Raw genomic sequence first — 57,671 nt, 5'->3', positions numbered from 1 at the left:
TGCCCTTTGCCCCGCTGCCCTCAGTCGTGGCGGCCATCGAAGGAGCTGCCGAGAGCATCAACCGCTACCCCGACTCTTCGGCCGCCGACCTGGTGCGCCGCTTGGCGGCGCTGAACCACGTCGACGACGATCAGATCGCGGTAGGCCCGGGATCGATCTCGGTGCTGCGCCAGCTGATCACCGCGGTGGCCGTGCCCGGCGACGAGATCGTCTACGCCTGGCGTTCGTTCGAGGGCTATCCCTCGGTGGTCACCCTCAACGGCGCCACCTCGGTGCAGGTGCCGCTCACTGACGACGGCCGGCACGATCTCGATGCGATGCTCGATGCGATCACCGATCGCACTCGCGCGGTGCTGCTGTGCAGCCCGAACAACCCGACCGGCACCACGCTGACTCATGACGAGGTCGAGCGCTTCGTGGCGTCCGCCCCACGCGACGTGCTGATCGTGATCGACGAGGCCTATACCGAGTTCGTCCGTGATGAGGATGCCGTCAACGGGATCGCGATCATCGCCGACCACCGCAACGTGGTCACGCTGCGAACCCTGTCCAAGGCGTACGGGCTGGCCGGGCTGCGTGTCGGCTATGCCGTCGGCGATCCCATCGTGATCGCCGCAGTGCGTGCGTCGGGGCTCCCGTTCGAACTCACGACCGCCACGATCGAGGCTGCGAAGGCTGCGCTCGACGCCCGTGAAGAGCTGGACGAGAGACTCGAGATTCTGGTCAGCCGGCGCAACCAGATCGAGGCCGGTCTCGTCGACCAGGGCTGGCAGGTGCACGAGTCACAGGGAAACTTCGTGTGGCTGCCGACCGGTGACCAGACCGAGTCAGCCGCTGAGATCCTCGAAGGGCACGGCATCATCGCGCGAGTCTTTCCCGAGGGCATTCGTGTGACGGTCGGAGAACGCCAGTCTATAGAACCCCTCCTAAGCGCCACCGCTGAAATTGTGCGTGGTCTGGAGAATTAACACAGAAGTGCGCGCCTAGATTGGGGAGCATGACTTCGACTTCGTCCGCTTCGACGCTTCGCCCGGCTGAGGCCGAGCGCACCGCGACGTCAGATGCGCCATTCGACTCAGCGACCGGAGTGCAGCTGCTCGACCCCTCAGGGGCACGACAGCGGAACGACCGCAATGAGCCCTACCAAGGCCTCGTCGACGGTCTGTCGCTCGACGAGCTGCAGCAGTTCTACCGCGACATGGCGATCATGCGTCGTCTCGATGCAGAGGGAACCGCGCTGCAGCGTCAGGGGCAGCTCGCGCTGTGGGTGCCGTCAGTGGGGCAGGAAGCCGCACAGGTCGGCGCCGGTCGCGCGACTCGTCCCCAAGACTGGGTGATGCCGTCATACCGCGAACATGTGATCGGCATGATCCGCGGCGTCGACTTCGTCGACATGCTCGACATGCTGCGCGGCAACACCCACGGTGGTTGGGACTGGCAGCGCACGCATTTTCATCTCTACACGCTTGTCATCGGCACGCAGTCACTGCACGGCACAGGCTATGCGCAGGGTGTGGCGCTCGACGGGCTGGTCGGCACCGGCGACATCGACCGCGACACTGCGGTGCTCACCTGCTTCGGCGACGGCGCGACCAGCGAGGGCGACGTCTCAGAAGCGATGATCTTCGCTGAGAGCCTGCACGTGCCCGAGGTGTTTCTCTGCCAGAACAACCAGTGGGCCATCTCGGTGCCGGTGGGCATCCAGGCCGCACGTCCCCTCGCCGACCGCGCGGCGGGCTTCGGGCTCAACGCTGTGCGCATCGACGGCAACGACGTGCTCGCGAGCTATGCCGTCGCTCGCAGCCTGCTCGACGACGCCCGCTCGGGCGAGGGGCCCGGGTTCATCGAGGCGGTGACCTTCCGTCGCGGGCCGCACACGACATCCGACGACCCGACGAAGTATCGCACCCGGGAGCTCGAGGCGTGCTGGGCCGACCGCGACCCCATCACTCGCTACGAGACCTGGCTGCGCACCGATCGCGATGTGCCGCAGGCGTTCTTCGACGAGGTCGAGCAGCAGGCGGGCGATGAGGCCGCACGCGTGCGCGAGGCCGTGCTGCACCTGCCCGAGCCCGAACCTGCGAGCATGTTCGCCCATGTCTACAGCGAACCGCACCCGGTGATGCAGGCGCAGGCCGCCTGGCTGGCCGACTACGAGGCGGGCTTCGCAGACGAGGAGGAGCAGGCATGAGCGCCCAGACCGAGACGCAGAAGCGTGTGCGCGAGCTGCCGATGGCCAAGGCGATCAACGCCGGGCTGCGTGAGGCGCTCGCGAATGACGACCGAGTGCTGCTCTATGGCGAGGATGTCGCCGCACTCGGCGGCGTGTTCACCGTCACCAGCGGGCTGCAGCAGGAGTTCGGCGTGCGTCGCGTCTACGACTCGCCGCTCTCTGAGGCGGGCATTGTGGGCACGGCGATCGGTCTTGCCATGCGTGGCTATCGTCCGGTGGTCGAGATCCAGTTCGACGGCTTCATCTTTCCTGCGTTCGATCAGATCACCAGCCAGCTGGCCAAACAGACGAACCGTCACGAAGGCACGCTGTCGATGCCCGTGGTGATCCGCGTGCCGTACGGCGGCGGGGTCGGCGCCATCGAGCATCACCAAGAGAGCCCCGAGGCGTACTTCGCGCACACCCCGGGTCTGCGCGTGGTGGCGCCTTCGAACGCGAACGACGCCTACTGGATGATTCAGCAGGCGATCGCGAGCGACGACCCGGTGCTCTTCTTCGAGCCGAAGCGTCGCTACTGGCAGAAGGGGCCGGTCTCGCTGGATGCCGCTCCCGGCGAACTGCATGGCTCGCGCATCGTGCGTCCGGGCGATCAGGTGACGGTGATCGGCTACGGTGCGATGCTGCCCGTGCTGCTCGATGCCGCAGAGATCGCCGCGAAAGAGGGCGTCAGCCTCGAAGTGGTCGATGTGCGCTCCATCTCTCCGATCGACTACGGGCCTCTGGTGGAGTCGATCGAGCGCACCGGGCGCGCTGTCGTCGTGGCCGAGGCCCAGGGGTCGGTGTCGGTCGCCAGCGAGATCGCCGCCCAGCTCGGGGAACGGGCGTTCTACTCGCTCGAGGCGCCGGTCGCCCGCGTCACCGGTTTCGACGTGCCGTTCCCGCCCGCGAAGCTCGAACATTTTCAGGTTCCCGACGCCGATCGTGTGCTCGACGCCGTCGATCGTGTGCTGGAGTACTGATCGACGTGGAGTGCGAGACGACGCTGGCGGTCGGCAGTAGACAAGAAGTGAGGAACGACGCATGAGCGAGACCTTCGCGCTCCCCGACGTGGGAGAGGGCCTCACCGAGGCCGAGATCGTCAACTGGCTGGTCAAGCCCGGCGACTCTGTCGTGGTGAACCAGGCGGTTGTCGAGATCGAGACGGCGAAGTCGGTCGTCGAGCTGCCGGTGCCGTTCGCCGGCACCATCGAGCAGCTGCACGCCGACGTCGGCGACATCGTCGAGGTCGGCGAGCCTCTGGTCACCGTCGGCGTCACAGCAGCGGCCGCGCCGTCGGCATCGGCGCCGCAGCCAAGCGAGCCGCAGCCAGCCGAGCCGGTGCCCGCCACTGCCGACACATCCTCATCGCCCCGCGCAGAGCAACGGTCTGCGGCTGCGACCGCGGCCGCGGTCGCACCGAAGGCCGGTCGATCTGCCGACGCCGACGAGGGCGGCGCCAATCTGGTCGGCTACGGCGCGAGCAAACGGCCGAAGTCGCGACGCACACGTCGTCATGCGGCCCACAGCACCTCTCAGCACACACAGACGGATGCGCATACCGGAGGCTCGCCCAACAACGGAGCCGCCGCCTCCCGCTCGTCGACTGCCGGGGCGCACGCACAGCATCCGCGAACGGGCAGTCCGAGCCTGCCCGCGATCGCTCGTCCGCCGATCCGCAAGCTCGCCAAAGACCTGGGTGTGACGCTCTCAGAGGTCACCGGAACCGGGCACGGCGGAGAGGTCACCAGACAGGATGTCGTCGCGAACGCGAAGCAGATGAGCGTGTTCCGCAACATTGAGACACCGGAGTGGCCGGCCGGTCGCGAGCAGGTGGTGCCGACCAGCGGCCGTGACGAAGTGGTCAAAGTGCACGGGGTGCGCCGATCGATCGCCAAGGCGATGGTGTCATCGGCGTTCACCGCGCCACACGTGACCGTGTTCGTCGACGTCGATGCGACTCGCACCATGGAGTACGTTCGTCGGCTGAAGAACTCGTCGGCGTTCGCCGGCGTCAAGGTCTCGCCGCTGCTGATCATGGCCAAGGCCGTGATCTGGGCTGCTCAGCGCAACCCCGAGGTGAACTCGAGCTTCGACGACGAACGCATCACGATTCACCACTATGTGAACCTGGGCATCGCAGCGGCGACCCCCCGCGGGCTGCTGGTGCCGAATATCAAAGAGGCTCAGTCGCTGAGCCTGCGCGAGCTGGCCCAGGCGCTCGGCGATCTGACCGCGACCGCTCGTGCCGGGCGCACACCGCCGGAGGCGATGCAGCACGGTACCATCACCATCACCAACATCGGCGTCTTCGGCGTCGATGCGGGCACCCCGATTCTGAACCCGGGCGAGGTCGCGATCACAGCGATGGGCGCGATCAGGCAGAAGCCGTGGGTCGTCGACGGAGAGGTGCGGCCGCGCTTCGTCACCACGGTGTCGGCCTCATTCGACCATCGCTGCGTCGATGGGGATGTCGCCAGCCGATTCACCGCAGACGTCGCCTCAGTGCTCGAAGAGCCTGCCCTGCTGCTCGACGTCTGAGCGGTGCGGTCGGCGCGAAGGCTTCGCACCGACCGCACCGACGACGGTCAGGCGGCGATGTGCACGGCCCGCAACGGGCCCGAGGGCTTCGACGCCCACACTGCCACGTAGCGGCCGATCTTCAGACCCTTCTCCCGGCTGATCTTGAAGAACGTGCCCGCCGGCGCACCGGGCACCAGTGTTTCGGCGGCGACGGCCTTCTCGCAGTCTCCGCTCTTCACGCTGGATCCGAGCGCCGAGAACGCCGCCTTCGAGAAGGCTGCGAACTCGTCGGGCGAGGTCTGCAGGCGATTCGCGAAGGCTGCGGCCCAAGCCTCGGCCTGCTGCGCCGAGGCCGTGGGCCCGACGAGCAGCAGGGGAGTGACCGAAGCGTCGTTGGTGCGGGTCAGCTGCACGGGAATCACGATCGGGTCGACGACGAAGCCGCTCTGTGCGAATGCCTGCTGGGCGCGCTGCAGTCGGCCGGCCGATGTGGCCTTGTCTATCAGCGCGGCGACGATCGCGATAGCGAAGAGGATCAGCGGGCCCCAGACCAGCAGCCAGAGCCCCGGTGAGAAACTGCCGTCGCGACCGGTGGTCGAGGCGAACAGGTCGAAGAACGTGGCTCCGGCCGCCTTGTTTCTGGCATTGCCGAGCGAGATGAACGCCGAGATGACGTTGCGCACCAGCAGCACGAGGCCTGCGATGATGCCGATGCCGACCACGAGACTCCACGCCGAGCTCGGGGCCACGACGTAGCCGAAGCGTTTGGGGTCGCTCTTGAGCTGCTGTTCGAGCGCGACCTCTGGGCGAGCCGGCCCACCGCCATTCGAGGGGGAGGGAATGCGCGGCGGAATGCGAGGTGGGATGGATGACATCGAATTGGCTCCTGTCGATAGTGTGAACCGCCTTGGTTCTGACGTGCAGGCTTCGACGGCGAGGCCAGACACGAATGAACCCCCGATCCAATGGATCGGGGGTTCATCATGTCACCGGCGAAGCCGATGACGAAGTCTCGTGTGGGTCAGCCCTGACGGCCGTTCCAGCGCGGGTTCTTCTTGTTGATCACGTAGGTGTGGCCGCGGCGACGAACGATCTTCGAGCCCGGCTTGTTCTTCAGTGACTTGAGCGATGCGCGCACCTTCATGGTCACTCCTCTCTTCTCGGTTGTACGTCATTTACCGAGGCGGCAAATACGTCAAAGCTGTGTGGGTATGCAACCCGACGCTCAAGCATAGCCCATTAACCGCCTCGGCGCATGATGCAATGAGCGGGCGAACGGGCGTCTCGATTTGACTGCACCCCTATGCTAGTGAGTATGACTCGCAATAGCTCTTCTCGTTCTTCTCGATCACAGCACGTCGACGGTGTCGAGGCTGGCTCTGCGCGCGGACTCTGGCACTGGTCGACACGCGAGCTGCTCGTCGCCGCGGTGATCGGGGCATTCGGAGCCGCCATCACTGCGGCGACGAAGGTCGCGGCGGTTGCCCTCTATGCCGTCTCGCCCATGCTCGCCGCCCCGATGACCGGCACGGCCCTGTTCGTGGGCGTCTTGGCGGCCAGCCTCATTCGGCGCCCGGGAGCGGCGCTGGTGGCCGGCTTCGTCGCCGCGGTGGTGGTGACGCCGTTCGGCGGCTTCAACCCGCGAAACATGGTCGCGGCGCTCGTGGTCGCTATCGCGGTCGAGCTTGCTCTGCTCATCGGACGGTACCGACGCTTCGGTCTGCTGAGCTGTGTGGTCGCGGCCCTGATCAATGCGGCGTTCCTCTTCAGCATTCACTGGTTCGTGTGGCATCTGGCGCGCACTCCGCTCTGGGTGCAGATCGGCACCGGTCTCTCGCTGCTGGTCGGGCAGCTGCTCTGGGCAGAGATCGGCGTCTGGCTCGCAGCGGCGCTGCGTCGCGCCGGGCTGGCCTCGACGGCTCGGGCGGTGCGCACGCGTCAGCCCTGACGTCTGGGGCAGGCGGCCCGAGCCTGAGCACGAACCGACCTTGACGCTGCTGGGCTGTGCACAGGATCCCGTGGAATAATGAGCGCCGTGTCAGCCGCATCCGATAGTGAGAGCAGGTCTCGGCCCGCCCCTCGCCGCGACCGCAGCGCTCTTCGAGAGCCTCCGGTCGAGGTCGATCTGCGGACGGCTGCCGAACACGCAGAGGAGCAGCGTGCGGTCGCGGCGCAGCGATTCGCCGCAGAGTCGACTGCCGGGCTCGCCCACGACGAAGACATAACGAGCTCGAGTCGCGAGAGTGCTGGCGCCGCTCGACGACGGATGCTCTGGCCGCTGATCGCGCTGCTCGCGTTGGCGGTCTTCATCGTCATCCGCATCGCGAGTCCGCTGCAGGATGTGACGTTAGGCGATGCGCTGAGCGACTGGGTCACTCTGTCGCTCAGCGTGCTCGTGGAGTCGACGCCCTTCGTGGTGCTCGGCATCATCATCGCCATCGCGCTGCGCTTCTGGCTGCCGCAGGGTCTGCTGCTCGATCACCTGCCGCGCAACGGCTTCACTCGCCGAATCATCATCTCGCTGTTCGGCATCCTGCTGCCGGTGTGCGAATGCGGCAACGTTCCGGTGACTCGAGGGTTTCTGAGTCGCGGCATGAACATTGGCGACGCGTTGACGTTTCTGGTGGCCGCCCCGATCGTGAACCCGGTGACGATCATCACGACCTATCAGGCGTTCGGCTGGCAGAACGGCGTGCTCGTCGGTCGTGTCGCCGGTGCTCTGGTGCTGGCCAATCTGGTCGGCTGGCTGTTCAGCCTCTATCCCGAGCAGCGCCGTCTGCTGACCCCTGCCTTCGACGAGGCCTGTCGACTTGACGCGCATGAGCATGCGGGGGGCGGATTCGTCGGGCGGCTGCGTTCCAGCGGTGGTGTCTTCCGCACTGAGACGCAGGCCATGCTGGTCGCCTTGATCGGTGGCGCGTTCATCGCCGGGGCCATTCAGGTGTTCGTGCCGCGTCATGTGCTCGTCGATCTCGGCGCCGACCCGGTCTGGGGCGTCGTCGCCCTGATGCTGCTGGCATTCATCGTCTCGATCTGCTCGAACGTCGACGCCTTCTTCATCCTCGCACTGGGCTCGACGTTCCTGCCGGGCGCTCTGGTCGGGTTTCTCGTGTTCGGCGCGATCATCGACATCAAGATGCTGGCGCTGCTGCGCACCACCTTCTCGACGCGGACGCTGATCTGGCTGACGGCGATCGTGGCACTGTTCGTCCTGGTACTCGGATCGGGGATGAATGCACTGGCCTGAGCACTTTCGACGTTGGCACGGCGTCGTCATCGCCGTCGCGCTCTCAGGCTTCATCCTGTGGCTGGCAGCGCAGCATCATCTCGATCTCTATGTGAACCCGCGGTACGTCTGGTTCGCCGTGGCCATGGCTGCGGTCGCTCTGCTGCTGGGCGTGGTCGCGGTCGTGCTGCCAGACCGCGATCACGATCACGATCACGACCACGACGACCACAGTCAAGGCGACGATGCGCGGCCGCCCACGCGAAGCATCCGACGCTGGCCTGTGGTGAGCGGCGTCGCCACCGCCGTCATCGTGGCCATGCTGGCCGTCGCGCAGCCCACGACGCTCAGTGCCTCGCAGGCTGTGACGCGAGACGCCGCCGTCGGCGGCACCACGCTCGCCCAGACGATGACCGGCGACATCGCGACGGTCGGCGCCGGCCCCGAGTCGTTCACGATGTCGGACTGGGCGTCGACGATGCAGCTGCGTGGCGATCTGTCGTTCTACGACGGACACAATGCGACGTTCTCGGGCTTCGTGACGCCGGATCGACAGGATCCCGACAACGTCATGCTCGTGACGCGGTTCATGGTCACCTGCTGCACGCTCGACGCTCAGCCGGTGTCGATTCCTGTCTATCATCCCGGCTGGCAGGCGACGTATCCGCCGCAGTCGTGGGTTGAGGGCAGCGGCGGCTTCGCGGTGAACGCGAGCCAGTCGAGTCCGTATGCCGTCGTCTTCGCGCCGACCGATCTGCACAGCATCGAGGAGCCCGGTGACCCGTATCTCAACTGACCGCTCTGGTGTGACGCATCGTGCACGCTGGCCCTGGCGAGTCGGGGTCATCGGCACGATTGTGCTGCTCGTCGCGGTGTTCGTCGGCGCCCAATGGTACGGGCACCGCGAGAACACCGTGCTGACCGATGCCAACGCGGCGGCTGTCGCCGACGAGGCACCGGTGCTCTCGCTGCGGCGTGGCGGCGGATACCAGGATGACAGCGCACTGCGCGGCGACGACCGGATCGTGCGCTCCGGCATCAGCGACACGGGCATGCAGACCGTGTTCACTGCGCCGCGCATTCAGACGTTCGTGGTGGACGACCGCTGGATCGTGGTCGCCGTGGCCGATCGCAGGACGGCTGCCACGAAGCTGGAGCTGCTCGATCGTCAGGCCTCGGATGCGACCTCCAATGATGCCCGCGAGCTCGTGCTTCCGCTGGAGGCGACAGTCATCGGTCTCGCTCTTTCAGGAGACACAGTCTCGGCGACGATCAACCCCCTCGACTACGGCGAGCCCGGCGGGCAGGTCGTCGCCTGGAATCTGGCCGGTGCGGACGGCTCGGTGACGGGCACACCTGTGCACACTCCGGGCGGCGAGCTGGTGCAGGGCAACCAGGTCGTGCTCACCGAAGACGGTCGGTTCGCGGTCGTTCGGCAGTGGGACAACACCATGCTGCGCGTCGCGCTCTTCGAAGTGCGCACCGACCAGCAGTACGACGACGAAGAACAGGCCCCGCTGCCGTTGGGCAGCTACACCGAGGTGCTCGGGTCGGCCGCGCAGCAGCGGCTGCTGATGTCGGATCAGAACGGGACGTTCGCTCTGGTCGACCCGGTCAGCGGCGGGCGCCAGCACCTGGACACCTCGCAGCCGAAGGGCGTCGACAGCGGGTCACGGCTCGTGCAGCTCGCGCCGGCGTCGTTCGGCGCTGTCGCGGTGTACGAGAGCAGCTCTGGAGACCAGACCACAGACACCGTCTACGCACTCACCGGCGACGGTGCTCGTCGCATCGCCACATCGCCTGGGCGAGGGTCGGTCTCTGGGGTGTGCGCATCACCATCGGGAAGGTTCATCGCAGTCACGACGGCGCCTGACGACGCCGCGGACGACGGCTATGTGATGATGCCGAATGTGACCGGTGCGAACACCGAGATCTTCGCCGCCGATCAGCCGGTGTCGATCGGCACTCTGCCCGGGCTTCGCCCGAGCTGGTGTCAGGGATATCAGCGGGTGCCCGCCGGGCTGTACTGAGCGCAGGCGACGACGCGCGCCGCCTCTAATTGACATCGATTCCCATTAGCGCTTAGAGTGGGCGCGTGGTTGTCGTCGCTCCGGCGCCGGCCTGCCGCAGACATCGAGGATGCTCTGCTCGGCGGCCTGCGTCGGGGCGGCACATCTGTCGTCAGACTCGGTCTCGACTCTGACGGTGCTGCGCTCTGGGCGGCAGAAGCTGGCCCGCAGAGCATTCGCATCGTCATGAACGGCACCGCACATTTCACACCAGCATTTTGGAGAGAAGTCTCGATGAAGTACACCCGCACCGCATCAGTCATCGGTGTCGTCGCCGCGAGCGCTCTGCTGTTCGCCGGCTGCAGCAGCCAGAGCAGCAGCCCGTCGGCAGCACCGGCCAAGAGCGATCTGAAGATCACGGTCTCGACCACGCAGCTCGGCGATTTCACCAAGCAGGTCGTCGGTGACACCGGTGCCGAAGTGACGCAGATCGTCGCTCCGAACCAGAGCCCGCATGATCTCGAGCTCACTGCCGCCAACTCGGCTGCGCTCGCCGACTCGGGCGCGGTCATCGTGAACGGATTCGGTCTCGACCAGGTCGTCAGCGATGCCGCACCGGCTGACAAGATCATCGACACCAGCACGGGTGTCACGCCGATTCCTGCGACCGACGATGAGAAAGAGGAGGCCGAGGAGGGCCACAGCCACACCGAGCTGGTCAACGATCCGCACATCTGGACAGACCCGGCGAACGCCAAGATCCAGGTGCAGAACATCGCCGACGGGCTGGCCAAAGCCGACCCTGACCATGCCGACGCCTACAAGAGCAACGCCTCGGCCTACGAGGCCAAGCTCGACGATGTCGACAAGTGGATCAAAGACACCTTCGCCCCGGTGCAGCCCGATGCACGCAAGTTCGTGTCGACGCACGACGCATTCGCCTACTTCGTGAAGGCCTTCGACATCACGCAGGACGACTCAGTGCTGAACAGCCTCGACGACCACGCCGAGCCCAGCGAAGCCGAGCTGCAGTCTCTGGTGACCAAGATCAAGGGCACCGGGGTCAAGGCCGTCTTCGCCGAGGCTTCGGTCGATCCGAAGATCGTGCAGCGCATCGCCGACGAGTCGGGCGTGAAGCTCTACTCGGGTGATGACGCACTCTACGGCGACTCGCTCGGCGAGGCCGGCTCAGAGGGCGAGACCTACCTGAAGGCCACCGTGCACAACGTCACGCTCATCGGGCAGTCGTGGGGGCTCGACCCCAAGGCTCCCGAGGGCCTCTGAACGTCATCGGGGTCTCTGCCCCGCGCCTGACGGGCATGGTCTTCGTGCTCGTCACACCGCCATCGTCGCGACGCGAATGCGCTCGCGGCTGGTGAGCGCATCCGCTCGATCACGCGCAGCACTGCGCGCGACCGGGCGGTTTGCGCTTTCCGGCGACCATTTCGACGCCACGGCGACGTGGCGTACCGACCCCTCAGCAGATCAGAACCGAGTGCCGATACAGTGAACACCATGCACGCCCCCAAGCCGACCCTGCAGTTCTCTCATGTCGATCTCGGCTACGACAGCACCACCGCCGCGCTCGCCGACGTCGACGGCACGCTGTGCGAGGGGCAGGCGCTCGCGCTGATCGGGCCGAACGGCTCAGGCAAGTCGACGCTGCTGAAAGGCGTTCTCGGACTGATTCGCGTGCAGCACGGCTCGATCACCGTGCTCGGTCGCCGCCCGGCCGAGGCGCGAGAAGACGTGGGCTACCTGCCGCAGACCACTGACATCGATGCGGCCTTTCCGGTGACGGTGCGCCAGGTGGTGGCGATGGGGCGCTACCGCAGACAGACCGGTCGGGCCTTCGGGTGGGTGCGTCGGGCGAGCGCGGCCGACCGCGCGGTCATCGAGCACAGCCTCGACCGTGTCGGGCTCACCGGGCTGGCGAGTCGGCGCTTCGGTCTGCTGAGCGGCGGCCAGCAGCAGCGAGTGCTGCTGGCACGTGCGCTGGCGGGCGACCCGCGCATCCTGCTGCTCGACGAGCCGTTCAACGGTCTCGACGAGACCAACCGCACCGCCCTCGAACGCATTCTCGAGACCCTGCTCGCAGACGGTCTCTCTGTCGTGCTCTCCACACACGACATCGGCCTCGCGCGAGTGGTGTGTTCGCACGTGGCGGTGCTCGCCGGACGACAGGTCGCCTTCGGGCCCATCGACGAGGTGCTCACCCCGGAGGTCATCGAAGAGGCCTACAGCGGTGGCAGCGACGTGGCAGAGGCCTTCTCGTCGAGCTGGCGCCCCCACCACCCGGATTCGGGCACGCATGACACCGGGGCCGATCCGCACATCGCGCCGCTCGGAGACCATCGATGAATCTGATCGTCCCGTTTCTGCAGTACGACTTCATGCTGCGCGCGCTGCTCGCGTTCGTCGTACTGGCCGTGCTGGCCGCCGCCATCGGCCCATTCGTCGCTCTGCGCGACCTCGAGTTCGTCTCAGACGGCCTGGTGCACGCGGTGTTTCCCGGGCTGGCGATCGGGGCGCTCGCGCTCGGTCGTGACGGCGCGCTGCCCGGAGCGATCATCGCAGGGGCGATCGCGGCCGCTGTGCTCACGCTGACTGCGACCCGGGTGAGGCAGGCGGACGCTCCGGTCGCGGTGGTGCTGACCACGGCGTTCAGCATCGGTGTGATCGCCGTCTCGGCGAGCGGCTTTCCCGGGCAGCTCGAGCTGCTGCTCTTCGGGCAGATGTTCGCGATTCGTCCGGCGCAGCTCTGGTCGATCGCGATCGTCGCCTCAGTCGCTGTGGTCGCGATGATCGTGACGCGACGTGGGCAGCTCTATCGGGCGTTCGACCCGGAGGGCGCGCGTGCAGCGGGCTTTCGACCTGTCGCCACCGACCTCGTGCTGAACATGTCGCTGGCCGTGGCGGTCGTCGCAGGCTCGCAGGTGCTCGGCAACCTGCTCGTGCTTGCGCTGCTGATCATTCCGGCCGCGTCTGCGCGCAACTTCGGCGCCGGGATCATCGGCATGGTCGTGCTCTCCGGGGTATTCACGCTGGTGGCCGGCTGGGCAGGGCTGGCAGTCGCCTTCGACGTCTCGGTGGGACGCGGTGTGAATCTGTCGCCGAGCGGCGCGGTGGTCGGGGCGTTCGTGGCGATCTATGCCGCGTCGCTCATCATCGGTGCCCTGCGCCGGGCCGGGCTGCACCGTTTGCGACGGGGGAGTGCATCATGAACGTGCTCACCGACGCCATCGGGTTCTTCGGCCAAGCCCTCGTCGAGGCGGTGCTGGTCGGCGCGCTCGCCGGGCTGGTCGGCGTGCTGGTGGTGCTGCGCAAGCGCACCTTCTTCGCGACGGCGCTGACGCATGCCACCTTTCCCGGAGGCATCATCGCCGTGCTGCTCGGCTGGAACGTTCTCATCGGCAACGCGATCTTCGCCGTCGTGCTCACACTGGTGATGCTCGCGCTGACGACCTGGTGTCGTCAGCGAGCCGCCGTCGCCAGCGGTGTGGTGCTCACCGGCGGGTTCGCCCTGGGCACCGTGCTCACCGGGCTGAACCCGTCGCTGCCCATTCGGGTCCAGACATTTCTCACGGGGTCGATTCTGTCGGTGGCCCTGCCTGATGTGCAGTTCGCCGGCATCCTGCTGGTGATCTCGATTCTTGCGGTCGTGCTGCTGCGACGGCAGCTGCTGTTCTCGACCTTCGACCCGGCGGGCTACGAGGCGGCCGGGTTCCGCGGCTGGCGCATCGATGCGGTGGTGCTCGTGCTGATCACCGCCACCGTGGTGGCGCTGATGCCCGCGGTCGGCGCGATTCTGGCGATCGCGCTGCTGGCTGCCCCGGCTCTCGCGGCAGCACAGCTGACCGTGAGCATGCGCGGGATGCTTTTCGTCGCTCCGATCCTCGGCGCGGCGAGCGGAGTCATCGGGCTGCTCATCTCGGCACGGTGGCCGGTGCCCGCGGGGCCGGCGATCGTGCTCAGCGCCACCGGAATTCTGCTGGTGTCGTGGGCGGTGCGCCGAGCACTCGGGCTGGTGCGCCAAAGCGGTCTGAGGCGGTTGCAGAGGACGCCGCTGCCAGAGGGTGCGTCGACGAATCACTGACGACACAACGTGTTCGGGTGGCACAATGGAGGCATCATGACCGATGTGAAACGGCGAAACACCTGGCAGCAGACCGCGGTGCGCGAAGCCCTCGAACGCGAGCACGGCTTCATCAGCGCGCAGGGGCTGCACCTGCGCATGGTCAATGCCGGGTCGACGGTCAGCGTCGCCACGGTCTACCGTGCGCTCAGCCGTATGGCTGAAGACGGCGAGGCCGACGTGCACATCGACGCCGATGCGCAGCAGCTCTTTCGGGCCTGCGGCAACGAAGCTCACCATCATCACCTGATCTGCCGGCAGTGCGGGGCCACTGTCGAGATCTCGGCTCCTCCAGTCGAGCGCTGGGCGCATACCGTGGCCGCCGAACACGGATACACCGACGAGGCGCACGTGATTGACGTGATCGGTCTGTGCCCCAAGTGCACCGCGGAGCGCGCTGGGCAGCTGCGCTGAGTACTGCAGCCTGTCGGACGAACAGGCTGCCCCGAGGTGACCAGCAGGTGACTGTTCGGCGAAGTGTTCACGAAGAGAGTCACGATCGGCAGTGTCTGCCCGGCCGGCGGTGGCATGGTTCTGCTGTGACCCCCGACATCTTCGCAACTGATTCCACTGACTTCGGCGTCATCGGCTCCGGCACGACGACTTCGATGCGACAGCAGCCAGCCCTCATCGATGACGCTGGTGCTCGCTCTCTGTCGGCAGCAGACGCAGACCACTTCGACCTCGTGGTCGCGGGGTCGGGAATCGTGGGTCTCGCATACGCCTACGAGGGGCTGCAGCGAGGTGCCCGGGTTTTGGTGATCGACCGTGCCGCCGAGATCTGCGGCGCCTCGGTGCGCAACTTCGGCCACGCGTGTATCACCGCCCAGTCGGGCATCGCGCGCGAGTACGCGGATCTGGCCAGACCTCGCTGGCTGCGTCTCGCGCGCGAGGCAGGCTTCGCAGCGGCGGAGTCCGGAACCGTGGTCGTCGCCCGCAGTGACGAAGAGCGGGCGCTGCTCGACGAGTTCGCAGCGACGCGCGACGGCGAAGTCCGGCTGCTTGACGCAGCTGCGACGAACGAACTGGTGCCTGTCCGGCCGGAGCCCACTGTGGGCGGCGCCCTGCTGCCGCTCGATCTGCAGGTCGACCCCCGCACCGCCGCGCCGGCGATCGCCCGCTGGCTCGCTTCGCAGGGTGTGCGCTTTCTGCAGCGCACTGCAGTGACCGGCGTTGCCGAGGGAGTCGTCAGCACCTCGCGTGGCGAAGTGCACGCTGATCGCATCGTGGTCGCGGTCAATCACGACATTGACGAACTCTTTCCCGAGATGGCCGAGCGCACCGGGGTGCTGCGCTGTCATCTGCAGATGATTCGGGCTCGACCGCGTCTGCGCTTCGCGCTGCAGCATCCGCTCTTCACCGGCTGGTCGATGCTGCGCTATTCGGCGTTCGCCGAGTGCGAGGCGGCCGCTGCCGTACGCTCGCGGCTGCATGCCGAGCATCCGGTCGCCGCCGAGCTCGATCTGAACCACATGCACACCATGTCTTCGACGGGCCATCTCTACATCGGCGACACACACCTGCGCACCGTCGCGCCGCAACCGTTCCAACCAGAGAGTGGCTTCGAGACGCTGCTGGCGTTCACTCGCGACCTGTTCGGGGTCGACGATCTCCACGTGGAGCAGCGGTGGCAGGGCGTGTACGCCTCGGCACCGGAGCGCGAGTATCTCGTGGAGTCTCCGTGCGCGGGCGTGCAGGTCTCGACGGTGACCACCGGCATCGGCATGACCACGGCGCTGGGTCTGGCACACGTGACGCTCGATCTCTGAGACCCAACACACCAATCTCGAGCAGCAGACCATTGAAAGGAAACCATCATGCACGGGCTCTTCGCTCTTGACATCGCAGGAACCACCGTCGACGAAGGAAACATCGTCTATGACGTGCTGCGCCGGGCAGTGACCGAAGCGGGCGCCACGATCGACGAGAGTGCGTTCGCCGACTGGACCGGCGTCGAAAAGCAGTGGGCGATTCGCAACCTGCTGCGTCTCGGCGGGGCCGATCACGATGACGCCAGGGTCGCCAAGGTGTTCGCCTCGTTCACCGCGATGCTGCAGCGCGCCTACCGAGACACTCCGCCGCGCCCGGTGGCTGGCGTCGAAACGTGGATGCGCGAGGCGCGCAGCGCCGGAGCCGCCGTCGTGCTGACCACAGGTTTCGCTCGCCCCGTCGCCGATGCGCTTCTCGAGGGGCTGGGCTGGCGGGTCGAAGCGGGTGACGCGGATGCGACGCTCGATGGCCTGATCTGTGCCACTGAAGTGTGTGCCGGCAGACCTGCGCCCTATCTGATTCAGCACGCCATGGAGCTCGCCGGTGTCGAAGACGTCGCGCAGGTGGTGGCTGCAGGCGATACTGCCGCTGATGTGCTGGCCGCTCGTCACGCGGGTGTGCGAGCCGTCGGCGTGCTGAGCGGTGCAGGCAGCCGAGAGCAGCTCGAGGCGGCCGGGGCTGACGTCGTGGTCGACTCAGTGATCGATCTGTCTGCTGACATCGCGACAGCGGCGATCAGATGACCGCTGCGACAGAGATGGTCTGGCTCGGCGAAGACCGCTTCGACGCGCATCGGGTCGACCTCCCCGAGCTGCGCCCCGGCGAGGTGTTAGTGCGCGTCCTCGTCGCCGGGATCTGCGGCTCAGACCGCCATACTGTGCTCGGTCATCGTGACGCGCCGTGCCCCTCGGTGCTCGGGCACGAATCGGTCGGCGAGGTCGTGGCGGTGGGGCCGTGTGCGCCGGATGCACCGGTTCCGACGGACGTCTGCGGCGGCGGTCTGCAGATCGGCGACCGTGTCGTCTGGTCGGTCACGGTCGCCTGCGGACACTGCGATCGCTGTCGAGCCGGCATCACCGCCAAGTGTCGTCATCTGCGCAAAGTCGGCCACGAGCGTGTCGACAGCGGATGGCCTCTTTCCGGCGGCTATGCATCGCACATGCTGCTGCCGGTGGGCACCGCGATCACACGCGTGCCCGACGGCCTCGGGAATCGGGCCGCATCTCTCGCCTCGTGCGCCGGTGGCACGGCCGTTGCGGCGCTCGAAGCAGCCACGCGGGTGCTCGGACGTGCGGATCTCTCAGGTCTCGACGTGCTGGTGGTCGGCGCTGGTGGGCTCGGCACGATCGCGACGGCTGGTGCCGTCGCGATCGGCGGTGAGGTGGCGGTCTCCGACCTCTCAGCGGAGCGGCTGCGCACGGCATGTCGGTTCGGCGCTCGAGTGCACGATTCGGAGTCTGACGCGCATGAGCGCTTCGACGTCGCGCTGGAGTTCTCCGGCACTCCGTCGGGCGTGCGAAGCGCGCTCGCAGGCCTGCGTCTCGGCGGTGTGATGGTGCTGGTCGGCGCGGTCTCTCCGATCGGCGAGGTCGCCTTCGACCCCGAACACGTGGTGCGCGACCACCTGACCATCACCGGAGTGCACAATTACGAACCTCGGCATTTGGTCCGCGCGGTCGAGCTTCTGGCGCGCGACCCGCTCTGGGAGGAGCTGGTCGAAACGCCACTGCCGCTGACGCAGCTGCACGACGCGCTGCTTGAGCCCGCTGCAGACCCCCGTGTGCTGCGGCGCACCGTGGCAGCTGACGCTCAGAGCTGAGGATTCGGGCGTCGGAGGCTGCGGGCACCCGCGACCACGCCCGCCGGAACCCGTTTGCCGGGCGTTCACCTTTGCCAGCTAGCCTGCGAGCGACAGTGCCTAGGGTTCCGGTGCATCGCGCACGACTGGTCCGAGCGGCACCACGACGGTCGCCATCGAACGTCGTCATCTGACAGGACAAAAGCCCGGAGGAGCCCGTTCGGCGCGCCCGCGCCGTGCAGTTGGGTTCCCGTTTTGTCTCTCTTCGCCATCGCCCTCATCACCGTCGGTGCACTCGCCCACGCCGCCTGGAACCTCATCTCGAAGCGCGCGGCCGCCGGAGGCGTCGCCTTTCTGCTCGTCGGCGCGCTGGCGTCGACCCTCGTGTGGGCGCCCGTCGCGGTCTGGACGCTCGTCGTCACCCCGACCTCATGGACTGCTCTGTTCGTCGGCAGCGTGGTCTCGGCGCTGCTGCACATCGGCTACATGCTGCTGCTGCAGCACGGCTACCGCGTGGGCGACATCTCGGTCGTGTACCCGACGGCACGGGGCTCCGGGCCGCTGCTCTCGGTGATCTTCGCGATCGTGCTCTTCGGCGAACGGCCCGGCGCATCGGCGCTGATCGGCGTGGCGCTCATCATCACCGGCGTGCTCTTCATCGGGCTGAGCGACCTGCGTACGACGAACGCCGCACGCACCCGCGTCGGCGTCGTCTTCGGTACGCTCACCGGCGTCACCATCGCCATCTACACGATCTGGGACGCCCACATGGTCAACGGCGCAGGGGTGCCTCCGGTCGCGCTGATGGTCGGCTGCAGCCTCGGCGAGTCGATCGCCTTTCTGTGGATGCTGCTCGGTCGCCGCCCATCACGCCCGGCCCGCAGCGCGGATGCGTCGTCGACCAGTGACGCAGGCAGACTCTCGGCACTCGCCGGCGGCATGCGAGACCGCCTGCGCGGACAAGCGGACGACGCCCGACGTCAGGTCGCCGAGACGGTGCGGAGTTCATGGCGCCCGGCGCTCGTGTTCGGCGTGCTCTCGCCGCTGTCATATGTGGCTGCGCTGATGGCCATGCGCATCGCACCGGTGTCGCTCGTCGCACCTGCCCGAGAGGTGAGCGTCGTCTTCGTCGCACTCGCCTCGTGGCTGATCTTTCGCGAGCCGAGCCCGGTGCGCCGGCTGATCGGCGCGATGGTCGTGCTCGCCGGTGTGATGGTGCTGGCGTTCTGACTCCCTGTGGCCGTCGACCTCACGTCCCGAACAGCACCTCGGCATCGTCAGCGGTACCCCGTCAGGTTCACCCGGCATTCACCTCGTGACGTGCCCCGTTCACTTTTGCTGCGGTGTGCGTTCACTCCTGCGGTGAGGTCTGTTCACATGGCGTCCTTAGATTCGAGTCGTTCACCAGCAAGAGCGCGCCCTGTGGCGCAGATCGGATGAGGATTCTCCATGAAGAAACTGTTCACCAAGGTCGCGGCATTGGGCTTCGCTGCCACCGCGGCACTGAGCCTGGCAGCCTGCTCCAGCTCATCGGACTCGGCTTCGTCGTCGAATGCCGGTGGCAGCTTCGCCGAGAACTCCGACACACTCGTCTTCGGAGCCGTGCCTGACTCAGCCGATACCGAGACCAACTACCAGCCGCTGATGGACTACATCGCCAAAGAGACCGGCAAGAAGGTCGAGTACAAGCAGTCGACTGACTATGCAGCGCTCATCGAGGCAGCGGTCTCGGGCAAGATCGACGTCGCATCGTTCTCTGGCTTCACCTACGTGACCGCCAAGAACAACGGTGCGGAGCTCACCCCGATCTCGTCGATCGTGACCAAAGAAGGCCAGGAGCCCGGCTACTACTCTGAGGCCATCGTGCCTCAGAACTCGTCGATCAACAGCGTCGCCGACTTCAAGGGCAAGAAGGTCTGCTTCGTCTCGCCCAGCTCCACCTCGGGCTTCCTGTTCCCCAGCTATGAGCTGCTGAACCAGAACATCAAGGTCAACGCCGACGACCCGTCGCAGTCAGATGTCACCGCCGTGTTCGCGGGCAAGCACGATGTCAGCGTGCAGAAGGTCTCAGAGGGCACTGAGTGCGAGGCGGGCTTCGCCGAGGACAGCGAGGTCGAGAAAGCCGGTGACAAGGTCAGGGTCATCGACAAGGTGCTCGTGCCCGGCGCTCCGATCGTGATGAACGACGCGCTGCCTCAGGATGTCAAAGACTCGCTGACCAAGACGCTCAGCGACGTCACGATCAAACAGATCGCCGACGCCGGCATCAAGGATGCGACCAGCGAGGGCTTCGCCTCGGCGTTCTACGAGACCAAGCCGGTCGACGACAAGTACTACGACACGATTCGCGACATCTGCTCGAAGACCAACGCGAAGCAGTGCCAGGGCTGACTCCCTGAGCTCTGATCACGACGGCGTCGGCCGGTGCGGCTCTCCGCCACCGGCCGACGCGCTCGTGTCTCAGACACCGACGCAACAAGCATCCATCGACGACCGCGCGAGACAGATCTCACTCGGCGCAGACTCAAGGAGAACACGATGACCCGCCAATCCGCTCTATCGCACCGGCCGCACGCCGGCGAGACGGTCGTCGAGGTGCGAGACCTCACGAAGCGCTTCGGAACGAACACTGCCCTGCATGACGTGAACGTTACAGTGGAGCAGGGCGAGGTCGTCGTGCTGCTGGGCCTGTCGGGCTCGGGCAAGTCGACGCTGCTGCGTCACCTCAACGCGCTCGAAGAGCCCACCAGCGGCACCGTCACGGTGCTCGGACAGCAGGTGAGCTCGCTCAAGGGCAAGGCACTGCGGTCGCTGCGCGCTCGTGTCGGCGTGATCTTTCAGCAGTTCGAGCTGGTCGGCTCGCTGACGGTGCTCGAGAACGTGCTCACCGGTGCGCTCTCGAAGATCAAGGGCCCTCGACTCGGCCTCTGGGGGTACCCCAAGCAGCTGCGCCTCAAAGGCCTCGTGCATCTGGAACGCGTCGGTCTGCTCGAGCGCGCGTACCAGCGCGCCGACACGCTCTCGGGCGGTCAGCAGCAGCGCGTCGCGATCGCCCGGGCGCTCATGCAGGATCCCGAGGTGCTGCTTGCCGACGAGCCGGTCGCCTCACTCGACCCGGAGTCGAGCGAGCAGGTCATGAACCTCATTCGCGAGATCGCCCTGGACGAGGGGCTCACCGTGATCTGCAGCCTGCACCAGGTCGACCTCGCGCTCAGCTGGGGCGACCGCATCGTCGGCCTGCGTTCAGGTGAGATCGTGCTCGACACCCCGGCCGCAGGCCTCGACAAGGCCGAAGTCATGGAGATCTACGGCCGCGTGGTCACCTCGACAACTGAGCTGCACGCGATCGAACACGAGCTCATCGCGACCGGTGTGGCGGCGAAGCCCGACGAGTCGCATCCGCTGGCCGACAGCACTCCTGAGGGCGTGCGCTGATGACCGCGCTCACTCCAGCCTCGGTCCGGGCGACGCTCAGCGAGGCCGACGCCCAGACGCTGCGAGATCGGGCCCGTGGCTCACGCCGCCCGCTGTCGCAGGCGCTCTCACAGGGCCTCGCCATCACCGCGCTGGCCGTGTTGCTGGTGCTGGCCATCGCCTCGATCTTCGGGCTGAACCTCTCGGTCAGCACCTTTCTCGAGAGCGGCCCCAACGCTCAGCGCTTTCTGCGTCGGGTTGGGTCGATCACTTTTCCCGCGCCCGACCGCCTGCTCTTTCTGACCGGCATCACCCTCGGCATCGTCATTCTCGGCACACTGATGGCGGCGCTGATCTCGGTTCCAGTCGCATATCTCGCCGCGTCGAACACGGCTCCGAACCGCTTCTGCCAGGTGCTCGGCCGGTTCATCGGTGTGTTCGCCCGCGCGCTGCCGGATGTCGTGCTCGCGATGGTCTTCGTGCTCATGTTCTCGATCGGGGCGCTTCCCGGCATCCTCGCGATCGGTCTGCATTCGGTCGGCATGATCTCGAAGATGTTCGCCGATGCGATCGAGCAGATCGATCCGGGGCCGGTCGAGGCCATCCGCGCCGCCGGCGGCGGACGCATGCAGCAGTTCGTCTCGGGCATTCTGCCGCAGGTCGCCCCTTCATGGGTGGCCACCACCCTGCACCGCAACGACATCAATCTGCGCGGCTCGGTCATTCTCGGCTACGTCGGCATCGTCGGTCTCGGCTACGACATGGCGAACTCGTTCTCGCAGCTCGACTACTCCAAGGGCGTCGGCATCGCGATCGTGATCTTCGTGCTCTGCGTGGTGATGGAGATCATCTCAAGCAGCATCCGCAGAGTGATGCTGGGCGCGGCAGCTCAGCGCCGCAGTGTGATCGACCGTCTGCTCGATCGAATCGTCGGGTCGAGAACGCAGCCGACGACGTCACGGGCCGGCGGCGTTCAGGCGGGGGAGAGCGGGGTATCCGCCGTCGCCGAGCCCGCCGGGTCGCTGCGCCAGCGTGGTGCCAGCCCGACGGTCGTTGCAGCGCTGCGGCGCCCGTGGACCCGTTCGCGGGTGCGCAACACGATTTGGGGCTGGGTCGCTGTCGTGGTCATTGTGCTCGCGGTGATCGTCAGCGACATCCAGTGGGGCGACTTCGCCACGTTCTGGGCCAAACTGCCGGCGACGTTGGCGAAGTTCTGGCCGCTGAACTTCGGTTCGTACGGGCCGCAGATCATCACCGGCGCGCTCGGCGAGACGATCGCGATCGCCCTCGCGGCGACGCTGATCAGCCTGCTCTTCTCGGTGATCATCGGCTCGCTCGCCGCTCGCAACGTGGCGCCGAACGGGGGAGTGCGCGGGTTCAACCGGTTTCTGCTGGTGGTGATCCGGGGCATTCCTGAGACGATTCTCGCGATCATGCTGATCATTGTCACGGGTCTGGGCGGCCAGGCCGGTGCGCTCGCGCTGGGCTTCTGCGGCATCGGCCTGCTCGGCAAGCTCATCGCCGACTCGTTCGAAGAGGTGGATGCCGGGCCTGAGCGGGCACTGTCGGCCACCGGTGCGACGCGCACTCAGGTCTACACGGCGGCTACGCTGCCGCAGGGGCGGCGCTCGCTGATCGCGCACACGATGTACATGCTCGATACGAACATCCGTGCGGGCACGCTGTTGGGTGTCGTAGGCGCCGGTGGCGTCGGCTACTACCTGCTGAACGCCTCACAGGGGGCGAACTACGGGCTGGTCGGAGTCATCGTGCTGCTGGTGTTCGGCGTCGTGCTGGTGGTCGAGGCGCTGTCGATCTGGCTGCGCCGGGTCTTTCGCTGATCTGCGCCACGGACGGCCCAGACGACGCGCGGCCGTCGGAACACTGATGTCTGTTGCGATCTGGGCGTGAAAACCAATAGACTGAATAGGTTGCAGATCTTCCACGTCTGCATCGCGTGATGCGGAACCCCGCATCACAGCCGACAAGAGATCTTGGGTGAGCGCCATCGGGGCGGTCACGGTACAGGAGGAAACCATGGCAGCAGTCTGCCAGGTGACTGGAGCCACGCCGGGCTTCGGACACAGCATCTCGCATTCGCACCGGCGTAACAAGCGCCGATTCGACCCCAACGTGCAGAAGAAGACGTACTTCGTGCCTTCACTGCGTCGCAAGGTCACGCTGAACGTCTCGGCGAAGGGCATCAAAGTCATTGACAGCCGCGGTATCGATGCCGTCGTGCAGGAACTGATCGCTAAAGGGGTGAAGCTCTGATGGCTAAGAAGTCTGATGTTCGTCCCATCATCAAGCTGCGTTCGACCGCAGGCACCGGGTACACCTATGTGACTCGCAAGAACCGCCGCAACAACCCTGACCGTATCGTGCTCAAGAAGTACGATCCGGTCGTTCGCAAACACGTCGAGTTTCGCGAGGAGCGCTAAGAAGCATGGCTAAGAAGAGCAAAATCGCGCGCAATGAGCAGCGCAAAGTGATCGTCGAGCGGTACGCCGAGAAGCGTGCTCAGCTCAAGAAGCAGCTGGTCGACCCCAACTCGACCGACGAGCAGCGCGAAGAGGCCCGCGTCGGCCTGCAGAAGCTGCCCCGCAACGCATCGCCGGTGCGCGTGCGCAACCGCGACGCCATCGACGGTCGCCCCCGCGGCCACCTGAGCGCCTACGGCATCTCTCGTGTGCGCTTCCGTGATATGGCTCACCGCGGTGAGCTTCCCGGCATCACCAAGTCCAGCTGGTAGCCTGATGATCCGCCGGTTCTGCAGCGTTTCGGCGCTGGACCGCGGATCTCAAGCACAGAACGAACTGTCCGTAGCCAAAATCGAACTGAACACTAGGGAGCACTCATGGCTGACAACACCCTGAACCGCAGCGAGCTCGTCGCTGAGGTCGCGAACAAGACCGGCGAGACCCAGGCCGCTGTGAACGGCGTTCTCGATGCCGTCTTCGCGACCATCTCGGAGAACATCGCCAATGGCGTCAAGGTGAGCGTGCCCGGCTGGCTCTCAGTCGAGCGCACCAACCGTGCCGCACGCACCGGCCGCAACCCGCAGACCGGCGAGACCCTGAACATCCCCGCAAGCAAGGGTGTCAAGATCTCGGCAGGCAGCAAGCTGAAGGCTGCAGTGAAGTAGTCTTCACCGCTTCGTTCGAAAGGGCGCATCCTCTGGGATGCGCCCTTTCTGCGTCTGCAGGAGGGCTGCACCCGATCTGCGTGCGTCTGCGGGTGGCACTAGGCTGGTGTGGTGCAGCGCAAGACCCTTCTCTCTCTTCTTCTCGGCGTCGTCGCCACCGGCATCGGGCTCGTTCTGGCCTTGGTGCATGGCGGTGCGGCGGCGACGTCCGTGCTGCTCGACCCCGGTGCGGTCGTGCGGTGGGGGCTGCCCGCGACCAAGGCTCTGAACAACATCTCGATCGGGGTCACGATCGGTGGCCTGATCATGGCAGTCTGGGCGCTGTCGCCGAAATGGAAGAGCGCCTACAACCGATCGCTGAACATCGCGGCGGTCGCCGCCGCACTCTGGACGATCAGCGGTGCGCTGTCGACCATCCTCACGTACATCTCACTCGACCCTGACTCTTGGGGTTCAGAGACCTTCGGGGCCAGACTCTGGCTGTTCCTCACGCAGGTGCAGGTCGGCCAGCTCGCTCTGTGGAGCATCTGCATCGCCGCAGTCGTCACGGTGCTGACAGCCGGCGTACGCGGCCAGATCGGCGTGCTCTTCGTGCTCCTCGCCGCGTTCGCCGGGCTGATCCCGCTGGCCTCTGCCGGGCACGCTGCGGGTACCGCAGGCCACAACCTGGCGGTCAGTGCGATGCTGCTGCACTTGGGCGGAGCCTCCATCTGGATCGGCGGTCTCGTCGTGCTCGCTGCGGTGTCGCCGAAGCTGGGGCGTCATCTGCAGGCGGTCACCGAACGCTACTCGTCGCTCGCCTTGGTCTCATTCCTGCTCGTCGCGTTCTCTGGCGTAGCCAACGCCGTGCTGCGCGTCGGAACCTGGGATCAGCTGTTCAGCACCGCTTACGGCCAGATCGTGATCTGGAAGGCGATCGGGCTGATCCTGCTCGGCGCCGCAGGTGCGGTCAACCGTCTGCGGCTGATCAGGCGACTGAACGCGTCTGAGACTGCGAAGCGGGCCTTTGGATGGATCGTGACCTGCGAGTTCGCGCTGATGGGAATGGTCAGCGGCTTCTCCGCTGCTCTCGGCCGCACGGCGACGCCGATTCCGCAGCAGCTGTCGAGCGATCCGACGCCGGCCGAGCTGCTCACCGGCGAGCCGGTGCCCCCCGAACCCACCTGGCTGACGTACATCACGGTCTGGCGCATCGACCCGATCTGGCTGGTCGTGTGCGCGTTCGCCCTCGTGCTGTACTTCATCGGCGCGTGGCGCCTGCATCGGCGGGGCGACCGCTGGCCGTGGCATCGCACGCTGCTGTGGAGCATCGGCGTGCTCTTCCTCTTCTGGGCGACCAATGGTGCGTTCAACCTCTACCAGACGTATCTGTTCAGCGTGCACATGACGATGCACATGATGCTCACCATGCTGATTCCGCTCTTCTTGGTGCTCGGGGCGCCGGTGACCTTGTGCATGCGGGCGATCACCCGACGCACCGACGGCTCCAGGGGAGGTCGCGAGTGGATTCTCTGGGCCGTGCACAGCCCGTGGGGGCAGTTCGTGGCCGGCCCTGTGGTCGCCGCGTTCATCTTCGCGTTCTCACTCGTGGTCTTCTATTACACGCCGCTGTTCGGCTGGGCCACTCGCGACCATCTCGGTCATCAGTGGATGATCGTGCACTTCCTGATCAGCGGCTACCTGTTCGTGCAGTCGCTGATCGGCATCGATCCGGGGCCGAACCGGCCGCCGTATCCCGTGCGGCTGCTCTTCTTGGTGGTCACGATGGCGTTCCACGCCTTCTTCGGCATCTTCATGATGATGGGCACGGGGCTGCAGGAGGCCGACTGGTACGGGGCCATGGGTCGCACCTGGGGAGACAGCGCGATTCGTGACCAGCAGATCGGCGGTGCCATCGCGTGGGGGCTGGGCGAGTTCCCGACGATCGTCCTGGCTCTGCTGGTCGGGCTGCTGTGGTCACGCAGCGATGCCAAAGAGCGCCGGCGCAGCGACCGCAATGCGGCTCGAACCGACGAGGCGGAGCTCAACGCCTACAACGAGATGCTGGCCGGTCTGAGGCACCCGGTCTCTGACGAGCCCGACAAGTCTGCTGACGAGGCGTCGGCAGAGGCTGAGAGCTCGAAGGGAAGCAGAGCATGAGCGACCCCGCAGCGAGCGAAGGCGCGACGACCGAGAGCAGCGAGGCAGACGACGTCGCGGCGACTGCGGTGAGCGCTGAGACAGAAGTCGAGACGGCGTCCGAGACGACGACCGGCGGGCGAGCCGGCTCGGAAGCCGACCCGACGACAGACGCGACCGGGGTGCATCAGAGTGCTGCGGCATCCGCCGACGGCATCACGCTCACCGGCGAACAGCAGGCCGTCATCGACGCTGCCATGCGCGGGCAGAGCGTGTTCGTCACCGGGCGGGCGGGCACCGGCAAGTCGACTCTGCTCGCGCGGCTCATGCGCGAGCTGCCGGGCAAAGTCGTGGTGTGCGCCCCGACCGGTGTCGCGGCGCTGAACGTGGGCGGTCAGACGATCCACTCGCTCTTCGGGCTGCGCGTCGGTGTGCAGGACGTCGCCAAGATCGCGCGGTACATGAGCCGCGAGACCCGCGAGGTGCTCGCTGCCGTCGACACCGTGATCATCGACGAGGTCTCGATGGTGTCGGCTGACCTGCTCGATGCGATCGACCGCAGTCTGCGGCTGGCCAAGAAGCGCAGTCGAACGCCGTTCGGCGGGGCGCAGATCGTGATGTTCGGCGACCCCTACCAGCTGGCGCCGGTGCCGCCGCGCTCGACCGACGAGCGCGCGTTCTACACCGAGCACTATGCGAGCCAGTGGTTCTTCGACGCTCACGTGTGGGCCGAGGCGACGGTGAGCGTCTACGAACTGACGAACATCCACCGACAGAACCACGACGGGTTCAAGCAGCTGCTGAACGCGGTGCGCGAGGGCACGGTGCCCGATCACTGGATCGCGAGGCTGAACCAGATCGGCCACCGCGACCCCGATCCCGATCAGCCGATCATCACGCTGGCCACCACGAACCGCATCGTCGACGAGCGCAACGCCACCGAGCTCGCGCGGCTGCCCGGGCGCACCAAGGTCGCGCGGGCGCAGATCGACGGGGAGTTCGGCAACGCGTTCCCGGCCGACCCCGAGCTCGAGCTCAAAGTCGACGCGCAGGTGATGTTTCTGCGCAACGACCCCGACGGCCGATGGGTGAACGGGTCGATCGGCAAAGTGGTGAGCATCCGCCCCGACGTTGTGGTCGTCGAGCTCGACGGCGAGGACGTCGAGGTCGAGCCGGTGGTCTGGGAACGCTACGAGTACACCTTCGACCCGAACGAGAAGACGATCGAGCAGGATCAGATCGGCGAGTTCACGCAGTTTCCGCTGCGGCTCGCATGGGCCGTCACCGTGCACAAGTCGCAGGGGCAGACCTACGACCGCGCGGTCATCGACTTAGGCACGCGAGCGTTCAGCCCCGGGCAGACCTACGTCGCGCTGAGTCGACTGACGAGCCTCGACGGGCTCTACCTGGCGCGGCCGGTGCGACGAGGCGACATCATCGTCGACCGTCGCGTGCTCGAGTTCATGCGCACGGCATCCGCTCCGATGTTCTGACCGGGCCGGCACACCGCGGAGCTACCCGAGACGGTGAATGACGTTCTGCGTCTGCTGCTCGGGCACGCGGGCCAGCAGCGTGTCGAGATTCACCAGAGTGAGGCCCGAGGCGCGCAGATCGTGCAGCAGCTTCGGCATCATCTCCATCGTCGGCTCGTGCACGTCGTGCATCAGCACGATCGACCCGGCCTTCGCCTCGCGCAGAATCTTGTCGTGCACGACGCTCTGTCCGGGCTCCTTCCAGTCGAGCGAGTCGACGTCCCACAGCACCAACGGGTGCGGTGACGCCTGCGCGACCGTGTCGTCGTAGAACCCGTACGGCGGCCGTACATGGGCTGGGCGCACCCCGCAGATGTGCTCGACCGCGTCATCGGTGCGGGTCAGTTGGTCGCGCACCTGTGCCGAGGTGAGATCGGTCAGTGCAGGGTGATCCCAGGTGTGGTTGCACACCGTGTGCCCCTGCGCGATCTCGTCGCGAATCTGCTGCGGGTAGATCACGGCATGCTGTCCCTCGACCATGAACGACGCGTGCGACCCTGCCGCGGCGAAGTCGCCCATGATCGTGTCGGTGTAGTCGCTCGGCCCGTCGTCGAAGGTCACCGCGGCACATGCGACGAGGTCGGCCGGCGTCGGCCAGACGTATGCGCTGGGGCGCACCGGCCCGTCGTCGTGCGGTTCGGCCTGCGCGCTCTGGTCGGCGCTCAGCGTGCTGACGGCGGATGCCAGGGTCACCTCCGCCGCAAGAGGTGCGACGAACGACACCTGCGTTCGAGCCGCCTGCGCATCGGTCGCGCCGGTGCGAGCCGGGCCCGACCATGGCATCCGCCCTACGGCCGCCTGCCGAACCACACGACCGAACTCGGTGCAGTCGTCGTCTGCGACCGCCACACGCACGGTCAGCAGGCCTGGCGTGGCGAGACCGGCCGCCCACTGCTCGCGCTGCTCGTCGCCGAGGCGCCCGGTCTCGACGGCCAGACGCAGCACGAGCTGTCCGCTGTGGTCGAACGAGACATCGTCGAGCAGGGTGCCACGGTCGATCGCGTCGCGCAGCGGGTCGTAGCCCGGCGCGTCTTTCTTCGACGAGCCGATGGGTGCATCGAGATCGGTGCCCAAGAGGGTGGCGAGGGCGGCGATGGCGCGATTGCGCCCGGCGGAGGTGAGCAGGCTGCCGCCGACTCCGGCGGTGCCGCTCGAGATGTCGACGAACACGCTCTGTCGCTGCTCGAAGAGCGTGTGATGAGCGTTGTCGACGGTGGCGGCGCGGGTGGCGCGCAGCTGCACGCCGAGCACGGAGCCGGTGGCCTGCGTCGTGTCGCAGCTGACGGCCAGCAGGTGCCCGTGCGCCTGTGGCTCGGGAAACTCGGCACGGTCGGTGAGCCTGGAGTTGGCATCGCTGCGCGTCGATCCGGGCAGCGGCACGGTGTCGAGCAGGCTGCCCGCGCTGAAGCCCACGACCTGGGCGGCGTCGGGGCGGCTCCAGGTCGAGCCAGCGGTCGAGGCGCCGGCGCGCAGTGCATCGGCGGTGTCGACCGCCTCTGCCGGTGCGACGTATGAGCCGTCGTCGGCATGGCCGGGCACCGGCGTGAGCACTGGAGAGAAGTCGCCGGAACGGGCGTACTCGTGGGCGTAGTCCTGCAGCGCCCGGCGAACCCAGGCCTCGACGCGGCCGTTGAACGCATCCTGCCCGGTGAGCACGGGCCAGCGGCCGGCGAACGACACTGAGGGATCGAGCGTGAAGGTGCGCTGCACACCGAGGCCGGTCACCGCTGCCGCGATCACCGGCACCGTTTCGCCGAATCCTGCGTCGACCACCGGCGCGGCGTCGACATCGGCAGTGTCGCCGGTCTGGACGAACCCGAGCGCGCCTCGCTGATGGTTCTGCACCGCGGTCACGACGCCTGCGGCGACTCCGGATCCGACGACGAGCGTGCCCACGACGAGCCCGAGAAACCGTCGCCGAGGAAGTTCCGGCTGGTCGGTGGACGCGTCGGTCGAGCTGTCGGTCATGTGTGAATCGCCTTTCGAATGCAGAAGCCATTCGAGCTCTGTGGTGGTGCTGTGCATGGGCTGCGCGTTCACGCGCGCTTGCATACATCAGCGTATCGCGCAGGGCAGAATGGAAAGACCGTGCACAGCAGGTGCTCAGGGAGCGAACGAGAGCAGAGAACGACGATGGACCTCACACAGGCGCAGACCTGGGTCGAGCTGGTGCCCGCCATGCTCGTCGCTGTCGCATTGCTGCTCGTGCCGGGCGCAGTGCTCGCCCGTGTGCTCGGGCTGCGCGGTATGGCTGTCTGGGGCTCCGCCGCGCCAATATCGGTCTCGGTGATCGCGGTCAGTGCGATCGTCACACCTCGGCTCGGCCTGCACTGGTCGCTGTGGTGCCTGCTGATCGGCTGGGCGGTCGCTCTCGCGCTGGTCGTCGTGCTTCGTCGTGTCATTCGGTGGATGCTGGCTCGTCGTCCGGCGTCGGCTGCGGTCGGTGCACAGCCCGTCTTTGCCGGGCCCGATGTGTCCCGGCCGATGACCGGGGCCTGGCGCCGCGGTGTGATCCCCGGGCTGCTTGCGCTCGTCGCCGCGGTGGTGCTGATCTCGACGACCTTCTTCAGGCTGGTGCCCGACGCCGAGTACATCATGCAGCTGTTCGACACGACGTTTCATCTCAACGCCGTGCGCGCGATTCTCGACAGCGGAGACGGCTCGTCGCTGACGCTGTGGTCGATCACGAACAAGGCCAACAACTCGTCGTTCTACCCGGCCGCCTGGCACGACGTGGTGGCCTTGGTCGCACAGCTCAGCGGAATCGGTGTGCCGCAGGCCACGAACGTCGTGGCGCTTGTGGTGAGCGCCGTGATCTGGCCGCTCGGCGTGATCTGGCTTGCACAGGCCATCGGTGGCCCAAACCTGGCAAGCAGCCTGGCCGGCGGTCTGCTGAGCGCGTGCTTTCCGGCGTTCCCCTGGCTGTTTCTGCACTGGGGGCCGCTCTACCCGAACCTGCTGGGCAACTCGCTGATCGCCGCGGCGCTGGCGCTCACACTCTCGATCTGCCGTCAGCGGCCTGACTTGGTGCAGCACCGTCTGAATGCGGCAGCGGCCCTGCTGCTCGTGCTGCCGGGGCTCGCTCTCGCACACCCGAACTCGCTGCTTGCCGCCGTGGGATTCGCCGCCATGATCGTCTTCGCGACGCTGGGACCGCAGCTGCGCCGACTGCGGGCCGGCGGCGCAGAGGCGGGAGTGAGCGGGGCATCCGCCGAAACGCTCGTCGACTGGCTGGGCGTGCGCGGCACCCGCATCGCGATCTGGTCGGTCGCCGGCGTGTTCGTGCTGCTGTGGGGCGTGCTGCGCACCGGGCTCGACGTGGCACCGTGGAAGGCTGACGAGAACCTGCGCGACGCTCTGGCAGACATCGTGACGAACGGGCCGGTCGACCGTCCCGCGGCCATCGCAGTCAGCGTGCTGGCACTGATCGGGCTGGTGCGCTGCCTGCGCTCGCGGCGGTGGTGGCCGATCATCGTGTTCGGCTTCACAGTGGTGCTGTATCTGGTGGTGGTGGCGTCGCCGATTCCGCTGCTGCGCGACGTGCTCACCGCCGGGTTCTACCGCGACCCGAAGCGCATCGCCGGGCTCACGGTGTTCGGCTTTCTGCCGCTGGCCGTCATCGGTTTCACGACGGTCTGGGCGTTGGTGACAATCGTGGTCATGCGCATCGGGCCGAAGCACTCTCATCGACTGTCACGATCGGCGCAGGCCATGCGGCGGGCGGTGGTGGGGGTGGTCCTGCTCATGCTGGCCGCGGTGCTCGTGCTGCCGATTCGCAACGGGGCGATCGCGCAGGTGGTGAGCTGGGCGCAGCGTGACTATGTCATCTCGCCCACGTCGAAACTGCTGAACACCGATGAGCGTGATGTTCTCGCACATCTTCGTGACTTCGTGCCGGCGGGGCAGACCGTGCTGGTCGACCCGGGCAACGGAGGTGCGCTCGCCTACGCCTTTGAAAACGTGCCGGTGACGCGCGTGCACATTCTCAGCGATGTGTCTGACGACCTGCAGACGCTGGACTGGCACTTGAGCGATGCCAGTTGGAAGGATCGCACGTGCCCGATCGTGCGTGCGAACGATCTGCACTTCGTGCTCGACTTCGGCGACGCGATCGTCGACAACGTGAAGAAGCCCGGGTTGAGCGACATTCCGTCCGAAGTGGGCACAGTGGTGTACTCGCAGGGGAGGGCGCGACTGGTCGAGCTGACCGGATGCTGGGAGTGAGCGGAGTGACTGCTTGGTACGAGCGCACCTGCGGAAACGATCTGAGCGGCTGCCCGATGCGAATGCTGCTGCTGATGGGGCGGAATGGAGCGGCTGACGGGAATCGAACCCGCGTATCAGGCTTGGGAAGCGTGCGCTCTACCATTGAGCTACAGCCGCATGGTCTGTGACCGCCTGTAAGGGTATCAGAACCGTGAGTCGCTCAGCCACCTGCGCGGTTTCTCTGGTCGCTCTTCCGGCAGTCGTGGCCTTGTACCTCAAACTTCGGCGTTTAGCTGCGCAACAGTTCAGATGTTCAGCTACAGGCCACTCTGTCTGCTCAGAAACTCGGTTGTTGAGCTGCCTCGGCTGGTCGGCGCCGCCACGGATTGCACGGAATGTAGGCGCACGGATTGCACGGAATACAGCCGCACGGATCGCCCAGAGTGTAGCCGCCACGGATTGCACGGAATGTACCGGGATCGCTCGAAAATGCCCCCTTTCTGCCAATCCGTGGCGGCGCGGTGCGATCGCGGCAGCTCCCGAGAGTGCAGAACCAGTGCTGGGCCCCGGGGATGCCGCCCCGAGAGTGCAGAACCTGTGCTGAGCCCCGTGGGTGCCTCCTCGAGAGTGCAGAACCTGTTCGATGTCGGCGAGAGTGCAGAAGACGTGCGTATCAATCGGTTTTGGCAGCGTCTTCTGTGCTCTCGATGCCCGAATCGCACTGATCGGTCGAAATACAGGTTCTGCAGCAGGGCCGCACAAGTGCTGTGCCCGAATCGCACTGAGACGACCTCGCCGACAACCGCACCGAAACCAGGTCCCCGAAATCTGCGCACAAGCAGCGCCCCGCGATGTAACGTGACGTCACACGTGTGGCGTCGGCGCAGCGACGCAGAATACGATGGAGCCACTATGACCGCCAGTGCGCAGCCCGCAGCAGATCGTCGACCCCAGGTCGCGCGGTCGAACGATGCTGCCGTCTCGACCGAGGCCAGCGCCGAAGAGCCTGTCGCCGAGCGCCGCTTCAGCGCGAGTCGCTTCGGTCTGTCGGTCGATGACGCCTTTGACGACGGTGACGATGCGGCGGATGCTCTGCACGAGCCCGCACCACACGTCGCGCCCGCCTGGGACACTCTGCCGACCGTCGCGGCGCCCACGCTCTCGCTCGAGGTCTTTCCGGCTAGGGGAGTGCCTCAGCTGCGTCGCAACGTGACCGCTGTGCGCAAGCTCCTGAAGCTCGGTCCTGACTTCGTCACGGTCACTTATGGCGCAGCAGGCAGCCGTCAGGCTGGCACGAAAGAGCTGGTCACCTGGATCGCACAGTCCGGGGTGCCCACCTATGCACACCTCACCTGCCAGGCCGCGTCTCTGTGTGAGCTCGACGAGACGATCGACGAGCTGCTCGAAGCCGGCGTCACAGGCATCCTCGCTCTGCGCGGCGACGCCCGCGACGACGGCAGCGGCCTGGTGCTGCCGCACGCCACCGACCTGATCGCGCGAGTGAGCCAGCGTGCCGAAGCGGCGGGGCAGCGCATCCGCATCGTCGTCGCAGCGTTCCCGACCGGGCATCCAGACAGCCGAGATCTGCGCGAAGACGCCGAAAACGTCGCCCGCAAACAGCAGGCGGGCGCCGACTTCGCGATCACGCAGCACTTCTTCGACGCCGAAGACTACGCACGCTTTCTCGACCTGGTCGCTGCGACGGGTGCGACGCTGCCGATCGTTCCCGGGCTCACCCCCACGACCACGGTGCGCCGTCTTGAGCGCATCTCAGAACTCTCCGGGCTGACCCCGCCGCCTGCGCTCGCTGCAGCGCTCGACGCCGCACCGGATGCACAGACTCGCCGCGACATCGCGGTGCAGAACACAGTTGAGCTGGCTGAGAAGCTGGCGCGAGCCGGAGCCCCGGGCATACAGCTGTTCACCATGAATGACGAGCCGACCGCGCTCAGGGTGTTCGACGCCCTCAGCTCTTCGCCTGCAGGCGCGCTCGGCCAGAACACAGGAAGAGAACCATGGCTACTCAACACACAGGGGCCGGCCTTGAAGGCGGCACTGCACTAGGCTACCCGCGCATCGGTCGCAGCCGAGAGCTCAAGAAGGCGCTCGAGCGCTACTGGGGCGGCCGCATCGAGGCACCGGAGCTGGCCGAGACGGCAGCCGAGATCCGTGCGACCAACTGGCGCCGTCTCCACGATCTCGGGTTCGAGGCGCACAACGCCAGCATCCCCAGCGACTTCTCGTACTACGACCAGGTGCTCGACGCCACCGTGCTCGTGGGTGCCCTTCCGAAGCGCTTCGACCAGTGGGTCGACGAAGACGGCAGCCTGAGCCTCGATGGCTACTTCGCCGCCGCCCGTGGGGTGGACCGCGTGCAGCCGCTCGAAATGACCAAATGGTTCGACACGAACTACCACTACCTCGTGCCTGAGATCGGGCCCGACACCACCTTCCGCCAGGGCAGCGATCAGCCGGCCCTGCTCTTCGCCGAGGCGCTCTCGCACGGGTTCGTGACCCGCCCGGTCATCGTCGGCCCGGTCACGCTGCTCGCGCTGGCGAAGCCGACGGCCGACGCCCCTGAGGGCTTCGACCCGCTCGACCGCCTCGACGACCTGCTGCCGGTCTACGCCGAGGTGCTTGCCGGCCTCGCCGAGCTCGATGCGCCGTGGGTGCAGCTCGACGAGTCGGCGCTGGTCAGCGAGCTGCTGCCCAGTGACCGCCCGAAGCTCATCGCAGCGGCGAAGCACGCCTACGAGGTGCTCGGCGCGCTCGAGAAGCGCCCGCAGATTCTCGCCCAGGCGTCGTACGCCGCTCTCGACGAGGCACTGCCTGCACTGGCCGAGGCCCCGATCGAGGGCATCGCGCTCGATCTGGTCGAAGGCGACGTGCCTGCCGCAGACACCCCCGGCGTGACCGGGCTCAAAGACAAAGTGGTGGTCGCCGGAGTGATCAACGGCCACAACATCTGGCGTGCCGATCTGGATGCCGCGCTCGCGAAGCTCGAAGAGCTGCGTCCTCTGGCGGGTCGAGTCGTGGCCTCGAGTTCGACGTCGCTGTTCCATGTGCCGCACACGCTTGACGACGAGTCGAAGCTGAGCGACGAACTGCGCTCCTGGCTGGCCTTCGCCGCAGAGAAGGTCGTCGAGATCGTCACGCTCGCCCGCGCCTACGACGGCGACAAAGCGGGGGTGCAGGCAGCGTTTGACGAAGCGGCTGCCGCGCTGGCATCCCGCGCTGAGCATGCCGGCGTGCACCGCCCCGAGGTGGGCGCACGCATCTCAGCGCTCACCGACGCCGACTTCACGCGCACACCGTATGCCGAGCGCGCGCAGGTGCAGCAGGCCGAGTTGGGCCTACCGCTGCTGCCGACGACCACCATCGGATCATTCCCGCAGACGCCGGAGATCCGCCGCACGCGCTCGCAGTTCACCAAGGGCGAGATCGACGAGGCCGCCTACAACGAGCAGATCAAGGGGCACATCGCCGACGTCGTGAAGCTGCAGGAAGAGATCGGTCTCGACGTACTCGTGCACGGCGAGGCCGAGCGCAACGACATGGTGCAGTACTTCGCCGAGAACTTCGAGGGCTTCGACGTGACCGAGAACGGGTGGGTGCAGTCGTATGGGTCGCGCTGCACGCGCCCGAGCATCCTCTGGGGCGACGTGGTGCGCCCGAAGCCGTTCACGGTCGAGTGGATCAGCTATGCGCAGTCGCTCACCGAGAAGCAGGTCAAGGGCATGCTCACCGGCCCCGTGACGATTCTGGCCTGGTCGTTCGTGCGCGACGATCAGCCGAAGGGCGTCACCGCCGACCAGGTCGCCTTGGCGCTGCGCGACGAGATCGCCGATCTCGAGGCCGCGGGCATCGACATCGTGCAGGTGGACGAGCCGGCCATTCGCGAGCTGCTGCCGCTGAAGCGGGCAGACCACGCCGACTATCTCAAATGGTCGGTCGGGTCGTTCCGTCTGGCGACCGCCGGCGCCGCCGACCGCACGCAGATTCACACCCACCTCTGCTACTCGGAGTTCGGCCAGGTCATCGACGCCGTCGACGGGCTCGACGCCGACGTGACCTCGGTCGAGGCCGAGCGCTCGAAGATGGACATCGTGCGCGACATCAAGGCCGCCGGCTTCAGCCGCGGGGTCGGGCCGGGCGTCTACGACATCCACTCGCCGCGCGTGCCCACTGAGGCCGACATCGAGGGGCTGCTCGACATCGCGCTCGAGTCGATTCCCGACCAGCTGCTGTGGGTCAACCCCGACTGCGGGCTGAAGACGCGTCGATACGAAGAGGTGGTGCCTGCGCTGACCGACATGGTCGCCGCCGCCCGTGCCGAGCGTGAGAAGCTCGGCGTCGAGGCCTGAGCGTTGGCCGGTCGCCTGATCGGCTGAGATGACAGCAGGGCCGCGACCCACATGCGGTGGGTGCGGCCCTGCTCGTCTTTTGTCGCCGTCTCTGCCGCGTCGTCTCTGCTGTCGCGGTCTGGACGGATGCGGTGGGTGCGCCGGCTCTGCGGCCTGCGGTCAGATAGTGGCGCCGAGGCGGGTGGAGCTCGCTCCGGTGCCTGCTCCGGAGCCCGAACCGCTGCCGTACTGACCCAGGTCGCCCAAATCGCCCAGGTCGCCGTAGTCATCGTTCAGATCGTTGTTGTACTGCCTGCCCAGGTCGCCGTAGCGCTTGCTGAGGTCGCCCAGTCCCGGCGTGTCGATCTTCATGTTCGAGGTGTCGATGCCCGAAATCTTCCAGCTGCCGCTCTCTTTGACCAGCTTGTAGTCGTACGTGCCTGAGACGGTGACCTTCGTGAGACCGGAGCCGGACTCGCCGTCGACGGCGTAGGTCACCGTGGCGGAGTCGCCGGTGATGTTCTCTGACGAGAAGTCGTTCGAGATGTTCATGCCGTTCGTGGTGCCAGAGCCCGAGCCGCTGTCGTTCAGACCGTTCGGCAGGCTGCCGATCTGGCTGCAGCCTGCCTTGAGCTGCGAGGCCATAGACGACGTGTAGTACTTGGCGGCGCCGTCGCAGTCTCCGCTCTCGGCCGATGCGATGGCTTTCGCGACGACCTCTTTGGGACTGCTCGTGGCATTGCCGATCACCGCGAACAGGCCGATGGTGATTCCGGCTAGAAGCAGCACACCGGCCACTGCGATGCCGACGATGAGCCCGGTCTTGCCCTTGCGCGGGGCGGGCGAGCCGTATCCTGGAGCGGCCGCCTGCTGGTCGGGTGCGGTGTGCTCGGTCCACTGGGAGCCGTCCCACCAGCGCAGCCAGCCGGTCTGAGCCGGGTCTGGATACCAGTTCGCCGGCGGAGTCGTCGGGTTTTCAGGGGGAACGGAACTCATCGTGATCCTTCTCATCTGGCGAACATGACGGACGGCATACGTCTCTGATCCACAGTGTATCGAAAGCCGTCGCTCGCAGAGCGCATCGCATACGACAGTATTCCTGTGCAAGAGCGTGGGAACGGTCATACTGTTGAGCACAGGGAACTGTGGGGTGATCGAGCGATCAGCTCCAGACACAGGCAGGAAGAGACCATGGCTGACAAGAGAAACCCCACACCGCATCACGAGGTCACCGCAGGCGAGCGGGTCGGTGGGTGGCTCAAGAAGACGTGGCCCGCGCTTGTGCTCGTCGTGCTCGCCCTGATCTTCATCTTCCAGAACACCTCGACGGTGACGCTGGTGCTCTTCGGCATGCAGATCAGCGGCTCCTTCTGGATCTTCACGGTGATCCTGCTGCTCATCGGCATTCTGATCGGCTGGCTGCTGGGCCGCGGCGGCAGAGCTGACCGAAAGAACTGACCAGCTGCCTGCTCTCACCCGCATCAGGTCGTCAGACGCCGCTGGGGTGGAGAGCACGGAACCTGAGACGGCGCTGCCAGACGAGCACGTCGGCAGCGCCCGGTAAACTCGACCTTCAATGACCAGCAGCGCACCGAAGACGGATTCGACCGAAGAGACGGCCGCGTCCCGGCGACCGAGACTCATGACCGTGGTCAGCAGAGTTGCCGCACGACCGACCGTGCTCATCGTGGCGTTCCTCGTGGTGCACCTCTGGCTCGCACTGAGCGGCCGCCATCAGTACGGCGCACCCTTCGGCGACGTCACCAGCGTCTATCACCTCTGGTCGTTCGACGCAGTCCGGAACGGCACCTGGTACGGCATCACGGACCCATGGGTCTATCCGGCGCTCGCTCTGGTGACGATGCTCCTGCCACTGACGCTCTGGGCCTCGACCGGGCTGGACTACACGTTCAGCTGGCTGATCATGGTCACTCTGCTGAACGTCGTCGCGCTCGGCGTCTTCACCGAGGGGTTTCGCAACGAGCGCCGCATGCGTGCCGCATGGTGGTGGGCGGTCTACCTGCTGCTGCTCGGACCGGTCGCGTTGGGGCGCGTCGACACGGTCGCGCTCGCCCTCGTCGTCATCGCGCTGTCACTGCTCGAACACCGCCCGGCGTTTGCCGGGCTGCTGCTGGCCGTCGGCACGTGGGTCAAGGTCTGGCCGGCGGCTGTGCTCGCGGCTGCCGTCTCGTCGTTCTGGGGGCGGGGCCGCCGGATGCTGCGCGCGCTGATCGCACCCGGCGTCGCGCTGACCGGAGGCCTCGCCGTCGTGGCCGCCATCGCATCCCTCGTCAGCGGGCGCGGCTTCGCAGACGTCGCCAACCTGCTCGGCTTCGTCGGCGGCCAGGCCTCGCGCAACCTGCAGATCGAGGCGGTCGGCGCGACCGCCGGACTCTGGAGGGCGCGTTCGGGCGACGGTGCGGTCGTCTACAACCACGAGATATACACCAACGAGCTGATCAGTGCGTCGTCACCCGTCATCGCGACGACCGTCACAGTGCTGATGGGCATCATGGTGCTGGCGATCGCGCTGCTGGCCTGGCGGCTGCAGCGCGTAGGCGTCGACCGGCTGCAGGTGTTCGCCTGGGCGTCGCTTGCGCTCGTGACGACCTTCATCGTGTGCAATAAGGTGGGGTCGCCGCAGTTCGAGGCGTGGCTGGTGGCGCCCGTGCTGCTGCTCGCCGCGGTGCGTCCTCCGCGCTGGTGGGTGCCGATGGCGCTGACGTCCCTGATCGGAGTGCTCACACAGGTGATCTACCCGTCATGGTACGGCTACCTGCTGAATCTGAGCGCGTGGATGCTGTGGGTGATCACCGTGCGCAACCTGCTGCTGGTCGCGCTGCTGATCTGGGCCGTGGTCGAGCTCAGGCCGAGAGGATCCGTTCGAGCTGCGCCCCGATCGCCTCTCGCTCGATGAGGAACGAGTCATGCCCGTAGGGGGAGTGCACCACGACCGCTTCGTCGCCGGCGATGTGCGTGCGCAGACCTGCGACGATGGCGTGCTGCTCGTCGATGCCGTAGAGGCGGTCGGAGTCGATGCCGACGACCAATGACTTCGCCGTGATGCTGCCGAGCGCTTCGACGACCCCGCCGCGGTCACGGCCGATGTCGTGCGAGTTCATCGCCTCCAGCATGGTGATGTAGGTGTTCGCATCGAAACGCCGAGTGAACTTGTTGCCGTGAAAGTCGAGATATGACTCAATGGCGAAGCGTCCGCCTTTGCCCAGCGGTGAGACGCCGGACTGGGCCGAACGGCCGAAACGGGTGTTGAACTCTTCGGCGCTGCGGTAGCTGGTGACGGCGACCCGGCGGGCGAGCGCGAGCGAATGCCATGGGCCGCGGCCCTCAGGAAGGTCGTAGTAGTCGCCGCCGAGGTAGTCGGGGTCGCTGCGGATCATGTCGACCTGCACCGAGTTCACGGCGATGCGGTCGGCGCTCGTGACCGCCGGCGCGGCGATGACCACGAGTCGTTCGACGTCGTCGGGGTACATGATCGCCCACTCCAGCGCCTGCATGCCGCCCATCGAGGGGCCGATCACGGTGTGCCAGCGGTCGATGCCGAGAGTGGTCGAGAAGTTGTGACTCGCGTGCACGATGTCGCGGATCGAGACATACGGAAACTGCGACCCCCACGGCTGGCCCGAGGGACGCATCGTGCTCGGGCCCGTCGTACCCTGACAGCCGCCGAGCACATTCGCGCACACCACATAGAAGCGATCGGTGTCGATCGGGCGCCCAGGGCCGATCTGATCGGCCCACCAGCCGGCGGTGTGATGCCCGAGTTCTCGCACGCCGGCGACGTGGCTGTCACCGGTCAGCGCGTGCAGGATGAGCACGGCGTTACTGCGGTCGGCGTTCAGCTCGCCCCACGTCTCGTATGCGACGCGCACGCAGTCGAGGCGCCCGCCGAACTCGAGATCCTGCTTGCCGACGTGCACGAACTGTCGGCGCCCCGGAGGATCGCCGACCAGCCAGGCCCCGGTCACCGGCGGCTTGCCGGCGACACGCGCGATCATGCGGTCGGTGACCGGCGAGAAGAGGTCGCTGTCGTTGTCGCGTGCCCGATCGATGCGGTGCGCGTGTGCTCGGCCGTCGCCGTACTGCTGCATGTGAAGGCCGCCTCTGCCGAATGGGTGAATCACCGTATTTTATCAAGTCGGCAATTCTGCGAAGGGCAGCATCTAGGATGTTCTGCATGACACCAGCGACTCCAGAACCGCAGGCATCCCATCCTCCGCTCAGCGCGAGCGTGGTCGAGCTCGACGAGACCGACGACCGACAGCGCACGGCACTGGTGACCGGCGCCAGCAGCGGCATCGGGCGCGCGACGGCGGCACTGCTGCGTGAACACGGCTGGCAGGTCATCGCCGTGGCTCGCCGTGCCGAGCGGCTCGACGAGCTTGCGGCGCAGACCGGAGCGATTCCGTTCGCCGCCGACCTGACGTCGCCGGCCGAGGTGCAGGCGCTTGCCGAGTTCGTCGACGAGCATGGTCGGCTGGACGCACTGCTGAACATCACCGGTGGAGCCATCGGCGTCGACCCGATCGAGCGCGGTCGTGTCGAAGACTGGGTGCAGATGTATGAGATCAACACCGTCGCGACGCTGCGCGTGACGCAGGCGCTGCTGCCGGTGCTGCGACGCACCGCCGCCGAGCACGGCTGGGCCAGCATCCTCACCCTGACCTCGACGGCCGGGCTCGGCGTCTACGAAGGCGGTGGCGGGTACACCGCCGCCAAGCACGCCGAGCAGGCGCTCGTCGACACGCTGCGGCTCGAGCTCAGCGGCGAGCCCATCCGTGTCATCGCGATTGCTCCGGGACTGGTGCACACCGAGGAGTTCTCACTGAAGCGGCTGCACGGCGACCAGGCGAAGGCCGACGACGTCTACGCCGATGTGGATCATCCGCTGAGCGCCGAAGACGTCGCTCTGGTGAACGTGCAGACGATCGAGCTGCCGCCGCACATCAACCTCGACTTGGTCGTGGTGCGTCCGGTCGCCCAGTCGGCGCAGCACAAGCTGCATCGGGGCCCGTTGCGCCCGAAACTGTCGTGACCGACCCTCAGCCGCATCCGGTCGCCGACCTCGTCGACCCGTCATGGGCACCGGTGCTCGCCCCTGAGACTGAGCGCATCGCGCACATCGGCGAGTTCCTGCGCGGCGAGGTCTTCGACGGGCGCCACTACGCCCCCGGCGGCCCCGACGTGTTCCGGGCCTTTCAGCAGCCGCTCGACGCCGTGCGGGTGCTGATCGTGGGGCAGGATCCATATCCGACGCCCGGTCATGCGATGGGGCTCTCGTTCTCGGTTCGGCCCGACGTGCGGCCGCTGCCGAAGTCACTGCAGAACATCTTCACCGAGCTGCACGACGACATCGGTGCGCCGGCCCCGGCGAACGGCGACCTCACGCCATGGGAGCGTCAGGGCGTGATGCTGCTGAACCGCGTGCTCACGTGCGAACTCGGCCGACCGGCGTCGCACCGCGGCATCGGTTGGGAGCAGGTCACGGAGCGCGCCATTCGGGCGCTCGGTGAGCGCGATCGCCCGCTGGTCGCCATTCTCTGGGGCCGCGACGCGCGCAGCGCGGCGCCGATGCTGCCGAACGCACATCTGATCGAGTCGGCACACCCCAGCCCGCTCTCGGCCTACCGAGGCTTCTTCGGATCGCACCCGTTCAGCCGCGCCTCAGACTGGCTGCAGCAGCAGGAGGGCCAGGGCGTCGACTGGACGCTGCCGGTCTGACTCTCTGTTACGAAGTGCGACGGCCGGTTCGTCGGGATGCCGCAGGCGCTCGATAGTCTGCGAGAGGCGCGCCGTTCGGCGTGTGCGAAGAGACCGGCGGAAGGCATCACGACATGGCTGAGATCCACGACAGCATCCTCTCTACAATCGGCAACACCCCACTGGTGCGCCTGCACAGGCTGCCGGGCGACAGCGCTGCCGACGTGCTCGCCAAAGTCGAGTTCACCAACCCCGCAGGCAGCGTCAAAGACCGCCTCGCCTCGGCGATCGTCGAGGCCGCCGAACGCAGCGGCGAGCTGAAACCCGGTGGCACCATCGTCGAGGGCACCAGCGGCAACACGGGCATCGGCCTGGCATTCGTCGGCGCTGCCAAGGGCTACCATGTCGTTCTCACGATGCCTGAGACCATGTCGGTCGAGCGCCGCGTGCTCGCTCGTGCCTACGGTGCCGAGATCGTGCTCACGCCCGGCTCCGAGGGCATGAAAGGTGCTGTCGCAAAGGCCAAGGAGCTCGTCGAGCAGAGCGACAACGCCATTCTTGCGAGCCAGTTCGCCAACCCTGCGAACGCCGCCGTGCACCGTGCGACCACCGGCCCCGAGATCGTCGAGGCGACCAAGGGGCGCGTCGACTACTTCATCGCAGGCATCGGCACGGGCGGCACGCTGACCGGCGCAGGCCAGATCATCAAGGCAGCCAACCCTGAGGCCAAGGTGATCGGCGTCGAGCCTAGCGATTCGCCGATTCTCAACGGCGGAAAGCCCGGGCCGCACAAGATTCAGGGCATCGGAGCGAACTTCGTGCCCGATGTGCTCGACACCGAGCTCTACGACGAGATCATCGACGTGGAGTTCTCCGACGCCACGGCGACCGCACGCGCGCTGGCCAGCGAGGAGGGCATCCTCGCCGGTATCTCGGCGGGGGCCGCGACATGGGCGGCGCTCGAGGTGGCCAAGCGTCCCGAGGCTGCGGGCAAGACCATCGTGGTGATCATCCCCGACTTCGGGGAGCGCTACCTGTCGACGTCGCTCTACAGCGACCTGCTCGACTGAGTCGATGCGAAGATGCCGGTCGTGACCGGTGCTGCGTCTGCCGAGTCGATTGACCAGGTCGACGGCACAGCAGATAGAGTCGTGGGCGTGTTCAGCAGACTTCGCGAAGACATCGACAACGCTCGTCGACACGATCCTGCGGCGCGGTCCGCGGCCGGCATCTTCTTTCTCTATTCGGGCCTGCACGCGATCTGGAACCATCGTCTCGCCCATTGGCTGTGGAACCATCACGCGAAGGGGCCTGCGCGGTTCGTCTCACAGCTGAGCCGTTTTCTCACCGGTGTCGAGATTCATCCTGGCGCACGCATCGGGCGTCGCTTCTTCATCGATCACGGCATGGGCGTGGTCATCGGCGAGACGGCTGAGGTCGGCGACGACGTGATGATCTATCACGGGGTGACTCTCGGCGGCACCAGCCTGGCAGCCGAGAAGCGGCACCCGACCATCGGCGATCATGTGCTGATCGGCGCGGGCGCCAAGGTGCTCGGGCCGGTGACCATCGGCTCGCACTCGTCGATCGGAGCCAACGCCGTCGTCGTCAAGGGCGCACCGCCCGACTCGCTGCTGGTCGGCATTCCGGCCAAACCGCGCCCGCGTCCGCAGACCCGACCGCGAGACGAGGGGAGTCTGCGCGACGGGCTCGGCGCGGCATCCGCGCACCGGGCCACGACCGACGGGCTCACCGGCGCAGCGACGGGGTCGGGCCGTTCGTCGGCGAACGTCGAACCCGAAGACATGGAGCAGTTCCGCGACCCGGCGATGTACATCTGAACGGTCAGACCCCTCGGTTAGACTGGTCACCGCCATCGTGGCGACCGGGAGGCAGGGATGAATTCGAATCAGACGGCTGCGAGACGACTGCAGCCAGTCATCGTCGGCGGAGACATCGGGGTGTACGCACTCGTCCGCTCGTTCCATGAGACCTATGGTGTGCGCTCAATCGTTCTCGCCGAGGCTGAGACCGGCGCAGTGGGGCAATCTTCGATCATCGACCTGCGCATCATCACGGTCGGGCAGCATCCCGAGAGACTCATCGACGCCCTGGTGGCCTGCGCACGTGAACAGCAGGAGGCGGCAGGCGCCGACCAGGTCGACTTGGTGCTGCTGACGAACTCGGACTGGTATGCACGGCTCTTGGTCGGCGCTCGCGACGAGCTTGAGAACGCCGGCTACAAGCTGCCGTTTCCGTCGCTGCAGACCTTCGAAGAGGTCTCGGACAAGCAGCAGTTCGCGCGGATCGCAGGCGAGGTCGGCATGCGTGTGCCCACCACTCAGACCATTGACTTCTCACCGGCCGACGACGCCGGTTGGCAGCCGGAGGCGGTGACTCTGCGCTACCCTCTCGTCTGCAAGCCGGCGGTCAGCTCGTATTGGCAGACAATGTCGTTCGACGGCAAGAAGAAGATCTACTTCGTCGAGACTGCGGAGCAGCTCGAACGACTCTGGCAGACCCTGCGCACGGGCGGCTTCCGCGGCGAGTTCCTCGTTCAGGAGCTCGTTCCCGGCGACGACACGACCCAACGGTCGGTGACCGCCTACGTCGACGGCGAGGGCCGGGTCACGATGCTCTCTGGCGCACGGGTGCTTCTGGAAGACCACACCCCGGCAGGCATGGGCATCCCCGCCGCGATGATCAGCGATCGCGACGACGAACTGCTCGACCAGGCCAGACGGTTTCTCGAGCACGTGGACTATCACGGCTTCGCGAACTTCGACGCCAAGATCGACCCGCGTGACGGCAGCGCGGTCTTCTTCGAGGTGAACCCGCGCATCGGTCGCAACAACTACTACGTGAGCGCCGGCGGCACGAGTCCCGCTGCCGCCGTCGTCCGTGACGTCATCGCCGGTGAGTCCCCGCAGAGCCCAGACGTCGTCTCGCAACGGGTGCTGTACACGACAGTGCCGACAGGTCTGTTGCTGAAGTATCTGACGGGGGCACAGTCTGAGGAGGTACGGCGGCTGCTGCGCACGAAACAGGTGGTCGAACCGTTGAAGTATCCTCGGGTGGAACGCTCGCTGAGGCGAGGGCTCTACCTGATGCTCGCGTCGGCCAACCAGCGGCGCAAGTATCGCAAGTATTACCCCGAGACGACTGAGACCGGATTCTGAACCATGACACATGTACTGCAGTCAGCTGCTTGGGCGGCCTTTCAGCGCAGCGAGGGCGTGAACGGCCTCACCGCTGCCGGGAACGACTGGAGCGTGAGCGGTCTGGTCGAGACCGGGCCAATGAGGACTCGGCGTGTGTACGCCCCCTACGGCCCCAGCTTCGCTTCGGCAGAAGGCCTCGACGCGGGGCTCGAGGCGCTCGAGAGTCAGAGCCGAAGCCGCGGCGCCGTCTTCGTGCGCGTCGAGCCGGTCGGCGTCGACGAGCAGGCCGAATCCGACGCGAAGCAGGTCTTGACGCGTCGCGGCTATCACCGCGTGCATCATGTGCAGCCCGAAGACACCTGGCGGCTGGATCTCTCGGTCGGTCATGATGCGATTCTGAAAGGCATCCGGGGCGGGCAGCGGCGCGCCTATCAGTCGGCCGAACGACATGGCGTGGTCGTGCGGGCTTCGACCGATCCGCACGACGTGCGTCTGCTGACCGATCTCATGGGGCAGGTCTCCGAGCGCAAAGACATTCATCTGCGCGACGCCGAGTACATCGCCGATCAGGCGGCCGCCCTGATGCCGTCGGGCACGGCCAAGCTGTATCTGGCCACCGTCGACGGCGCCATCGCCGCTGCCTCACTGGCCTATGACCACGGAGACACCCGTTACTACGCACATGCTGGTGCCGATTATCAGTACCGCAAACAGGCAGCGAACGTAGTGCTGCTCGTGCAGATGATCCTCGACGCCCAGGCCGACGGCAAGAAGTGGTTCGACTTCTATGGGATCGCGCCGGACGACGCGCCCGCGGATCACCCGTGGCAGGGATTCACCAAGTTCAAGAAGTCATTCGGCGGCCAGGCGCGGCACTACCTCGGCACCTGGGAGAAGCCCGTGAGGCCTCTGCACTACTGGATCTATGAGACAGGGCGAAAGCTGATCGCACACAAGTAGCGGCAACCCGGCGGGATCGCCGTCTCGTCAGCAGCTCAGCCCTACTGATCCAGATCGACTGAGTGCGCGTCTTCGGGATGAATGACCGGGAGCACTTCGGTGATGGGTGCGCGGGGGATCGACCCGCCGGTGCGCTTGGGGATGCGGTCGCGCAGATACGTGATCTCGGTGTAGCCATGGGGGGCAGGCTTGCCGTCGGGGCCGAGGTTCACGAACACGATCTCGTTGATGGTGAGAATCGTCTTGCGTGTGATCATGTTACGCACGATGCAGCTCATCGTCAGCGAGGTGCGGCCGAACTTCGTGGCGACCAGACCCATCTCGATCAGATCGCCCTGCCAGGCGCTCGAGACGAAGTTGATCTCGGAGTAGAACTTCGTGACACAGCGTTCGTTGCCGAGCTGCACGATCGCATAGATGGCGGCTTCTTCGTCGATCCATTTCAGCAGCGACCCGCCGAAGAGCGTGCCGTTCGCGTTGAGATCCTCGGGGCGTACCCAGCGGCGGGTGTAGAAGTTCATGTGATGGCGGTTGCCCAGCGGGCGATCGTCGTAGTGCTCGGCGTCGTGGGCGTCGAAGGCAGCGCCGGTGCCGCCTCGCCGCGAGGAGGCGTCGTGGTCGGGAGTCTGTGCGTTCATGCGGTTAAACCTAGCCCACACACGTGACGTTCGGATGAAGTCGTGAGCGCTGCACGAGCATCGACGGACGCCGCGGTGAGACAGCGGCGTTGAGCCGGGGCATGCCGGTGAGCGTATATCATCATCGACTGGTGCGGCGCTTCTCGGCAGCACGTGCTTAAATCGGGGTCATGAGCACTGTTCAGACGACACAGACAGATGTGCTGACCACTGTGCGCGGCCGCCTCGGCGAGATCCTGCTCAACCGTGAACGGGCCATCAATGCGCTGACCGCCGACATGATCGCGACCATTCACAGCCAGCTTGACGCATGGATCGACGACGACCGGGTGCAGGCGGTGCTGATTCGCGGTGCCGGTGCGCGAGGCCTGTGCTCCGGTGCAGACATCCGAGCGCTCTCGCAGGCATCCGCCTTCGAACGCTACGACTTCTTCGAGGCCGAGTACTCGCTCGACCTCTGCATCGCACGGTATCCCAAACCCGTCGTCGCCTTCATGGACGGCATCACGATGGGGGCGGGCGTCGGCATCAGCGCGCACAGCGCGTTCCCAGTGGTGACCGAGCGCTCACGGGTGGCGATGCCCGAGGTGCGCATCGGGCTGATGCCCGACGTCGGCGCCACCTGGCTGCTGGCCAGGGCTCCCGGGCGGCTCGGCCACCTGCTGGCGTACACCGCCGGAGAGATGACCGGAGCAGATGCGATGGCGATGGGCTTTGCCGGCCACTTCGTGCCGAGCGACTACCTTGGCGACGTCGTCGACGGTCTGATCGCCGGCGTCGGAAGCGGTGACGAGGCAGTCGAGAACACGCGTCGAATCATCGGCGCCTCGGCGGTCGAGCCGCCGGCATCGGTGCTCGTGCGCAACCAGGCCGGCATCGACGAGGCCTTCGCCGACCCGTCGCCGTCGAAGGTGATCGCCGCGCTGCACGACCACGGCGAAGACTCCGCCGACGAGGCAGCCGATCTGATCGCCGGCATGTGCCCGTTCTCGCTGATCGTGACCGAGAGGGCGCTGCGACTGGCAGCCGAGAGCACGCTTGAGCAGGTGTTCGAGACCGATCTGCGGCTGTGCGCCGGTCTGACGGCTCGGCCCGACTTCCGCGAGGGCGTGCGGGCCCAGGTCATCGACAAAGATCGCAACCCCGTCTGGAACCCGTCTCGTCTCATCGACGTCGACCAGGCCGACATCGATGCGCTCTTCGGAGACGCCGAGAGCTGACACTTGTGCGCAGCGGCCGGCGCTGCGACCATTGAGACATGTGTGCCCGGTCCTCCCCGTTCGTCGGGGGCGAGACCATCGTGCAGGTGCACGACCTCGGCGTCACATACCCGCAGCGCGCACAGGCTGCGCCTGACGGCGTCACCTTCGATCTGCATACCGCAGAGGTGGCCCTGCTGCTCGGGCCCTCCGGTGCGGGAAAGTCCACACTGGCGCTCACGCTAGACGGCCTGATTCCGCATGAAGTGTCGGCCACGGTCACCGGCTCGGTCACTGTGTCGGGCACAGACGTCGCCGGTGCTCGTGTCGCGCAGATCGCCACCGACGTGGCGATGGTCTTTCAGGATTCAGACGCGCAGATCGTCGCCGCCACCGTGCTCGACGAGGTCTGCTTCGGACTCGAAAACCTGCAGCGACCTCGTGCAGAGATCCTGGTCGCCGCAGAGAGCGCGCTGCGTCGCGTAGACCTGTGGGATCGCCGCCGCGACGACCCGGGCGACCTCAGCGGGGGAGGCAGGCAGCGGCTGGCCATCGCCTGCGCCCTGGCGCTCGGCTCACCGGTGATCGTGCTCGATGAGCCCACCGCAAACCTCGACCCGCAGGGCGTGGTCGACGTCTACGCGCTGCTGCGTGAGATCGCCGCTGAACGCACCCACGGCATCCTGCTGATCGAGCACAACCTCGACGAGGCGATGAGCATCGTCGACCGGGTGATCGTGCTCGACGCGGTCGGACGCGTGCGATTTGACGGGCCCGCACGCAGCGTCTTCGAGGCCCATGCCGACGAGATCGACCGACTGGGCGTCTGGCTGCCCGTCTCGACGGTGGCCGGTCGACGGCTCGGGCTGCGGCCGCTGCCGCTGACTCCGGCCGAGCTGACGGCCGCGGTGGATGCCGGGGTCGCCTCCGGCGCGCTGCCGGCAGAGCCGAGTGCGGCGTCGCAAACGGTGGAGACCCGCACTGCCGTCGGCGAAGACGCGGCCGCCGCCGGCGTGGCACTCGACGTGCGGCATCTGAGCGCACATGCTCGCGAACGTGACGAGCCGCTCGTCGACGACGTGTCGCTGCAGGTGCCCCACGGCTCGCTGGTGGCGATCGTCGGCCGCAACGGCGCAGGCAAGACGACGCTGCTGCACCGCATGGCCGGAGTGGTGTCGCCGCCGAAGGGCAGCGTGCGGATATATTCCGATCGGGGAATGCTCGATGTGGCGACGGCCTCACCCCGGAGACTCGCGCGTGAAGTGGGCTTCGTCTTCCAGAACCCGGAGCATCAGTTCATCACCCCCACGGTGCGCGAGGAACTCGCTCATGGCCTGCATCTGCAGGGACTCGACGAGCCCACGATCGCAGCGCGAGTCGACGCAATGCTGCGACGCCTCGGGCTCGAAGACCTCTGCGAGATGCACCCGTATCTGCTCTCGGGCGGGCAGAAACGCCGCCTCTCGGTGGGCACCGCGCTGATCACCGGTGCTCCCGTGCTCTGTCTGGACGAACCCACCTACGGGCAGGATCAGGCCAGGGCGGCCGAACTCGTCGCGCTGCTGGGCGAACTCGTCGATGCGGGCTCGACCGTGGTGATCGTGACCCATGACATGCAGCTCGTGACAGAGCAGGCGACCCACGTCGCGGTCATGAACGACGGTCGGCTCGAGGCCTTCGGCCCGACCGCCGAGGTGCTGGCCGGTGATGCGTTCGAACGTGCGGGTCTGCTGCGACCGCCGCTGGCACGAGCCATGGCCGCAGTGCGCGCTCCGGGCTGGCACATGGTCGCCAGGCTGCAGCAGCTCGAGCAGCTGCAGACAGGGCCGACCGGCAGGAACGGGCTCTCGCTGCCGGCAGCGGCGAGAATCAGCCGATCATCGTCGGGCCCGTCGCTGCCAGACGAGGCGACCACGGCATCCGCCGAACGACGGCCGCGACGACGGCCGCGGCCGCGACCGACCACGACCAGCATGTTCGACCCGGCCGTTCCGGCGAGCGAGCGACCCCGCTGGGCGCCGCTGGCCACACTCAACCCGGTGGCGAAGCTGATCGCGATGCTGCCGCTGACCGTCGTCGCCCTCGCCCTGCACGACATCGGTGCGCTGCTCGGCATGCTGACCGTGGTGCTGCTCGTCGTCATCGTCGGATCCGGTGCGGGCTGGCGGCGGCTGACTGCGGTGATCGGAGGCATCGTGGTGGGCATCTCGGCGCTCTCGATCAGCGTGGGGCTGTGGATGGATCCCACCAAAGCCGAGCAGCAGCAGACGCTCTGGCAGATCGGCGACTGGCGGTTCACCACCGGCATGTGGCTGATCGGCCTGGGCGTCACCCTGCGCGTCGGCACGGTGGCGGCGCTCGGCATGCTGCCGGGGCTGACGGCGACCGGCGTCGACACGATTCGGGCGCTGGTGCGGCGGCTGCACGTGCCCTATCGGCTGGGCTACACGGCGCTCGCCGCCTACCGTTTCGTACCGCGCTTCGGGCAGGAGCTGGAGCAGGTCAGGCGGGCGCATCGGGTGCGCGGCGTCTCGAACGGTCGCGGGCCGATCGCCGTGCTGCGTCGGGCGGCCGGGTATGCGCTGCCCCTGCTGGCCAGCGGCATCCGCCATGCCGAGCGCGTCGCCCTGTCGATGGATGCGCGCGCATTCGGTGCGGGATCTTCGCGCACCGAGCGATATGAGATTCCGTGGCGCACCCGCGACTTGACGTTCGTCGTCGGGTTCTGGGCGCTCGTCGTGGCCGGGCTGCTGACCGGCGCCGTGCTGCTGCCGATCTCGGTGTGAGCGGATCGTTCAGCGGGCGTTCATCTGCGTGTCGCACGATGCTGCGGTGAGCCCTGACGCCTGTGACTTCGACGCCGACCGCCCTGCTGCTGATGACTCGTCGTCTGACGACGCTGCCTCTGGTCACGCGCCCGCTCGCTCGACAGCTGAAGGCGGCGTCTGGGAGGTCGCTTGGGCGTTTCTGCACCTTGGGCTGACCTCATTCGGCGGCCCGGTCGCGCACCTCGGGTACTTTCGCGCCGACCTCGTCGAGCGCAGACGGTGGGTCAGCGATCGCGAATACGCCGATCTCGTCACGCTCTGTCAGTTTCTGCCCGGGCCGGCGAGCAGCCAGGTCGGCTTCGCATTGGGCGTGCGGCGTGCGGGGCTGCTCGGGGGCCTCGCGGCATTCGTGGGCTTCACGCTGCCCTCGGCTGCGCTGATGATCGCCTTCGCCTTCGGCGCACAGTGGTTCACGGGGCCGCTGGGCGCTGGGCTGCTCTCGGGGCTGAAGATCGTGGCTGTCGCGATCGTGGCTCAGGCCGTGATGGGCATGGCCCGGTCGCTGCTCGTCGACCGCCGAACCGTGGGCGTGGCGGTCGCGGCGACAGGATGTGCGCTGCTGCTGGCCGGGTCGCTCGGGCAGATCGTGGCGCTGGCGATGGGCGCCGTCACAGGGATGCTGTGGTGCCGTGACGCGGTGCGCACCACATCGACGGTGGGCGGGCTGCGTCTGTCGCGCCGTCTTGGGGCGGGCTGCCTGGTGATCTTCGCCCTGCTCTTCGTGCTCGGCCCAGTGGTCGCCATCACGACTGGGTCGGCCGCAGTGTCGCTCTTCGACGTCTTCTACCGGTCGGGTGCCCTGGTGTTCGGAGGGGGCCACGTCGTGCTGCCGCTGCTGCAGGCCGGTGTGGTCGACCCGGGGTGGGTCGACGGGCAGCAGTTTCTCGCCGGCTACGGTGCCGCGCAGGCCGTGCCGGGTCCCCTCTTCACCTTTGCCGGCTATCTGGGAGCGATCTCGTCGTTCGGCCCTGGCGGCGTGGCCGGCGGTGTGATCGCGCTGTCGGGCGTCTTCCTGCCGGGCATGCTGCTGGTGCTCGGTGTGATTCCGTTCTGGGATCGCCTGCGCACCCGTGCCTGGGCGGCCGGTCTGATGCGCGGTGCCAGCGCAGCAGTGGTCGGCATCCTCGCTGCCGCGCTCTACAGCCCGGTCTTCATCACCGGGGTGACCGGCCCGACCTCGTTCGTGCTCGCGCTGGTCTGCTTCGCACTGCTGATGACGTGGAAGACCCCGGCGTGGGCCGTGGTGATTCTGGGCGCAGTCGGGGGCATCCTGCTCCAGGCGATCGGCTGATCGGTGGAGAGCGATGGGGAATGCGCCGTCTACACTGGTGACATGCTGCTTTCCGATCGCGACATTCGCCGTCAACTTGCCGAAGGGCGCATCAAACTCGAGCCCAGCGAAGACAAACTGGTGCAGCCTGCGAGCGTGGATGTGCGTCTCGATCGATACTTCCGTCTGTTCGACAATCACAAATATCCAGTGATCGACCCGGCCGAGGAACAGTCAGAGCTGACCCGGCTGATCGAGGTCGATCGTGACGAGCCGTTCGTGCTGCACCCCGGCGAGTTCGTGCTGGGGGCGACATTCGAGCAGGTCACCCTGCCGAACGACATCGCCGCCCGGCTGGAGGGCAAGAGTTCGCTGGGCCGTCTCGGGCTGCTGACGCATTCGACGGCCGGTTTCGTCGACCCCGGGTTCAGCGGCCACGTGACGCTCGAGCTGTCGAACATGGCGACGCTGCCGATCAAGCTGTGGCCGGGCATGAAAGTCGGACAGCTCTGCTTCTTCAGGCTGTCGAGCGAGGTGGAGCACCCGTACGGCTCCAAGAGCTACGGGTCGCACTACCAGGGACAGCGTGGGCCGACGGCGTCGCGGTCATGGCTGAACTTCTCGCGCATCGACGTCAGCACGACCGATGCAGGTTCGCTCGGCGCCTGAGGTACTGCCAAGTCACTTGGTGCGAGCGGCTTGGCCCCCGAGGTCACTCGTCGTCGAGTGAGTCGTCAAGATCGTCGCCCTCGTCCTCTTCGGCATCGCGAGCCAGTTCGGCATCGACCGCCTGAATCAGGTCGTCTGGGTCGTCGGTGAGCAGCTCCTGGAAAGTGTCGTTGTCTTCCATCGCCTCAAGACCGGCCTCAATCGCGTCATCGACCGTCGAACCCTCGTCGACGGCGTTCCAGAGCACCTGCTTGTACCGGTGCAGGGCGTTCTCGACGGCTTCATCGTTGGCGTAGTTCTCAGTCATGCTCACATTCTTCCACCTCGTGGGCCGCTGAGCGCAAACGGCATGGTCGGCGGGCATGGCGTGGCGCACACGGTCACGGTCCCTGTGATCCAGTCATGCCAAATGTCGCTTGTCAGCCCCCACGACGCCCGGCTGGGGCATCCAGTCATGCCAAATGTCAGCCACAGCAATCGAGACATGGAACTTGGTATGTCTGGATGCGTGGGGGCGACATTTGGCATGTCTAGATGTGAGGGAGACGACATTTGGCATGTCTGGATGTGAGGGAGACGACATCTGCCATGTCTGGATGCCGGTCGGGGCCGGTGTCCGTCAACCATGAACTCTGAATCGTGAACTCTGAACTCTGAACCGTGAACCGTGAACCGTGAATTCTGAATTCTGAACGCTGAACGCTGAACGCTGAACGCACCTGCACCTGACGCTGGCGGGCTCCCGACTGCCGGGGCATCCCGAGTGGTCAGGCCAGACGCTGCCGTCGCGGTCGCAGATCGAGCCCGAACGACACAGACATGAACACCATGCCGCCGAGGGTCAGCCAGATGCCCAGCTGCAGCGTCGACAGATAGCCGGCGCCGGATGCCACCACGAGCCCGCCTAAGAACGCACCGATCGAGTTGGCCATGTTGAACGCCGCGTGATGGCTGGCCGCCGCGATCGTCTCGCTGCCCGGTGCGACCTGCATGAGCCTCGACTGGGCGGCCGGCCCGAGCATCGAAGACCCAATGCCCATGAGAAACACGAACGCGAAGAGCATCAAGAAGCTGCCGGTGTACTTCAGCCCCAAGACGAACTGACCGGCGAACATCAGCACGAGCATCAGCGCGAACGACGCGAGGATCGTGAAGAAGATGCTGCGGTCGCCGAAGCGCCCACCGAGGATGTTGCCCAACGTCATGCCCAACCCGGTGACCACCAGCACCGCAGGCACCCACACCGGCTCGATGCCGGCGACCTCTGTGGCGATCGGCGAGATGTAGCTGTAGAACGCGAACCATCCGCCGAACCCGACGGCACCCATGCCGATCGTCAGCCACACCTGCACACGGCGATAGGCACTGAACTCGGTCGAAAGACTGGCATCCGGATTGCCCCGGTCGCTGGGCACGAAGACGGCGATGCAGGCGAATGTGAGCGTGAACGTCGCCGCCACCACGAGATATGCCGAGCGCCATGAGGTCTGCTGCCCGAGAAACGTGCCCAGCGGCACGCCGATCACGTTGGCCACCGTGAGGCCGCCGAGCACGAACGCGCCTCCGCGCGACTGCGCTCCCGGGCCGATCAGTCGCGCGGCGATGATCGACGCCACCCCGAAGTAGACCCCGTGCGGCAGGCCCGAGAGAAAACGCGCGATCGCGACCTGCCCGAGCGTGGTGAGCAGTGCGACGGCAAGATTCGAGAGCACGAGCCAGGTCAGCACCACCAGCAGCAGACGCTTCTTCGGCCAGCGGGCCGTGAGCCCGGTGATCAGCGGAGCCCCAACCACGACGCCGGCCGCATACGCCGAGATGAGATGTCCCGCGCTCGCGTTCGCGGCCTCGGGGTCGCTGGCGGCGAGATCGGGCAGCAGGCCCTCGGCCAGCTGCGGCAGGATGCCCATGGTGACGAACTCGGTCATGCCGATTCCGAACCCGCCGAGGGCCAGCGAGAGCAGGGCGATGGTGCGCATCGGCCCGCTGAGCACACGGGTGTGCATGGGGATGTCGAACGCACCGGTCGTGGTCGGCGGCTCTGACGGCAGGGGAGCCTCTCCAGCGCGTTTTTGGGCGTCTGGGTTCTCAGAGAAGTTTGGGGGTGTGGAAGTCACCCGCCAAGTGTAGACCGTCGCTGTTACAGGTGTGGAAACGGAACAGACGAGACGGGGGCGGCGCGGATGTGCATCGCGGGCCGCCCCCGTCGGACGTGCTGAGAGACTGCGGTCAGGGGCTACGCAGTGAGTCCGAGCACCTCCGCCGTCGACGCGAACGTCTTCGCCGCCAGATCTGCGTCATCGCTCAGGTTCGTGCCGTAGGTGGGCACGAGGGTCTTGATCTGCTCGGCCCAGGCGCCGTCGAACTCAGACGGGAACGCCTGCTTCAGCAGTTTGAGCATGATCGGCACTGCCGTCGAGGCGCCCGGCGAAGCCCCGAGCAGGCCGGCGATTGAGCCGTCTGACGATGCCACGACCTCGGTACCGAACTGGAGCACGCCGCCTTTGCCCTTCTTCTTGATCACCTGCACCCGCTGGCCGGCCACGATGAGCTCCCAATCGTCGCCGTTCACCTCGGGGTAGAACTGGCGCAGGGCCTCGACACGTTTGGTGTGATTCTGCGCGACCTCGCCGACGAGGTACTTCACCAAGTCGAAGTTGTGCAGGCCGACGTCGATCATGGGCACCATGTTGCCGAAGCGAATCGAGCCGGGCAGATCGGTCCAGGAGCCGCTCTTCAGAAACTTCGGAGACCAGCCCGCGTACGGGCCGAACATCAGATGCTGCTCGCCGTTGACGTAGCGGGTGTCAAGGTGGGGCACCGACATCGGCGGTGCGCCCACAGCAGCCTGACCGTAGACTTTGGCGTGATGTCGCTTGGCGATCTCTGGGGTCTTGGCCCGCAGGAACTCACCGCTGATCGGGAACCCTCCGAAGCCGGCGATCTCGGGGATGCCGCTCTTCTGCAGCAGGTGCAGGGCACCGCCGCCGGCCCCGATGAAGACGAACTTCGCGGTGAACGTCTCGGTTGCACCGTTGCCGCGGTTCTTGACCTTGAGCGACCAACGGCCGTCGCCCCGACGCTGGACGTCGCGAACCTCGGCGTTGTACGTGATCGAGGTGTCGCGCTCGGCGGCGAACCTGAGCAGGCTCTTGGTCAGTGCGCCGAAGTCGACGTCGGTGCCGGCCTCGGTGCGCGTCGCAGCGACCTGCTGTTCGCCGTCGCGGCCCTTGATCAGCAGGGGCGCCCACTGCTGGATGGTGCGCTTGTTGCCGGTGAACTCCATGCCCTGGAACAGCGGGTGGTCTTTCAGCGCCTCATAGCGTGCCTTCAGAAAGTCGCTGTGCTCTTTGCCCATGACAAAGCTCATGTGCGGCACGGTGTGGATGAAACGGTCGGCCTCGAGGTGGCCTTCGTTCACGAGATGCGCCCAGAACTGGCGCGAAAGCTGGAACTGCTCGTTGACGTTGACGGCCTTGTCGATGCTGACGGTGCCGTCTGCGGCCTGCGGTGTGTAGTTCAGCTCGCACAGCGCCGAGTGGCCGGTACCCGCATTGTGCCACGGGTCTGAGCTCTCACGCCCAGCGCCGGGCAGGCGCTCGAACACCTCGATCGACCAATCGGGCTGCAGAATCTTCAGGAAGGTGGCGAGCGTTGCGCTCATGATGCCCGCCCCGACGAGAATCACGTCGCGGTCGTTGCGGGAAAGCGGTGTAGTCACTGACGGGTCTCCAGTTTCACTTCGGCCTCGTGCCGGCCTCTTCGCCGACGGGGTGTCGAGCACGCCGACACCTCATCCATCATAGCGCCGGGTCAAATCGCGCTGCTCAGGCGCCGAAGCGCTCGTCGGCGATCAGTTCGCCGATCTGCACGGTGTTGAGGGCCGCGCCCTTGCGCAGGTTGTCGTTGGTGACGAAGAGCACGAGGCCACGGTCGTCGTCGACGGTCTGATCCTGCCGAATGCGACCCACGAAGCTCGGGTCCGCTCCGGCGGCCTGCAGCGGGGTCGGCACCGCGCTCAGCTCGACGGCAGGCGCGGCTGCCAGAACGCGCTCGGCATCCGCTGGTGAGATCGGGCGTTCGAACTCGGCATGAATCGAGAGCGCATGGCCTGTGAACACCGGCACGCGCACGCAGGTGCCCGCCACACGCAGCTCGGGCAGCTCGAGGATCTTCCGGCTCTCGTTGCGCAGCTTCTGCTCTTCGTCGGTCTCGAGCGAGCCGTCGTCGACGAGGTTGCCGGCCAGCGGCACGACATCGAAGGCGATCGGCGCGACGTACTTCTGAGGTGTCGGAAACTCCACCGAGTCGCCGTCGAAGGTGAGCTGGCGGAAGTCCTGCTTCACCACGGCCTCGACCTGCGAAGCGAGCTCTTCGACGCCGCCGAGACCGGAGCCCGACACCGCCTGGTAGGTGCTCACGACGAGCTTCTTGAGCCCGGCCGCATCGTGCAGCGGCTTGAGCACCGGCATGGCCGCCATGGTCGTGCAGTTGGGGTTCGCGATGATGCCCTTGCGCAGCCCAGCCAGCGCATGCGGGTTCACCTCGCGCACGATCAGCGGCACATCCGGATCGCCACGCCAGGCCGATGAGTTGTCGACCACGATCGCACCGGCGGCTGCGAACTTCGGCGCGTACTCGCGTGACGCCGCGCCGCCTGCCGAGAAGAGCGCCAGATCGATGCCGGCGAGATCGTCGGCGGATGCAATGGTCACGTCTTCGACGATGATCTCGCGGTCGCGCCAGGTCAGGGTCTTGCCGGCAGAGCGTGGTGACGAGAAGAAGCGCAGCTGATCGACCGGG

General features: G+C 66.7%; 50 protein-coding genes, 1 tRNA gene and 1 pseudogene (2 of these 52 running past the window's edge). 41 read left to right on the top strand and 11 right to left on the bottom strand.

Annotated elements, in window-relative coordinates; all coding sequences use genetic code 11:
* From F8O06_RS11090 to F8O06_RS11075, 4 genes are all read left to right on the top strand, one after another.
* A protein-coding gene (locus F8O06_RS11090; protein ID WP_158038608.1) for a histidinol-phosphate transaminase crosses the window boundary here: on the top strand, positions 1-968 show its 3' portion. The gene continues 133 nt to the left of window position 1, outside the view; only the last 968 of its 1,101 coding nucleotides appear in the window; its start codon lies beyond the left edge, outside the window; its stop codon occupies positions 966-968.
* 29 nt (positions 969-997) lie between these two features.
* The gene (locus F8O06_RS11085; protein ID WP_158038607.1) at positions 998-2,191 is read left to right on the top strand and encodes a thiamine pyrophosphate-dependent enzyme; all 1,194 of its coding nucleotides are present in this window, start codon (positions 998-1,000) and stop codon (positions 2,189-2,191) included.
* Positions 2,188-3,192, top strand: coding sequence for an alpha-ketoacid dehydrogenase subunit beta (locus F8O06_RS11080; RefSeq protein ID WP_158030605.1), 1,005 nt, complete (start codon positions 2,188-2,190; stop codon positions 3,190-3,192). Before F8O06_RS11085 ends, F8O06_RS11080 begins: the two co-directional genes overlap by 4 nt.
* Positions 3,193-3,253: 61 nt before the next feature.
* On the top strand, positions 3,254-4,750 hold the full coding sequence (locus tag F8O06_RS11075) for a dihydrolipoamide acetyltransferase family protein (protein WP_158038606.1): 1,497 nt from the start codon (positions 3,254-3,256) through the stop codon (positions 4,748-4,750).
* Positions 4,751-4,797: 47 nt separating this feature from the next.
* On the opposite strand, the gene F8O06_RS11070 is transcribed toward F8O06_RS11075, so the two are convergent.
* Both F8O06_RS11070 and ykgO read right to left on the bottom strand, forming a co-directional pair.
* On the bottom strand, positions 4,798-5,607 hold the full coding sequence (locus tag F8O06_RS11070; RefSeq protein ID WP_158038605.1) for a hypothetical protein: 810 nt from the start codon (positions 5,605-5,607) through the stop codon (positions 4,798-4,800).
* Between the two features lie 146 nt (positions 5,608-5,753).
* Positions 5,754-5,876, bottom strand: a complete 123-nt coding sequence (gene ykgO / locus F8O06_RS11065; RefSeq protein WP_028245785.1) for a type B 50S ribosomal protein L36 — start codon at positions 5,874-5,876, stop codon at positions 5,754-5,756.
* 171 nt (positions 5,877-6,047) lie between these two features.
* On the opposite strand from ykgO, the gene F8O06_RS11060 reads away from it, so the two are divergent.
* From F8O06_RS11060 to F8O06_RS10955, 22 genes are all read left to right on the top strand, one after another.
* Entirely contained in the window at positions 6,048-6,680 is a 633-nt protein-coding gene (locus F8O06_RS11060) for an ECF transporter S component (protein ID WP_192496935.1), read from the top strand.
* A gap of 87 nt (positions 6,681-6,767) precedes the next feature.
* The gene (locus F8O06_RS11055) at positions 6,768-7,979 is read left to right on the top strand and encodes a permease (RefSeq protein ID WP_225733486.1); all 1,212 of its coding nucleotides are present in this window, start codon (positions 6,768-6,770) and stop codon (positions 7,977-7,979) included.
* Positions 7,966-8,754, top strand: a complete 789-nt coding sequence (locus tag F8O06_RS11050; protein ID WP_158038603.1) for a TIGR03943 family putative permease subunit — start codon at positions 7,966-7,968, stop codon at positions 8,752-8,754. Before F8O06_RS11055 ends, F8O06_RS11050 begins: the two co-directional genes overlap by 14 nt.
* Positions 8,735-9,988 (top strand): hypothetical protein, encoded by a 1,254-nt coding sequence (locus tag F8O06_RS11045; RefSeq protein ID WP_158038602.1) that lies wholly within the window; start codon positions 8,735-8,737, stop codon positions 9,986-9,988. The genes F8O06_RS11050 and F8O06_RS11045 overlap by 20 nt, the downstream gene beginning before the upstream one ends.
* Before the next feature lie 69 nt (positions 9,989-10,057).
* Positions 10,058-11,251, top strand: coding sequence for a metal ABC transporter substrate-binding protein (locus tag F8O06_RS11040; RefSeq protein ID WP_158038601.1), 1,194 nt, complete (start codon positions 10,058-10,060; stop codon positions 11,249-11,251).
* Positions 11,252-11,482: 231 nt separating this feature from the next.
* A complete protein-coding gene (locus tag F8O06_RS11035; protein ID WP_158038600.1) occupies positions 11,483-12,328 on the top strand; it encodes a metal ABC transporter ATP-binding protein in 846 nt (281 codons plus the stop codon).
* Positions 12,325-13,191, top strand: coding sequence for a metal ABC transporter permease (locus F8O06_RS11030; RefSeq protein WP_158038599.1), 867 nt, complete (start codon positions 12,325-12,327; stop codon positions 13,189-13,191). Before F8O06_RS11035 ends, F8O06_RS11030 begins: the two co-directional genes overlap by 4 nt.
* Entirely contained in the window at positions 13,188-14,063 is an 876-nt protein-coding gene (locus tag F8O06_RS11025) for a metal ABC transporter permease (RefSeq protein WP_158038598.1), read from the top strand. The genes F8O06_RS11030 and F8O06_RS11025 overlap by 4 nt, the downstream gene beginning before the upstream one ends.
* 36 nt (positions 14,064-14,099) lie before the next feature.
* Complete coding sequence (locus F8O06_RS11020) at positions 14,100-14,516, top strand: Fur family transcriptional regulator (RefSeq protein ID WP_192496934.1); 417 nt, start codon at positions 14,100-14,102, stop codon at positions 14,514-14,516.
* A 125-nt stretch (positions 14,517-14,641) separates the two neighbouring features.
* Positions 14,642-15,871 carry a TIGR03364 family FAD-dependent oxidoreductase gene (locus F8O06_RS11015; protein WP_225733485.1) on the top strand — a complete coding sequence of 410 codons (1,230 nt, stop codon included), beginning with the start codon at positions 14,642-14,644 and terminating at the stop codon, positions 15,869-15,871.
* Positions 15,872-15,919: 48 nt separating this feature from the next.
* On the top strand, positions 15,920-16,615 hold the full coding sequence (locus F8O06_RS11010) for a phosphonatase-like hydrolase (RefSeq protein ID WP_158038597.1): 696 nt from the start codon (positions 15,920-15,922) through the stop codon (positions 16,613-16,615).
* Positions 16,612-17,691 carry a zinc-binding dehydrogenase gene (locus tag F8O06_RS11005; RefSeq protein ID WP_225733484.1) on the top strand — a complete coding sequence of 360 codons (1,080 nt, stop codon included), beginning with the start codon at positions 16,612-16,614 and terminating at the stop codon, positions 17,689-17,691. Before F8O06_RS11010 ends, F8O06_RS11005 begins: the two co-directional genes overlap by 4 nt.
* A 234-nt stretch (positions 17,692-17,925) precedes the next feature.
* A complete protein-coding gene (locus F8O06_RS11000) occupies positions 17,926-18,900 on the top strand; it encodes an EamA family transporter (RefSeq protein WP_158038596.1) in 975 nt (324 codons plus the stop codon).
* Positions 18,901-19,119: 219 nt separating this feature from the next.
* Positions 19,120-20,061 (top strand): phosphate/phosphite/phosphonate ABC transporter substrate-binding protein, encoded by a 942-nt coding sequence (locus F8O06_RS10995; RefSeq protein WP_158038595.1) that lies wholly within the window; start codon positions 19,120-19,122, stop codon positions 20,059-20,061.
* Positions 20,062-20,208: 147 nt separating this feature from the next.
* Positions 20,209-21,105 (top strand): phosphonate ABC transporter ATP-binding protein, encoded by an 897-nt coding sequence (gene phnC, locus F8O06_RS10990; protein ID WP_158038594.1) that lies wholly within the window; start codon positions 20,209-20,211, stop codon positions 21,103-21,105.
* Positions 21,105-22,925: a phosphonate ABC transporter, permease protein PhnE gene (gene phnE, locus F8O06_RS10985; RefSeq protein WP_158038593.1), complete on the top strand. Its 1,821-nt coding sequence runs from the start codon at positions 21,105-21,107 to the stop codon at positions 22,923-22,925. Before phnC ends, phnE begins: the two co-directional genes overlap by 1 nt.
* 196 nt (positions 22,926-23,121) lie before the next feature.
* Positions 23,122-23,358, top strand: coding sequence for a 50S ribosomal protein L28 (gene rpmB, locus F8O06_RS10980; RefSeq protein WP_158030614.1), 237 nt, complete (start codon positions 23,122-23,124; stop codon positions 23,356-23,358).
* Positions 23,358-23,525, top strand: a complete 168-nt coding sequence (gene rpmG, locus F8O06_RS10975) for a 50S ribosomal protein L33 (RefSeq protein WP_158030615.1) — start codon at positions 23,358-23,360, stop codon at positions 23,523-23,525. Before rpmB ends, rpmG begins: the two co-directional genes overlap by 1 nt.
* Positions 23,526-23,530: 5 nt before the next feature.
* On the top strand, positions 23,531-23,836 hold the full coding sequence (rpsN, locus tag F8O06_RS10970) for a 30S ribosomal protein S14 (RefSeq protein ID WP_158030616.1): 306 nt from the start codon (positions 23,531-23,533) through the stop codon (positions 23,834-23,836).
* Between the two features lie 105 nt (positions 23,837-23,941).
* Positions 23,942-24,229 carry an HU family DNA-binding protein gene (locus F8O06_RS10965; RefSeq protein ID WP_158030617.1) on the top strand — a complete coding sequence of 96 codons (288 nt, stop codon included), beginning with the start codon at positions 23,942-23,944 and terminating at the stop codon, positions 24,227-24,229.
* Positions 24,230-24,340: 111 nt separating this feature from the next.
* Positions 24,341-26,368: a cytochrome c oxidase assembly protein gene (locus tag F8O06_RS10960; RefSeq protein ID WP_225733483.1), complete on the top strand. Its 2,028-nt coding sequence runs from the start codon at positions 24,341-24,343 to the stop codon at positions 26,366-26,368.
* Positions 26,365-27,840, top strand: coding sequence for an ATP-dependent DNA helicase (locus tag F8O06_RS10955; RefSeq protein WP_158038592.1), 1,476 nt, complete (start codon positions 26,365-26,367; stop codon positions 27,838-27,840). Before F8O06_RS10960 ends, F8O06_RS10955 begins: the two co-directional genes overlap by 4 nt.
* 21 nt (positions 27,841-27,861) lie before the next feature.
* Here F8O06_RS10955 and F8O06_RS10950 read toward each other — a convergent pair whose 3' ends face one another.
* Positions 27,862-29,847: a polysaccharide deacetylase family protein gene (locus F8O06_RS10950; RefSeq protein ID WP_192496933.1), complete on the bottom strand. Its 1,986-nt coding sequence runs from the start codon at positions 29,845-29,847 to the stop codon at positions 27,862-27,864.
* Between the two features lie 165 nt (positions 29,848-30,012).
* Between F8O06_RS10950 and F8O06_RS10945 the strand changes: the two genes are divergently transcribed.
* Positions 30,013-32,103: a DUF6541 family protein gene (locus tag F8O06_RS10945; RefSeq protein ID WP_158038590.1), complete on the top strand. Its 2,091-nt coding sequence runs from the start codon at positions 30,013-30,015 to the stop codon at positions 32,101-32,103.
* Between the two features lie 85 nt (positions 32,104-32,188).
* Here the strand turns inward: F8O06_RS10945 and F8O06_RS10940 are convergent.
* Positions 32,189-32,262 (bottom strand) — tRNA-Gly (locus F8O06_RS10940).
* A 735-nt stretch (positions 32,263-32,997) separates the two neighbouring features.
* Between F8O06_RS10940 and F8O06_RS10935 the strand changes: the two genes are divergently transcribed.
* Together F8O06_RS10935 and metE are read left to right on the top strand one after the other, a co-directional pair.
* On the top strand, positions 32,998-34,149 hold the full coding sequence (locus tag F8O06_RS10935) for a methylenetetrahydrofolate reductase (protein ID WP_192496932.1): 1,152 nt from the start codon (positions 32,998-33,000) through the stop codon (positions 34,147-34,149).
* A complete protein-coding gene (gene metE, locus F8O06_RS10930) occupies positions 34,101-36,449 on the top strand; it encodes a 5-methyltetrahydropteroyltriglutamate--homocysteine S-methyltransferase (protein ID WP_158038588.1) in 2,349 nt (782 codons plus the stop codon). Before F8O06_RS10935 ends, metE begins: the two co-directional genes overlap by 49 nt.
* A 159-nt stretch (positions 36,450-36,608) precedes the next feature.
* On the opposite strand, the gene F8O06_RS10925 is transcribed toward metE, so the two are convergent.
* Positions 36,609-37,424, bottom strand: coding sequence for a DUF2510 domain-containing protein (locus tag F8O06_RS10925; protein ID WP_192496931.1), 816 nt, complete (start codon positions 37,422-37,424; stop codon positions 36,609-36,611).
* A 195-nt stretch (positions 37,425-37,619) separates the two neighbouring features.
* Between F8O06_RS10925 and F8O06_RS10920 the strand changes: the two genes are divergently transcribed.
* Both F8O06_RS10920 and F8O06_RS10915 read left to right on the top strand, forming a co-directional pair.
* Positions 37,620-37,886, top strand: coding sequence for a DUF1049 domain-containing protein (locus tag F8O06_RS10920; RefSeq protein WP_192496930.1), 267 nt, complete (start codon positions 37,620-37,622; stop codon positions 37,884-37,886).
* Between the two features lie 118 nt (positions 37,887-38,004).
* Entirely contained in the window at positions 38,005-39,345 is a 1,341-nt protein-coding gene (locus F8O06_RS10915; RefSeq protein WP_158038586.1) for a glycosyltransferase 87 family protein, read from the top strand.
* Here F8O06_RS10915 and metX read toward each other — a convergent pair.
* Complete coding sequence (metX, locus tag F8O06_RS10910; RefSeq protein WP_412973465.1) at positions 39,293-40,498, bottom strand: homoserine O-acetyltransferase MetX; 1,206 nt, start codon at positions 40,496-40,498, stop codon at positions 39,293-39,295. The genes F8O06_RS10915 and metX overlap by 53 nt on opposite strands.
* Positions 40,499-40,623: 125 nt before the next feature.
* On the opposite strand from metX, the gene F8O06_RS10905 reads away from it, so the two are divergent.
* The 6 genes and pseudogenes from F8O06_RS10905 to F8O06_RS10880 all read left to right on the top strand — a co-directional run bounded on the left by F8O06_RS10905 (position 40,624) and on the right by F8O06_RS10880 (position 46,267).
* Positions 40,624-41,481, top strand: coding sequence for an SDR family oxidoreductase (locus tag F8O06_RS10905; protein WP_158038584.1), 858 nt, complete (start codon positions 40,624-40,626; stop codon positions 41,479-41,481).
* A complete protein-coding gene (locus F8O06_RS10900; protein WP_158038583.1) occupies positions 41,478-42,167 on the top strand; it encodes a uracil-DNA glycosylase in 690 nt (229 codons plus the stop codon). The genes F8O06_RS10905 and F8O06_RS10900 overlap by 4 nt, the downstream gene beginning before the upstream one ends.
* Positions 42,168-42,280: 113 nt before the next feature.
* A complete protein-coding gene (gene cysK, locus F8O06_RS10895; protein ID WP_158038582.1) occupies positions 42,281-43,216 on the top strand; it encodes a cysteine synthase A in 936 nt (311 codons plus the stop codon).
* 81 nt (positions 43,217-43,297) lie between these two features.
* Positions 43,298-43,825, top strand: a pseudogene (gene epsC, locus F8O06_RS10890) (serine O-acetyltransferase EpsC); the annotation flags it as partial.
* 219 nt (positions 43,826-44,044) lie between these two features.
* Positions 44,045-45,325 carry a hypothetical protein gene (locus F8O06_RS10885; RefSeq protein WP_158038581.1) on the top strand — a complete coding sequence of 427 codons (1,281 nt, stop codon included), beginning with the start codon at positions 44,045-44,047 and terminating at the stop codon, positions 45,323-45,325.
* Between the two features lie 3 nt (positions 45,326-45,328).
* The gene (locus F8O06_RS10880; RefSeq protein ID WP_158038580.1) at positions 45,329-46,267 is read left to right on the top strand and encodes a lipid II:glycine glycyltransferase FemX; all 939 of its coding nucleotides are present in this window, start codon (positions 45,329-45,331) and stop codon (positions 46,265-46,267) included.
* Positions 46,268-46,308: 41 nt separating this feature from the next.
* Here F8O06_RS10880 and F8O06_RS10875 read toward each other — a convergent pair whose 3' ends face one another.
* Complete coding sequence (locus F8O06_RS10875) at positions 46,309-46,788, bottom strand: acyl-CoA thioesterase (protein WP_225733497.1); 480 nt, start codon at positions 46,786-46,788, stop codon at positions 46,309-46,311.
* A 287-nt stretch (positions 46,789-47,075) separates the two neighbouring features.
* On the opposite strand from F8O06_RS10875, the gene F8O06_RS10870 reads away from it, so the two are divergent.
* From F8O06_RS10870 to dcd, 4 genes are read left to right on the top strand one after another with little or no spacing between them, the layout of a single operon-like run.
* The gene (locus tag F8O06_RS10870; protein ID WP_158038578.1) at positions 47,076-48,125 is read left to right on the top strand and encodes an enoyl-CoA hydratase/isomerase family protein; all 1,050 of its coding nucleotides are present in this window, start codon (positions 47,076-47,078) and stop codon (positions 48,123-48,125) included.
* A 38-nt stretch (positions 48,126-48,163) separates the two neighbouring features.
* A complete protein-coding gene (locus F8O06_RS10865; RefSeq protein ID WP_158038577.1) occupies positions 48,164-50,890 on the top strand; it encodes an energy-coupling factor transporter ATPase in 2,727 nt (908 codons plus the stop codon).
* Between the two features lie 46 nt (positions 50,891-50,936).
* Positions 50,937-52,223 (top strand): chromate efflux transporter, encoded by a 1,287-nt coding sequence (gene chrA / locus F8O06_RS10860; protein ID WP_158038576.1) that lies wholly within the window; start codon positions 50,937-50,939, stop codon positions 52,221-52,223.
* Between the two features lie 42 nt (positions 52,224-52,265).
* Entirely contained in the window at positions 52,266-52,871 is a 606-nt protein-coding gene (dcd, locus tag F8O06_RS10855) for a dCTP deaminase (protein WP_158038575.1), read from the top strand.
* A 43-nt stretch (positions 52,872-52,914) separates the two neighbouring features.
* Here the strand turns inward: dcd and F8O06_RS10850 are convergent, their stop codons facing one another.
* From F8O06_RS10850 to F8O06_RS10835, 4 genes are all read right to left on the bottom strand, one after another.
* Positions 52,915-53,178, bottom strand: a complete 264-nt coding sequence (locus tag F8O06_RS10850) for an isoaspartyl peptidase/L-asparaginase (RefSeq protein ID WP_158038574.1) — start codon at positions 53,176-53,178, stop codon at positions 52,915-52,917.
* A 460-nt stretch (positions 53,179-53,638) separates the two neighbouring features.
* Positions 53,639-54,985 carry an MFS transporter gene (locus tag F8O06_RS10845; protein WP_225733482.1) on the bottom strand — a complete coding sequence of 449 codons (1,347 nt, stop codon included), beginning with the start codon at positions 54,983-54,985 and terminating at the stop codon, positions 53,639-53,641.
* 119 nt (positions 54,986-55,104) lie between these two features.
* Positions 55,105-56,589 carry a malate:quinone oxidoreductase gene (locus F8O06_RS10840; RefSeq protein WP_225733481.1) on the bottom strand — a complete coding sequence of 495 codons (1,485 nt, stop codon included), beginning with the start codon at positions 56,587-56,589 and terminating at the stop codon, positions 55,105-55,107.
* A 106-nt stretch (positions 56,590-56,695) separates the two neighbouring features.
* Positions 56,696-57,671 carry the 3' portion of an aspartate-semialdehyde dehydrogenase gene (locus tag F8O06_RS10835; RefSeq protein ID WP_158038573.1) on the bottom strand. The gene runs 104 nt beyond the window's last position, so only the last 976 of its 1,080 coding nucleotides appear in the window; its start codon lies off the right edge, out of view; the stop codon is at positions 56,696-56,698.

Source organism: Pseudoclavibacter sp. CFCC 14310, assembly GCF_008831165.1.
Taxonomy (GTDB): domain Bacteria; phylum Actinomycetota; class Actinomycetes; order Actinomycetales; family Microbacteriaceae; genus Pseudoclavibacter_A.
This window is presented reverse-complemented; position numbering and strand designations above follow the sequence as displayed.

What these genes read in the sequence shown, in the direction of transcription:
- F8O06_RS11085 (WP_158038607.1), top strand. Translation starts at nt 998, where the DNA reads ATGACTTCGACTTCGTCCGCTTCGACGCTTCGCCCGGCTGAGGCCGAG.
- F8O06_RS11080 (WP_158030605.1), top strand. Translation starts at nt 2,188, where the DNA reads ATGAGCGCCCAGACCGAGACGCAGAAGCGTGTGCGCGAGCTGCCGATG.
- F8O06_RS11075 (WP_158038606.1), top strand. Translation starts at nt 3,254, where the DNA reads ATGAGCGAGACCTTCGCGCTCCCCGACGTGGGAGAGGGCCTCACCGAG.
- F8O06_RS11070 (WP_158038605.1), bottom strand. Translation starts at nt 5,607, where the DNA reads ATGTCATCCATCCCACCTCGCATTCCGCCGCGCATTCCCTCCCCCTCG.
- ykgO (WP_028245785.1), bottom strand. Translation starts at nt 5,876, where the DNA reads ATGAAGGTGCGCGCATCGCTCAAGTCACTGAAGAACAAGCCGGGCTCG.
- F8O06_RS11060 (WP_192496935.1), top strand. Translation starts at nt 6,048, where the DNA reads ATGACTCGCAATAGCTCTTCTCGTTCTTCTCGATCACAGCACGTCGAC.
- F8O06_RS11050 (WP_158038603.1), top strand. Translation starts at nt 7,966, where the DNA reads ATGCACTGGCCTGAGCACTTTCGACGTTGGCACGGCGTCGTCATCGCC.
- F8O06_RS11035 (WP_158038600.1), top strand. Translation starts at nt 11,483, where the DNA reads ATGCACGCCCCCAAGCCGACCCTGCAGTTCTCTCATGTCGATCTCGGC.
- F8O06_RS11030 (WP_158038599.1), top strand. Translation starts at nt 12,325, where the DNA reads ATGAATCTGATCGTCCCGTTTCTGCAGTACGACTTCATGCTGCGCGCG.
- F8O06_RS11025 (WP_158038598.1), top strand. Translation starts at nt 13,188, where the DNA reads ATGAACGTGCTCACCGACGCCATCGGGTTCTTCGGCCAAGCCCTCGTC.
- F8O06_RS11020 (WP_192496934.1), top strand. Translation starts at nt 14,100, where the DNA reads ATGACCGATGTGAAACGGCGAAACACCTGGCAGCAGACCGCGGTGCGC.
- F8O06_RS11010 (WP_158038597.1), top strand. Translation starts at nt 15,920, where the DNA reads ATGCACGGGCTCTTCGCTCTTGACATCGCAGGAACCACCGTCGACGAA.
- F8O06_RS11005 (WP_225733484.1), top strand. Translation starts at nt 16,612, where the DNA reads ATGACCGCTGCGACAGAGATGGTCTGGCTCGGCGAAGACCGCTTCGAC.
- F8O06_RS10995 (WP_158038595.1), top strand. Translation starts at nt 19,120, where the DNA reads ATGAAGAAACTGTTCACCAAGGTCGCGGCATTGGGCTTCGCTGCCACC.
- phnC (WP_158038594.1), top strand. Translation starts at nt 20,209, where the DNA reads ATGACCCGCCAATCCGCTCTATCGCACCGGCCGCACGCCGGCGAGACG.
- phnE (WP_158038593.1), top strand. Translation starts at nt 21,105, where the DNA reads ATGACCGCGCTCACTCCAGCCTCGGTCCGGGCGACGCTCAGCGAGGCC.
- rpmB (WP_158030614.1), top strand. Translation starts at nt 23,122, where the DNA reads ATGGCAGCAGTCTGCCAGGTGACTGGAGCCACGCCGGGCTTCGGACAC.
- rpmG (WP_158030615.1), top strand. Translation starts at nt 23,358, where the DNA reads ATGGCTAAGAAGTCTGATGTTCGTCCCATCATCAAGCTGCGTTCGACC.
- rpsN (WP_158030616.1), top strand. Translation starts at nt 23,531, where the DNA reads ATGGCTAAGAAGAGCAAAATCGCGCGCAATGAGCAGCGCAAAGTGATC.
- F8O06_RS10965 (WP_158030617.1), top strand. Translation starts at nt 23,942, where the DNA reads ATGGCTGACAACACCCTGAACCGCAGCGAGCTCGTCGCTGAGGTCGCG.
- F8O06_RS10955 (WP_158038592.1), top strand. Translation starts at nt 26,365, where the DNA reads ATGAGCGACCCCGCAGCGAGCGAAGGCGCGACGACCGAGAGCAGCGAG.
- F8O06_RS10950 (WP_192496933.1), bottom strand. Translation starts at nt 29,847, where the DNA reads ATGACCGACAGCTCGACCGACGCGTCCACCGACCAGCCGGAACTTCCT.
- F8O06_RS10945 (WP_158038590.1), top strand. Translation starts at nt 30,013, where the DNA reads ATGGACCTCACACAGGCGCAGACCTGGGTCGAGCTGGTGCCCGCCATG.
- F8O06_RS10935 (WP_192496932.1), top strand. Translation starts at nt 32,998, where the DNA reads ATGACCGCCAGTGCGCAGCCCGCAGCAGATCGTCGACCCCAGGTCGCG.
- metE (WP_158038588.1), top strand. Translation starts at nt 34,101, where the DNA reads ATGGCTACTCAACACACAGGGGCCGGCCTTGAAGGCGGCACTGCACTA.
- F8O06_RS10925 (WP_192496931.1), bottom strand. Translation starts at nt 37,424, where the DNA reads ATGAGTTCCGTTCCCCCTGAAAACCCGACGACTCCGCCGGCGAACTGG.
- F8O06_RS10920 (WP_192496930.1), top strand. Translation starts at nt 37,620, where the DNA reads ATGGCTGACAAGAGAAACCCCACACCGCATCACGAGGTCACCGCAGGC.
- F8O06_RS10915 (WP_158038586.1), top strand. Translation starts at nt 38,005, where the DNA reads ATGACCAGCAGCGCACCGAAGACGGATTCGACCGAAGAGACGGCCGCG.
- F8O06_RS10905 (WP_158038584.1), top strand. Translation starts at nt 40,624, where the DNA reads ATGACACCAGCGACTCCAGAACCGCAGGCATCCCATCCTCCGCTCAGC.
- cysK (WP_158038582.1), top strand. Translation starts at nt 42,281, where the DNA reads ATGGCTGAGATCCACGACAGCATCCTCTCTACAATCGGCAACACCCCA.
- F8O06_RS10885 (WP_158038581.1), top strand. Translation starts at nt 44,045, where the DNA reads ATGAATTCGAATCAGACGGCTGCGAGACGACTGCAGCCAGTCATCGTC.
- F8O06_RS10880 (WP_158038580.1), top strand. Translation starts at nt 45,329, where the DNA reads ATGACACATGTACTGCAGTCAGCTGCTTGGGCGGCCTTTCAGCGCAGC.
- F8O06_RS10875 (WP_225733497.1), bottom strand. Translation starts at nt 46,788, where the DNA reads ATGAACTTCTACACCCGCCGCTGGGTACGCCCCGAGGATCTCAACGCG.
- F8O06_RS10870 (WP_158038578.1), top strand. Translation starts at nt 47,076, where the DNA reads ATGAGCACTGTTCAGACGACACAGACAGATGTGCTGACCACTGTGCGC.
- F8O06_RS10865 (WP_158038577.1), top strand. Translation starts at nt 48,164, where the DNA reads ATGTGTGCCCGGTCCTCCCCGTTCGTCGGGGGCGAGACCATCGTGCAG.
- dcd (WP_158038575.1), top strand. Translation starts at nt 52,266, where the DNA reads ATGCTGCTTTCCGATCGCGACATTCGCCGTCAACTTGCCGAAGGGCGC.
- F8O06_RS10850 (WP_158038574.1), bottom strand. Translation starts at nt 53,178, where the DNA reads ATGACTGAGAACTACGCCAACGATGAAGCCGTCGAGAACGCCCTGCAC.